General features: G+C 48.6%; 41 protein-coding genes and 3 pseudogenes (1 of these 44 running past the window's edge). 25 read left to right on the top strand and 19 right to left on the bottom strand.

Annotated features, from left to right (window positions below; genetic code table 11):
- On the top strand, positions 1–491 hold the final stretch of the coding sequence (locus H6F88_RS24380) for a CARDB domain-containing protein (protein WP_190645330.1). The gene continues 1462 nt to the left of window position 1, outside the view; 491 of the gene's 1953 nt are visible here — the last part of the coding sequence; the start codon falls outside the window, past its left edge; its stop codon occupies positions 489–491.
- 176 nt (positions 492–667) lie between these two features.
- On the opposite strand, the gene H6F88_RS24375 is transcribed toward H6F88_RS24380, so the two are convergent.
- Positions 668–2611, bottom strand: a complete 1944-nt coding sequence (locus tag H6F88_RS24375) for a serine/threonine-protein kinase (RefSeq protein WP_190645329.1) — start codon at positions 2609–2611, stop codon at positions 668–670.
- 426 nt (positions 2612–3037) lie between these two features.
- Between H6F88_RS24375 and H6F88_RS33585 the strand changes: the two are divergent.
- Positions 3038–4411, top strand: a pseudogene (locus H6F88_RS33585) (carotenoid oxygenase family protein).
- A 3-nt stretch (positions 4412–4414) separates the two neighbouring features.
- Here the strand turns inward: H6F88_RS33585 and H6F88_RS24365 are convergent.
- Entirely contained in the window at positions 4415–5206 is a 792-nt protein-coding gene (locus tag H6F88_RS24365) for a TatD family hydrolase (RefSeq protein ID WP_190645328.1), read from the bottom strand.
- A gap of 267 nt (positions 5207–5473) precedes the next feature.
- On the opposite strand from H6F88_RS24365, the gene H6F88_RS24360 reads away from it, so the two are divergent.
- From H6F88_RS24360 to H6F88_RS24345, 4 genes are all read left to right on the top strand, one after another.
- Entirely contained in the window at positions 5474–5635 is a 162-nt protein-coding gene (locus H6F88_RS24360; protein WP_190645327.1) for a hypothetical protein, read from the top strand.
- Positions 5636–6037: 402 nt separating this feature from the next.
- Entirely contained in the window at positions 6038–7483 is a 1446-nt protein-coding gene (locus H6F88_RS24355; protein ID WP_190645326.1) for an ATPase domain-containing protein, read from the top strand.
- Positions 7476–7856: a response regulator gene (locus H6F88_RS24350; RefSeq protein ID WP_190645325.1), complete on the top strand. Its 381-nt coding sequence runs from the start codon at positions 7476–7478 to the stop codon at positions 7854–7856. The genes H6F88_RS24355 and H6F88_RS24350 overlap by 8 nt, the downstream gene beginning before the upstream one ends.
- Positions 7853–10738, top strand: coding sequence for a PAS domain-containing protein (locus H6F88_RS24345; RefSeq protein WP_190645324.1), 2886 nt, complete (start codon positions 7853–7855; stop codon positions 10736–10738). Before H6F88_RS24350 ends, H6F88_RS24345 begins: the two co-directional genes overlap by 4 nt.
- Before the next feature lie 358 nt (positions 10739–11096).
- On the opposite strand, the gene H6F88_RS24340 is transcribed toward H6F88_RS24345, so the two are convergent.
- Positions 11097–13358: a CHASE2 domain-containing protein gene (locus H6F88_RS24340; protein ID WP_190645323.1), complete on the bottom strand. Its 2262-nt coding sequence runs from the start codon at positions 13356–13358 to the stop codon at positions 11097–11099.
- Positions 13359–13382: 24 nt separating this feature from the next.
- A complete protein-coding gene (locus H6F88_RS24335; protein ID WP_190645322.1) occupies positions 13383–16109 on the bottom strand; it encodes a CHAT domain-containing protein in 2727 nt (908 codons plus the stop codon).
- Between the two features lie 185 nt (positions 16110–16294).
- Here H6F88_RS24335 and H6F88_RS24330 point away from each other — a divergent pair, with 185 nt between their 5' ends.
- Both H6F88_RS24330 and H6F88_RS24325 read left to right on the top strand, forming a co-directional pair.
- Complete coding sequence (locus tag H6F88_RS24330) at positions 16295–17482, top strand: threonine synthase (RefSeq protein ID WP_190645321.1); 1188 nt, start codon at positions 16295–16297, stop codon at positions 17480–17482.
- 190 nt (positions 17483–17672) lie between these two features.
- On the top strand, positions 17673–18728 hold the full coding sequence (locus H6F88_RS24325) for a transaldolase family protein (protein ID WP_190645320.1): 1056 nt from the start codon (positions 17673–17675) through the stop codon (positions 18726–18728).
- 42 nt (positions 18729–18770) lie between these two features.
- Here H6F88_RS24325 and H6F88_RS24320 read toward each other — a convergent pair whose 3' ends face one another.
- Positions 18771–22427, bottom strand: coding sequence for an NB-ARC domain-containing protein (locus H6F88_RS24320; protein WP_190645319.1), 3657 nt, complete (start codon positions 22425–22427; stop codon positions 18771–18773).
- A 110-nt stretch (positions 22428–22537) separates the two neighbouring features.
- Positions 22538–22744 (bottom strand): annotated as a pseudogene (locus tag H6F88_RS34630) (helix-turn-helix domain-containing protein); the annotation flags it as partial.
- A 233-nt stretch (positions 22745–22977) separates the two neighbouring features.
- Here H6F88_RS34630 and H6F88_RS24310 point away from each other — a divergent pair.
- Positions 22978–23847: a hypothetical protein gene (locus tag H6F88_RS24310; protein WP_190645318.1), complete on the top strand. Its 870-nt coding sequence runs from the start codon at positions 22978–22980 to the stop codon at positions 23845–23847.
- Between the two features lie 48 nt (positions 23848–23895).
- Here the strand turns inward: H6F88_RS24310 and H6F88_RS24305 are convergent, their stop codons facing one another.
- Both H6F88_RS24305 and H6F88_RS24300 read right to left on the bottom strand, forming a co-directional pair.
- Entirely contained in the window at positions 23896–24735 is an 840-nt protein-coding gene (locus H6F88_RS24305) for a M56 family metallopeptidase (RefSeq protein ID WP_190645317.1), read from the bottom strand.
- Positions 24735–25154, bottom strand: a complete 420-nt coding sequence (locus H6F88_RS24300; protein ID WP_190645316.1) for a BlaI/MecI/CopY family transcriptional regulator — start codon at positions 25152–25154, stop codon at positions 24735–24737. Before H6F88_RS24300 ends, H6F88_RS24305 begins: the two co-directional genes overlap by 1 nt.
- 172 nt (positions 25155–25326) lie before the next feature.
- On the opposite strand from H6F88_RS24300, the gene H6F88_RS24295 reads away from it, so the two are divergent.
- Positions 25327–26775, top strand: coding sequence for a PepSY domain-containing protein (locus H6F88_RS24295; protein ID WP_190645315.1), 1449 nt, complete (start codon positions 25327–25329; stop codon positions 26773–26775).
- 122 nt (positions 26776–26897) lie between these two features.
- Here H6F88_RS24295 and alaS read toward each other — a convergent pair whose 3' ends face one another.
- On the bottom strand, positions 26898–29531 hold the full coding sequence (gene alaS / locus H6F88_RS24290; RefSeq protein ID WP_190645314.1) for an alanine--tRNA ligase: 2634 nt from the start codon (positions 29529–29531) through the stop codon (positions 26898–26900).
- 723 nt (positions 29532–30254) lie between these two features.
- On the opposite strand from alaS, the gene H6F88_RS24285 reads away from it, so the two are divergent.
- The 5 genes from H6F88_RS24285 to H6F88_RS24265 all read left to right on the top strand — a co-directional run bounded on the left by H6F88_RS24285 (position 30255) and on the right by H6F88_RS24265 (position 38514).
- Positions 30255–31292: a diguanylate cyclase gene (locus H6F88_RS24285; RefSeq protein WP_190645313.1), complete on the top strand. Its 1038-nt coding sequence runs from the start codon at positions 30255–30257 to the stop codon at positions 31290–31292.
- Between the two features lie 98 nt (positions 31293–31390).
- Positions 31391–32428 (top strand): LD-carboxypeptidase, encoded by a 1038-nt coding sequence (locus tag H6F88_RS24280; RefSeq protein WP_190645312.1) that lies wholly within the window; start codon positions 31391–31393, stop codon positions 32426–32428.
- Between the two features lie 68 nt (positions 32429–32496).
- The gene (murJ, locus tag H6F88_RS24275; RefSeq protein ID WP_190645311.1) at positions 32497–34065 is read left to right on the top strand and encodes a murein biosynthesis integral membrane protein MurJ; all 1569 of its coding nucleotides are present in this window, start codon (positions 32497–32499) and stop codon (positions 34063–34065) included.
- A gap of 151 nt (positions 34066–34216) precedes the next feature.
- Complete coding sequence (locus tag H6F88_RS24270; protein WP_190645310.1) at positions 34217–35755, top strand: hypothetical protein; 1539 nt, start codon at positions 34217–34219, stop codon at positions 35753–35755.
- A 182-nt stretch (positions 35756–35937) separates the two neighbouring features.
- Positions 35938–38514 (top strand): cache domain-containing protein, encoded by a 2577-nt coding sequence (locus H6F88_RS24265; RefSeq protein ID WP_190645309.1) that lies wholly within the window; start codon positions 35938–35940, stop codon positions 38512–38514.
- Between the two features lie 38 nt (positions 38515–38552).
- On the opposite strand, the gene H6F88_RS32800 is transcribed toward H6F88_RS24265, so the two are convergent.
- The 3 genes from H6F88_RS32800 to H6F88_RS24255 all read right to left on the bottom strand — a co-directional run bounded on the left by H6F88_RS32800 (position 38553) and on the right by H6F88_RS24255 (position 42439).
- On the bottom strand, positions 38553–39149 hold the full coding sequence (locus H6F88_RS32800; RefSeq protein WP_199333774.1) for a DUF4926 domain-containing protein: 597 nt from the start codon (positions 39147–39149) through the stop codon (positions 38553–38555).
- A gap of 184 nt (positions 39150–39333) precedes the next feature.
- Positions 39334–39489, bottom strand: a complete 156-nt coding sequence (locus tag H6F88_RS33580) for a DUF6883 domain-containing protein (protein WP_242050694.1) — start codon at positions 39487–39489, stop codon at positions 39334–39336.
- A complete protein-coding gene (locus H6F88_RS24255; protein ID WP_190645308.1) occupies positions 39470–42439 on the bottom strand; it encodes a COR domain-containing protein in 2970 nt (989 codons plus the stop codon). The genes H6F88_RS33580 and H6F88_RS24255 overlap by 20 nt, the downstream gene beginning before the upstream one ends.
- A gap of 400 nt (positions 42440–42839) precedes the next feature.
- On the opposite strand from H6F88_RS24255, the gene H6F88_RS24250 reads away from it, so the two are divergent.
- Positions 42840–43724, top strand: a complete 885-nt coding sequence (locus H6F88_RS24250) for an SGNH/GDSL hydrolase family protein (RefSeq protein ID WP_199333773.1) — start codon at positions 42840–42842, stop codon at positions 43722–43724.
- 11 nt (positions 43725–43735) lie between these two features.
- On the opposite strand, the gene H6F88_RS24245 is transcribed toward H6F88_RS24250, so the two are convergent.
- On the bottom strand, positions 43736–43978 hold the full coding sequence (locus tag H6F88_RS24245; RefSeq protein WP_190645307.1) for a hypothetical protein: 243 nt from the start codon (positions 43976–43978) through the stop codon (positions 43736–43738).
- Between the two features lie 416 nt (positions 43979–44394).
- Here H6F88_RS24245 and H6F88_RS24240 point away from each other — a divergent pair, with 416 nt between their 5' ends.
- The 5 genes from H6F88_RS24240 (at position 44395) to H6F88_RS24220 (ending at position 50954) form a co-directional block, all read left to right on the top strand.
- Positions 44395–45927, top strand: coding sequence for an MFS transporter (locus H6F88_RS24240; RefSeq protein ID WP_190645306.1), 1533 nt, complete (start codon positions 44395–44397; stop codon positions 45925–45927).
- A gap of 246 nt (positions 45928–46173) precedes the next feature.
- Positions 46174–46983 carry a DUF6671 family protein gene (locus tag H6F88_RS24235; RefSeq protein ID WP_242050693.1) on the top strand — a complete coding sequence of 270 codons (810 nt, stop codon included), beginning with the start codon at positions 46174–46176 and terminating at the stop codon, positions 46981–46983.
- A 498-nt stretch (positions 46984–47481) separates the two neighbouring features.
- Positions 47482–49050: an MFS transporter gene (locus tag H6F88_RS24230; RefSeq protein ID WP_190645304.1), complete on the top strand. Its 1569-nt coding sequence runs from the start codon at positions 47482–47484 to the stop codon at positions 49048–49050.
- A gap of 239 nt (positions 49051–49289) precedes the next feature.
- Positions 49290–50222, top strand: coding sequence for a DUF4394 domain-containing protein (locus tag H6F88_RS24225; RefSeq protein WP_190645303.1), 933 nt, complete (start codon positions 49290–49292; stop codon positions 50220–50222).
- A 510-nt stretch (positions 50223–50732) separates the two neighbouring features.
- Positions 50733–50954, top strand: coding sequence for a hypothetical protein (locus tag H6F88_RS24220; RefSeq protein ID WP_190645302.1), 222 nt, complete (start codon positions 50733–50735; stop codon positions 50952–50954).
- A 160-nt stretch (positions 50955–51114) separates the two neighbouring features.
- Here H6F88_RS24220 and H6F88_RS24215 read toward each other — a convergent pair whose 3' ends face one another.
- The 3 genes from H6F88_RS24215 to H6F88_RS24205 all read right to left on the bottom strand — a co-directional run bounded on the left by H6F88_RS24215 (position 51115) and on the right by H6F88_RS24205 (position 54237).
- Positions 51115–52497 (bottom strand): HNH endonuclease, encoded by a 1383-nt coding sequence (locus tag H6F88_RS24215; protein ID WP_190645301.1) that lies wholly within the window; start codon positions 52495–52497, stop codon positions 51115–51117.
- Positions 52498–52703: 206 nt separating this feature from the next.
- Positions 52704–53390, bottom strand: coding sequence for a hypothetical protein (locus H6F88_RS24210; protein ID WP_190645300.1), 687 nt, complete (start codon positions 53388–53390; stop codon positions 52704–52706).
- A gap of 526 nt (positions 53391–53916) precedes the next feature.
- A complete protein-coding gene (locus H6F88_RS24205) occupies positions 53917–54237 on the bottom strand; it encodes a thioredoxin family protein (protein WP_190645299.1) in 321 nt (106 codons plus the stop codon).
- A gap of 184 nt (positions 54238–54421) precedes the next feature.
- Between H6F88_RS24205 and H6F88_RS24200 the strand changes: the two genes are divergently transcribed.
- Positions 54422–55087, top strand: a complete 666-nt coding sequence (locus tag H6F88_RS24200) for a hypothetical protein (RefSeq protein ID WP_190645298.1) — start codon at positions 54422–54424, stop codon at positions 55085–55087.
- Here the strand turns inward: H6F88_RS24200 and H6F88_RS24195 are convergent.
- Positions 55080–55412 carry a winged helix-turn-helix transcriptional regulator gene (locus tag H6F88_RS24195; protein ID WP_190645297.1) on the bottom strand — a complete coding sequence of 111 codons (333 nt, stop codon included), beginning with the start codon at positions 55410–55412 and terminating at the stop codon, positions 55080–55082. The genes H6F88_RS24200 and H6F88_RS24195 overlap by 8 nt on opposite strands.
- Positions 55413–55528: 116 nt before the next feature.
- On the opposite strand from H6F88_RS24195, the gene H6F88_RS24190 reads away from it, so the two are divergent.
- The 3 genes from H6F88_RS24190 (at position 55529) to H6F88_RS24180 (ending at position 56850) form a co-directional block, all read left to right on the top strand.
- The gene (locus tag H6F88_RS24190) at positions 55529–56260 is read left to right on the top strand and encodes an SDR family oxidoreductase (protein ID WP_190645296.1); all 732 of its coding nucleotides are present in this window, start codon (positions 55529–55531) and stop codon (positions 56258–56260) included.
- A gap of 93 nt (positions 56261–56353) precedes the next feature.
- Positions 56354–56644 (top strand): type II toxin-antitoxin system Phd/YefM family antitoxin, encoded by a 291-nt coding sequence (locus H6F88_RS24185; RefSeq protein WP_190645295.1) that lies wholly within the window; start codon positions 56354–56356, stop codon positions 56642–56644.
- Between the two features lie 17 nt (positions 56645–56661).
- Positions 56662–56850 carry a hypothetical protein gene (locus H6F88_RS24180; protein WP_190645294.1) on the top strand — a complete coding sequence of 63 codons (189 nt, stop codon included), beginning with the start codon at positions 56662–56664 and terminating at the stop codon, positions 56848–56850.
- A 40-nt stretch (positions 56851–56890) separates the two neighbouring features.
- Here H6F88_RS24180 and H6F88_RS24175 read toward each other — a convergent pair whose 3' ends face one another.
- Together H6F88_RS24175 and H6F88_RS24170 are read right to left on the bottom strand one after the other, a co-directional pair.
- The gene (locus tag H6F88_RS24175; protein ID WP_190645293.1) at positions 56891–57508 is read right to left on the bottom strand and encodes a hypothetical protein; all 618 of its coding nucleotides are present in this window, start codon (positions 57506–57508) and stop codon (positions 56891–56893) included.
- 67 nt (positions 57509–57575) lie between these two features.
- A pseudogene (locus H6F88_RS24170) lies at positions 57576–57671 on the bottom strand (IS5/IS1182 family transposase); the annotation flags it as partial.

Raw genomic sequence — 57671 nt, 5'->3', positions numbered from 1 at the left:
CTGAACAGCTTTCAGTGGTTAGAAGAAATACCTTAGTAGAGAATGCTCGCTTGTTTGCCATGCTCAATGTTGCAGAGGCTGATGCGGGTATTGCCGCCTGGGATGCTAAATATATCTATGATCTCTGGCGGCCGATCACAGCTATCCGTCTAGCGGATCAAGATGGCAATCCTAATACGGTTGCTGATCCAACTTGGACTCCGTTGGTCATAACACCCCCATTCCCTGAATATGTGTCGGGGCACAGTACCTACAGTGGTGCTGCGTCTACCGTGCTTGCGTCTTTCTTTGGCGAGAATACTCAGTTTGAGACCACTTCCATTGGATTGCCGGGTGTAGTTCGCTCTTATAGCAGCTTCTCGCAGGCAGCAGACGAAGCGGGGATGAGTCGAGTCTATGGCGGCATTCACTTCCAGTCTGGCAATCAGGATGGTTTAGTCATGGGTAGAGCGTTGGGCAGATACGTGGTTGAGCGATACGCTGTGACTTAGGGAAAAGACCTTCTGCACGAATCACTTCACTTTTAAAGGCATGAATGGTAGCGTGGCTTCGCCACGCTACCATTCATGCACAGCAATTTCCACTTGGGTAAACCACAAATTCCTGTAGGGGCACGCGAACCGCCCCTACGCTATGGCTTACTCATCCGAGAATGGCTGTAAGAGTTCTACTGTGCTTCCCAAATCTTAATGGCATTGTCTCGACTGCCGCTGACCAGGGTTTGCCCATCTGGGCTGACTGCAACGGATGATACCGAGTCTAGATGTCCAGAGAGTGTACGCAGTGGCTGTCCAGTGTGTATATCCCAAAGTTTGATGGTGTTGTCCTGATGGCTACTGATCAGGGTTTGTCCATCTGGGCTAATGGTCAGCGATCGCACCAAACCTGATTGGTCAGATAAAGTACGCCTGACTCGCCCTGTTTCAAGATCCCAGATCAGGGTTTTGTCTGCTCCACCACTAATTAAGGTCTGCCCATCGGGGCTAAAAGCGACAGATTCTACTGCTTCTGCATGTTGGGCAAGGATGTGTACCCGTTTTTCCGTTTGCAAATCCCATACTCTGATAGTTTTGTCCTGACTGCCGCTAGCTAAGAGCCTTCCATCGGAACTGATAGCAACGGATTGAATCTCCCCGGTGTGCCCCATAAAATTGCAAAGGAGTTTCCCTGTGGACACGTTCCACACAAAAACTGTTTGATCTCGATCTCCGGCGGCAAGCATCTGCCCATCAGGACTGAACGCAACGGACTGAATCCAGTCTGGATGATCGAGAGTGCGAATGAGTTCGCCGCTCTGCAGATCCCAGAGCTTAACCGTGTTGTCTCGACTGCCGCTAGCTAACAACTGACCATCCTGACTGATCGCAACAGAAACCACCTCAGCATCATGTCCTGATAAGGTACGAAGCAAATCCCCTGTCCTTAAATTCCAAACCTTAATAGTTTTGTCTTCGCTGCCACTAACAAAAGTCTCACCGTCAGAACTGGTGGCGATCGCGGAGACTGGTCCCGTATGCAACGCTAACGTGTTGGCAAGAGCAAACCTTTGAGCAGAGGGGGCAATGACACCAGGAACAGTTTGAGCCGTAGTGGTGAGATTCGACGTAGATTGCACCCAGTATCCATAACTAGCTAGCCCCACTGCCAGCGTTGCTCCCACTGCCGCCCAGCGGCTACTCAAAACTCTTTGCACCCCCTGATTGCCAGTTTTGCTAACTGTTTTTTTACTGGGATCAACTACTGTTGCAGTCAACCAGTTCCAATCCCGTAGAGTAGGGCCTTGCAAAATCTGCAAATCAGCTAGTACTTCCTCCACAGACCGATAGCGATCTTTGAAGTGAGTTCGCACCATTTTGTCGATGATGTCACCCAGCCTTCGCTTTACTTGAGCGTGCTCACGCCAAATCACTTCGCCCGTCTTAGAATCGTCCTGCAACTCCTGGGGAGATAGACCCGTTAGCGCCTGAATTGCAATCATCCCAACGGCATAAATATCACTGCTAAAGCGAGGCTTACCTCCCTGCTGTTCGTTTGGCATATAGCCTGGCGTACCTACGGCGATCGTTGCAGTTGTGTCACCCTGGCTCTTGGCACTAACGATTTGCGTGCTGATTTGCTTCACTGCACCGAAGTCAATCAGCACAATTTTGTTGTCTTCAACCCGTCTGATCAAGTTACGCGGCTTAATATCTCGATGAATCACACCTTCCTGATGCACATATTCAAGAACGTGCAAGATGTCTTCTAGCAGAGCGATTACCCATTCTTCAGGAAACTTTTGACCTCGAACCAACTCGTGCCCGAGGTCTTTCCCCTCGATGAATTCCTGAACCAGATAAAACTCCTTGTCTTCCTCAAAGTGCGCCAAAAGCCTTGGGATCTGGTTATTCCTACGACCTAGCTCATAGAGACTTGCTGCCTCAGCATCAAACAAACGTCTGACGGTCTTGAGAATCAGGCTGTCTGCAGCCTGTGGTGCCTTGAGCCTTTTGACAACACAGGAAGGAGTCTTAGGAAGCTGTTTATCTACCGCTAGATAGGTGTCGCTGAACCCACCGCCGCCTAAGCGCCGAGTAATTGAATAGCGTCCACCTAATGTCTTGCCAATCATGATAATCACATGGTTTTGCGAGATCTCTGCTTACTTCATTAAATGCCTTTCCAACGTTGATTCTCTAGTTCCGGAGACAGAGAAAAAGTTATGGCTATTTGCTTTGTGTGAGTCTAGAAGAAGAGAAAACGTACGGTCTAGGAAGCTCAGAGCTAGGTGTATCAAAGCTCAGAGGATTGTAGAGTTTTGCAGAAAGCCATTCTCAATTTTGACATACTTACGGCTTTAGCATGTCAAAATATTTGTCCGGACTTTAAAGTATGACGACTGTTCAACTCACCAAAATCTAACTTGCGACAAGCTGTCAATTTTCTGTGGATGCGTTGCAATAATCAGAACGTTCACGTTGAGAAATTGTATAGCGATCACCCCTTATCAGCTTGGCTTCTCAGCTGCTCATCATGAAGATGAGACTGCCCGCTTCCGATTCAAGGAGCTATCCCTGACTGGCTGAGAGGTAGCCTGATTAGAACGGGTCCTGGAACTTTTGAGGTTGGCAAACAAGCTTATCATCACTGGTTTGACGGACTCGCGATGCTCCGCAAATTTTCCTTTGAAAACGGAAAAGTTTCTTTTGTCAATCGGTTTCTTGAAAGTCAGGCTTACCAGGAAGCTAAAGCCAAAGGCAAAATCAGCCGAAGTGAGTTTAGAACTACGGCTCGCCACTCTTTGGTTGAGCGGATTCGCGACCCATTCCCACGCCTCACCGATAACGCCACCGTCAACATTACCGTGCAGGGCGATCGCTTCATTTCGGTGACTGAATCTCCCATGCCGATTGTCTTTGATCCGAAGACGCTTAACACAGTTGACCGATTTAATTATCAGGATCAGGTTCCAGGGCAAATTACCACAGCTCATCCTCACTTTGACTTTTAGGAAAATGCAGTCTACAGCTATTTAGTCAATCTGATTCCCCAATGTAGCTACAGCATCTACCGGATGGATGCTCACACCAATCAGCGTGAGTTAGTTGGCTCTGTACCCGTGAAACGACCCGCTTACATGCACACCTTTGCCATGACAGAGCACTACATCATCCTTGCAGAATTTCCGCTCTTATTGAATCGCTTGAGTCTGCTATTGAGCGGTAAGCCAATCATCGAGAATTATCACTGGAAACCAGAGGAGGGAACTCGCTTTTTAATCATCAGTAAGGAGGATGGCAAAGTCGTTCATACATGTAGAAGTGAATCATTTTTTGCTTTTCATCATGTCAATGCTTTTGAGCAAAATCACGAAATTGTGGTGGATCTGGTTGCCTATTCCGATCCCTCAGTGATTCAATCTTTGTACCTGGAACCACTTCTGCATCATCCCGATCAGGTGATTGCCGCAGGAGAACTGAGGCGTTATTGTCTACCATTGGATAGTTCAACGGCGAACTATAAAATACTGACTTCAGAGCCGATCGAGCTACCTCGAATCAACTATCAACGGTGCAACGCTCACGATTATCGGTTTGCTTATGGAGTTGGAAGCTCTCAACCCGGTAACTTCACCGACTAGCTTGTCAAAGTCAACGTCGAGGATGGCAGCTCTAAAATTTGGCGATCGCCCAACTGTTATCCGGGTGAACCCGTATTTGTTGCAGCACCCAATGCCTCAGCAGAAGATGAAGGAGTAATTCTATCCGTGGTGCTGAATGTGCAAACAGAAAACTCATTCTTGTTAGTGCTAAATGCTCAGTCTTGGGATGAGTTAGCCAAAGTTGAGTTGCCCTATCACCTTCCCTTCGATTTTCATGGGCAATATTTTGAGGCGATCGCACCCACAGAACGAGCTCATCTGCATCGTTGAACCTTAGTTTGAAAGTTTGAAGAACCGTTTAGCGGTGGCAGTGGTAGCTTGGGCAACTTCCTCAGCAGGTCTGGCGATCGCACCTGCAACCGTTTGCAGCACATGGGGTAAAAAGGCTGGCTCATTGCGTCCGCCCTTCGGCTTTGGGCGCAGCGTTCTAGGAGTCAGGTAGGGGGCATCCGTTTCTAGCATCAGCCGATTTAAGGGGATCAATCGTATGAGTTCCCGGAGATGCAGTCCCCGTCGCTCATCGCAAATCCAACCCGTGATACCAATGTGTAAATCCCAATCTAGGTATGTCTTCAGTTCCTCTCCATTGCCTGTAAAACAGTGCACCACCGCTGCGGATAGTTGATTCCGATAAGGCTTGAGGATTTCCATAAAGCGTTGGTGGGCATCCCGCTCATGCAGAAATAGAGGCAGCTTCAGTTCACAAGCCAGTTGCAGTTGTGCTTCAAACCATTGCTCTTGCTCAGGACGAGGAGAATAATCGCGGTTAAAGTCCAATCCACACTCACCAATGGCTACGACTCCAGGTTGAGCAGCCAACTCTTGCAAGCGGAAAATGGTTTTCTGATCGCAGTGACGCACATCGTGAGGATGTACCCCTGCCGTCGAATACAAGGTTCCAACATATTGACTGGCAAGCCTCTGAGCCTCCTGGCTCCCCTCAACCGTGGTACCCGTGAGAATCATGGTGCGAACTCCAGCGGCGATCGCCTGATCAATCACCTGCTGGCGATCGGCATCAAAAGCGGCATGGGTTAAATTCACGCCAATATCAACTAACGACATCGCCAACCTAATTCTCCTAATAATTTCCCTGTTTATAGTAATAACGTTTCTCTAAAAAGAGCTACAGATAGAAGGGCACCCCGCTTTGCGGGATGCCCTTCTATCTGTAATTTTGGAATTGGTATAACTGCTGTACCTTAAAAATAATGAGGTAATACCGATTTAAATAGATTTCACGACACATCAGCTCCTTGTAAGGGCGAATGGCCATTCGCCCCTGCGGGCATCTGCATACTTTTCAAATCAAACTGGTATAAGAATCCACAAATGAAGTACTCCGATCTCAAAGGCATTTTTGCTGAGGAACAAACCAATCGAGGTCTGCTGGTCATTGGAATCGATCGCGAAGGTCGTCGAGTGGAAGTTATATTTCATATCTCTACTGAATCAAAAGCAGATTGGGAAGCGATTAGTGCTAGATATTTGTAGAGAGTTGAGGGGTAATCACAGTATCAAAATAGGAAGCGATCGTTTGCCGAAGATTTGCAAATCTTAATGAGTTCTTAAGGTTAAAAAACTTTGTTTTAATGTAGTGACATAACTCATCATAGTTGAAGCTAATTGTGCCATCCGGTAAGTTGAGAAGTTTGATAATTGCTGTTCAGTTTCAGACCACACTTGTTGGATCAAGAGGTAACTCTTCATGCGAGTTAGCAGTATTGTCTGAAGGCTCAGGGATTAAAACATGAGGCTTGCTGCACTACATTCAGCATATGATTGAAAAGGTCTTAAAGCATCGTCACCCTTTCGATAGAACTATGAGCTTCAAAAATATGAAAAAATTTTCATATATGTACTAATGTTTCTAAGCAAAAGATATTCGAAACTTTGATGCAACACGATCGCCTTTCAACTGGAGTTCCAGGATTAGATGAGATTTTATATGGTGGTTTAATTCCTCAACAGGCTTATCTTGTACGGGGTGGCCCTGGTGTAGGGAAAACGACACTGGGGCTAGAGTTTTTATCAGCAGGTGTAGCGCAAGGAGAAAACAGCCTCTTTATCGTTTTGGGCGAGGCTGAGTCACAAGTGCGGACGAATGGTAACCGTCTGGGGTTTAACACCGAAGCCATTACGTTTCTTGACCTTAGCCCCAGTTCAGATTTTTTTACGGAAGTCGAAACCTACGACATCTTTTCCCCTGCTGAAGTTGAGCGGGAACCGACCACCCAAAAAATTGTGGAGCAGGTCAAGCAGCTTCAACCCAAGCGTGTGTTTATTGATGCAATGACCCAGTTTCGCTACCTGGCAACGGATGTCTTCCAGTTTCGCAAGCAGGTGCTATCGTTTTTGCGGTTTCTATTAGAGCAGGGCGCGACCGTCCTATTTGCCTCGGAAAGCAGCCCGACCATGCCAGATGACGACTTGCAGTTCATGAGCGATGGCGTAATCGAGCTTCAACAGACTAATGGCACCCGTTGCCTGATGGTAGTTAAGTTTCGAGGATCTGGCTTTCGGGCAGGCGCTCACACGTTTCGTTTGCTGGCTACAGGTATGGAAGTTTTTCCCCGGCTTCAGCCTGAGGCGTATGAGCGAGATTTCAAGATGGAGGCAATTCCTTCAGGGGTGCCAGAACTCGATGCGTTGCTCAATGGCGGAATTGAACGGGGAACAGTGACGATTTTTACGGGACCAACTGGAGTCGGTAAGACCACAATCGGCGTTCAGTTTATAAAAGCTGCTGCTGAACGAGGAGAGCGATCGGTGCTTTACGCCTTTGAGGAGCAGTCCAGCATGGTGCTGCACCGGGCAGAAGCGATTAACATTCCAGTGCGGGAAATGGTTCAACGTGAAACCTTGTCGATTGTCGCCGTTGAGCCGCTACAGTTTAGCCCAGACGAGTTTGCTAATTTAGTGCGGCAGGAAGTGGAGCAAAAACAGGCGCGAATTGTCATGCTCGACAGTATTGCAGGCTATCGTCTATCAGTACGAGGAGCAGATTTGGTTAGTCATCTCCATGCGCTGTGCAAATATTTGCAGAATGTAGGTGTCACGGTAATTTTGATTAATGAAACTGAGGGAATCACTGGCGATTTTCGCGCTACTGAGATTGGCATTAGCTACCTGGCAGACAACATTGTGTTCTTGCGCTATCTAGAGATGCAGGGAGAAATGCGTAAGGCGATCGGTGTACTGAAAAAGCGACTATCTAATTTTGAGCGCACGTTGCGTGAACTGGATATTACTTCAGATGGCATTCAAGTTGGGCAACCCCTATCGCAACTTCGAGGCATCTTGAGGGGTGAGCCAGAACAGGTAAATAACCAATGTGACTGATGAAGCCCTCAAACCTCTAATTCTAGCTGTCGATCGCAACCGCTGCAACTTAGAATTGCTTACCCAGGTTCTAGCACGGCAGGGCTACCAGGTTCTGGCCAAAATCAGTCTAGAGGAGGTGGAAGAAGCTATGAATACTACCACTACAATCAAGCTGGCATTGGTTGATATTTCTGGATTTGATGCCAGAATTTGGAAACTGTGTCAGCGACTGCGAGAACAGGGAATTCCTTTTCTTGTCATCTCACCCCAACGCCAAGCAGCCGTTCAACAAGCTAGTGTTACTCATGGCGCACTAGGACTGTTGGGAAAACCTCTGATCATGCGGGAGTTCTTGCAGTTAATTCAAAATTTGCTGAAAGGATCGGAATGAGTCGAATTTTGCTGCTGTTAGAACACCGTGAAAATCGTCGACTCTTATGCGAGTGGCTAGAACCCCGTTATGACATGCTTGTGCCAGATTGGGATGCCGAGACCGTGAGTGAATCACTGGTGTCTCAACCCTTTGATCTGTGCATTATTGGAGCCAGAGCTTTAGACCAACTGTGGCAGGCTGTACAAGCCAGACGAACTGCCGAGAGTCCCGTTTTGCTACCGTTTTTGTTAGCAACGAGTCGGCAAGATGTGAAATATGTGACGCGGCAACTGTGGCAAAGCATTGATGAACTGATTACCCAACCGATCGAAAAAGCTGAATTACAGGCACGGGTCGAGATTTTGCTGCGATCGCGCCAACTTTCACTGCAATTGCAAACCGCAAACCAGAAGCTAGAACAGCAAATGGCCGCGCGGCAGCAAGCCGAGGCCAAGCGCGATCGGGCAATCCTGGCTCGAAATGATAGTGAGGATCGATTTCGTCAGATGGCAGAGACGATTCAAAGTGCCTTCTGGCTGCTCGACCTGCAAACGCAGCAGATGCTTTACCTGAGTCCGGCGTATGAGCAAATTTGGGGCCGCCCGCGTGAGGAACTGTACGCCGATTACGGGGTGTGGATGCAAACCATTCACCCAGACGATCGCGAGCGCATCCAAATGGCACTTGACCAGGGTCCTACCAGCGATAGTCAAGATGACGAATACCGGATCATTCGTCCTGATGGTTCAATTCGGTGGGTGCGCGATCGCTGCTTTGTATCTCGTAACTCAGATGGAGAGCCCTATCAACTAGCAGGAGTCACCGAAGACATTACCGACCGCAAGCAGACAGAAATTGCCCTGCAAAAGAGCGAACAACGGTATCGAGACTTAGCTGAAGCAATGCCTCAAGTAGTTTGGCTGATGCATCCAACGGGGACAATGCAATACTTCAATCAGCACTGGTATGACTACACCGGATTGAGCGAAGCAGAGTCAATTGGTTTTGGTGGCATCGTATCCGTTCACCCTGACGATCGCGATCGCACCATGCAAGTTTGGAGACAGGCGATCGCCACTGGAAACTCTGATGCAGTAGAGTATCGCCTGCGCCGTTTTGATGGCATCTACCGCTGGTTTATCAGTCAAGGAGTGCCGCTGCGCGACAGCCGGGGAACAATCACCAGTTGGATCGGCACCATCACCGACATTGATCACCAAAAACAAATTGAAGCAGCCTTGCGCGAACGAGAGGCACAACTGCAGTTTGTGCTTGATTCCTCGCAGATTGGAGAGTGGGAATTGGATTTAACGATTCCGTCACGCACTTCTCGGCGATCGCTGCTGCATGACCAAATCTTTGGTTATGACTCACTGCTGCCAGAATGGAATTATGGAACCCTTTTGAATCATATTCATCCAGACGACCGAGCGGACATCGAGCTGAAGTTTCAGCAAACACTCTCGACTTATGAAGATCTGGATTTTGAATGTAGAATAACTCGGGCTGATGGTTATCCCGCTTGGATTGCGGTACGCGGCAGCATCTATCAAAACATACAGGGTCAACCGACCCGATTAGTCGGAATCATTACAGACATCACAGATCGGAAACAAGCTGAAGCCGAACGAGAACAACTGCTGCAACGAGAACAAATCGCACGGGAGACTGCCGAGCAAGCCAACCGGATTAAAGATGAGTTTTTGGCAGTGCTATCCCATGAGTTGCGATCGCCCCTCAACCCCATTCTGGGTTGGGCAAAACTTCTGCAAACCCGTGAGTTTGATGCAGCAGTGCTCAAAAAAGCTGTTGAGACGATTGAGCGTAACGCCAAGCTACAGGCACAACTTATTGAAGATTTGCTAGATGTTTCTCGAATTCTGCAAGGCAAAGTCAGTTTCAATACGATCCCGATCAATCTTGTCACTGTAATCGAATCATCCATAGAAACAGTCCGTTTAGCCTCAGAGGCAAAAATGATTGAAATCCAAACGGACTTTGATGCTTCTACAGGAGAAGTCTTAGGAGATCCTAACCGCTTACAACAGGTAGTTTGGAACCTCTTATCCAATGCAATTAAATTCACACCTGAAGGTGGGCGAGTAGAGGTAAAACTGGAGCAGGTACAGGAAGGTCAGGATGCAAGACAAGGGGGCAAAGAAGTGAAGACAGTGACCTCCTTGCCCTTCCATTCCTCTGTTCAACTCACCGTGAGTGATACGGGTAAGGGAATTAGCCCTGATTTCCTGCCGCATGTGTTCGACTACTTTCGTCAGGCTGACAGTAAGACCACTCGTAAGTTTGGTGGCTTGGGCTTAGGCTTAGCGATCGTTCGTCATCTGGTAGAGCTACACGGTGGAACAGTCTGGGCAGAAAGCCTGGGGGAAGGACAGGGAGCAACGTTCATCGTCAGACTACCGTTACTTAGTAGAACTGAAAAGGGATCAAAAACCGAGGATACAGCCTTCACCATTGATCACTCATCATTTAACGCACCTCTCACTAACCTACAAATTTTAGTGGTGGATGATGATACAGATACTCGTGACTTTTACATCGTTGTACTCAAACAGGCAGGGGCGACCGTAACGGCTGTAAGCTCAGCTGAGGAAGCTTTACAGGTGTTAGCACAGCTTAAGCCCAATATTCTGTTGAGTGATATTGGAATGCCAGATATGGATGGATATATGCTAATCCGTCAAATTCGAGCCATGGAAGCGCAAGACAAAAAAGCGCAAGACAAAATGATGCCAGCGATCGCGCTCACTGCCTATGCCGGGGAGCCTGACCAGAAACAAGCGATCGCTGCCGGTTTTCAGCATTACATGTCTAAACCGATCGAACCTCAGGAACTTGTTAAAGCAATTGCCAATCTAACCAGTGAAGCCCTGCATGAATGAGATTAGGAGCAGATAAGGCATTAGAAGAGCCTAGTATGTCGTAGGTTGGGTGAAGCGAATGCGTAACCCAACAGAATCTAGGTAAGTATTGGGTTACGCTCTGCTCCACCCAACCTACATTAGAAGATTTGTCAGTCAATTAGGAGAAGCAGGCAAGGCATTAGGAGTCTCTAGTGTGAGTTACTTAAGTGGGGACAAAGAATGGGTGGATGAGGTGCGGTTAGCGTGTAAAGGGAAACTGCTTTGCGTTGCTTCTAATGCTTGTAATGCGACTCTTTGTGCTTATCATCGCAACAAGTGGCGACAGATGGGCTGACCTCGTACCCAAGAGCATTTTGTGAAGGATAGAGAAAAATATCTACTTCCGATTCGCGATTACAACGATTTCTGTGCCTTGTCCTAGTTGACTGTGAATGATTAACTCACCGTCAATTTGCTCTACCCGTTCACTCATTCCCAATAATCCAAACCCTTTACCCAGGGGAATTTGACTCACTTCAAATCCCTGTCCATTGTCCTTTACTCGCAGAAGACACTGTGACTCCTCACAAACTAGCTCAACCTGAATTTCAGTGGCGTGAGCATACTTAACGGCGTTAGTCAGTGCTTCTTGTCCAATGCGAAGTAAATGATTTTCCACATCGGGTGGCAAAGGGTAGGCAGTCCCGATGATGTCACACGTGAGATTGGTATTCGTAGTCGCTCTCATTTGAGTGGTCAGGTGTTTGAGAGCGCTAAATAAGTTTCCTTCTTCCAACAGTTTAGGACGTAGTGCCGCTACTGATCGCCGCGCTTCAGCTAGTCCAGTTCGAGCTAATTCTTCCACCGTTTCCAAATGAGCTTGTGCCGAGGCTGGCTTTTTGGTAATCTGCTCGCTTGCCGCCCCGACATGCAGCAGAATACCGGTAAATGCCTGGGCTAAGGTATCGTGAATTTCTCGCGCCATCCGATTGCGCTCATCCAAAATCGACGCTTCTTCAGCTCGCTTGCGATCGCTAATATCTTGTCCAATGCCAACGAATAAGCGCTCTGCAATTTGAACATTTGCCCATGCTGTGTTGACCAGGCGATCGTCCTTTGTTCTGATTTTAAGATCTAACCAGGCACCTGTTGCAGATAACATGTGATCTAAAATTTGCTGCTGTTGCTCCGAATCAGAACAACACGCAGCAATCAGGTCAATATGGTGCAGATCTGTAGTTGTCCACCCCAAGATTTGCTCACACTGACGATTCACGAATTCAACTTTTCCCTCCGCATTGTAGAGCGTAATCATGGCAGGAATGTGGTCCACGATCGCTTGCAGGAGCTGTTTTTGTTGATTCAGAGTATCTTCTGCCTGTTTTCGTTCAACAATTTCTTGCCCTAATTTTGCAGTTCGTTCTTCCACTTTCTGTTCCAGATTGCGGGCATACCCCCTCAGGTTCTCCCACAGCAGGTAGCCATTACTTGTAACGGCAGAGCCAGCGAGGGCTAGCAAGGGAGGAATGATAATAATCCACCACCCTACTAAAAACAGTCCGTATGCACCGACTAGAAGCACAACTCCTAAAAAAGTAACTCTACATGCGGTCTGACGAGGCGATCGCGATACCCAACCCACAACAGCTCCAACCGTAGACCAAAAGATAATCCACAGCCATTCCAGCGGCTCTGACCAGGCATCTAATAAAGGACGACCATCCAAAGCAGCACTGAGCAATTGGCTGCTTAACAATGCATGAACTTCAACCCCTGCGGGTGCTGCAATTGAGTTAGTGGTGTAGGAGGTGAAAAATTTGTCTTCAAGGCTCTCGGCTGTTAATCCAATCAGCACAATGCGATCGCGCATTAAATCTTGGGGTATGCGTCCTTGCAATACTTCCGTTATTGAGACGGTGCGAAAATGGTCCTGGAGTTTTGGAAAGTTTGAAAGAATTTGATATCCACCGGCATCAACACCTACATAACCGCCATCATTCGGACGTAAGGAAGTAAAAGCCGCTCGACCTAACCGGAGTTGTCCTTTGGTGAGGTTGATTGTTTCAAGCTGGATGCCTTCTTTCTTGAGATACACCAGAGCTAATTGTGTTCCTAGGGTCGCGATCGATTTTCCATCTTGATTGCTGAGGTACAGCAAACTGCGGCGAACTGTACTATCGGTATCTAAGAGAAGATCGCTAGCACTGACTCGATTATGCTGCTCCAAGGCTGGTGGTGCTTGAACCACTTCACCTTGAGCTGTTTCAATCACTTTCTCAATTCCAATCAGGTTAGGGGTAGAGGTAAAAACATTGATCAGCTCAGAGTGTCCTGGTTCTACAGGTAAATCTCGAAAGATGTCTAGTCCAATGGCTCTGGGTTGTTGTTGTTTAATGGATAAAATCAACTGAGCTAACACTGCATCGGACATTGGCCATTGTCCAAGCTGTTTGATGTCTGATTCATCTATAGTCACGAGGATAATTCGTGAATCAGCCGGTTCAAGGGGACGCAGACGAAACAGCTGATCAAGCGCCATTAGCTCCATAAACTGCAGTGCGCCCAAGCATCGCAGCAGCAACAATCCTCCGGCAACACTAGGGGCGGTGATGAGGACTCCGCGCCATCGCCAAATTTGCTGTCTTAGGGTTGTCCACATAGGATAAATGCGGTCGCTTAACTTCTAGAGCCAATTGCCTAAAAGCACAAACGGTGACCAGTAATAAGGGGAGGCGTAATCCTGTTGTTGCAGCAAAGCAACCTGAGCTCGACGTAGAGCTTCGGCTTTGGTCATCCCCGGCTGTCCTAGCTCTCGGTAAAACTCAATCATCAACAATGCGGTGGAGCGATCGCTAACCGACCACAACGAGGCAAGCGTGCTGCGTGCCCCCGATCGCACTGCTACTCCTGCCATTCCCAGGGCCGCTCGATCATCACCCGTTGCCGTTTGACAAGCGCTTAATACTAGCAGTTCGATTGGGTTGAGATTGCCCTCCCTAGTCCGAAGCAGTTGATCTAACTGTCTAACGTTGATACGTCCATTCCACGTCAAGATGAATGTATCATCTGCATTTGAGCTAAACTGACCGTGCGTGGCTAAATGCACAATTGGCGACGGAGTAGAGTCAATCTGGGCTTGAAATGCTTCATTAGTAAATGACTGATCGAGTAACACCTGAGCTGAAAGGGCCGTTTCGATTTGATTAATCTCAACTGTGACGTTCGGCAGCGCTGGAAAGTCCTCACGAGCTTGACTCAATCCTGCCAGTAGTCCACGCAATTGCAGATTTTCGAGCGGTTCGGGTTGCAGCAGGTGTAAGCCCGGATTGAATACCACTGCATAGTTTTCAATCAGGTAGTGCTGACCGTCGTGGAGCACTGCCATTGGCAAACTTCGCAGCAAGCCATCAGGCACAAACACTAGAGTTTTGATTTCACTGGCTGCCAGTTCAGTCTCTACCGGACGCAGAAGTAAATCGTAAACCTGTTGAGCAACAGGTAACCAATCTTCGAGAAAGGCAGTCGGTCTAAGGGATTGGTGCAGTTGGGTGAGGATGCGTTCTACTTCAGCTTGAGTCAGTGGAGTGTTGTAATAGCGCAAAGGCTGGTTGGGTAACGCCAGAATTACCGCAAACTGGGTGGGCAGAATAATCGGGTAAATGACAGCAGCTTGCGGATCAATTTGGTCGATCTCAACCGGGCGAACATTGACACAGGCTTCTCGAAAGAAGTTATCTAGTTCTGCTAACTGGAGGGCTTCGATGACTTGACGTGCCTGTTTCAGGTTTTCCTGAGTTGGTGTGTTGCTCTCAGACTGTAAGAGCAATTCCACAAACTGTCGGTAAACAGGTTCAACACTTTCTCGAAACGAGAACTGCACGTCTGAATTGATTGCAACTAAATCACTGCGAAGGGATTGCAAGATTTTGACTGCTTCTGCGTAGGCAGCCGTTGCATTTTGCAAATCTCCTGTAGCTGGGCAGGGCTGGGTATTCTGACAAAAAATTCGTCCCAGTTGCCACTGCCACTGATAAGCCACATCAGGCGCATCAATGGACTGCGCCAAACTGAGTGCTTGTTGCGTCAGAGTTTTAGCGTTGCTCCACTGGTGAGTCGTTTCATATAGGCTACCTAACGTACCAAGAGCATAAGATTCAGCTCGGCGATCGCTCATACTCCGAGCTTGCTCAACCGCAATGGCGAGATCTTGGACTGAGATACTGAGAAAATCAAAGGATGCCTCCCCTGAGCTTTCTATCTCCCTATTTCTTAATTTAATTACGTTTTGAGCCCAGTTGATTCGGGCATAAATAGCCAGACGACCAGGGGGTAAATCAGCGATCTGAGATTGGAGCTCTGGCAACAGTCGCTGTGCATCTGCCAGTCGCTCAGTTTCAACTAGCAGACTGAACTGAAGCAGCTGAACTTGCGTTTTTATCGTGAGCGAGGGAGCCGTGGTTGTCGCCTGTTGATAGAACGCGAGTGCGGTATCCGTTTCTCCTTGAGCGCGAGTTGTGTTACCCAAACTGAGCAAAATGCCGCTGATGTCGGACGCAGATTCAGGAGTCTCACCTTGGAGTTCGAGTGCGATCGCCAAGCTGTGTTCCAAAACCGCTCTTGATTGAGCTAAATCGCCAACCAACCGCAGCATCTTACCCAGACTTCGCAATCCGGCTACCTTGAGCTGTGAATCGGGCTGGTCTTGTAAGGCTTGTTCAACCTGGGTGAGCAGAGTTGTGGCTCGTCTGTAAAGTCCCTCTGACTGCAACGCCCGTGCCTGGTTAATCTGACTGCCCAAGATACCGCTGGTATCATTCGTTTGATGGTAAGCCGTTTCGGACTGTTGCCAGGTTTCCAGTGCTGCTAGTGCTTGACCTTGAGTGAACTGTAGCTCCCCTTGAACAGTGAGAACCTGGGCGAGAACGGCTGAGACATCTGGACTGGGTGGCAGGTTTGGAGCATTTAGCAGCAAAACTGCTTGATTAATCGCCTCATTTGCTTGCATCCACTGTCCCTGATCTGTAAAGGCAGTGGCAAGAAAACTAAGAACCAGTGCTTGATTAAGAGAATCGCCCGCCGTCTCATAGCGGGTTGTCGCCTGTTGCCAGAGCGCGATCGCCTCTGAGAGTTGCCCTGCCTGGTAATGGGCTTCTGCTTGCTGCACAAGCTGAGCGGGAGAAGAAATCGTAGAGGACGGAAGAGGATTTGATGTAATTCTGATTTGCTCCGTATTCTCTGCTCTCTTGCTAGGCTCTTGGAATCCCACTGCAGTTCCGGCATGGAGACCAACGGTAATGAGCAGTCCCACCAGAACAAACTGCAAGAACCGCCACCATCCTTTATCTGAGAAGAGCCTTTGAACGATGGGCACTCCTCGACTGATTCGCCTACTCCAGTGCCCCTTACTCATCTGCTCATTCGACTCCTCCCGGTACTGATGTTAGCGGGTGTTTAGATCTTCTGGGTCGATCCATCATCTCAAGTTTTGCCAAATTAGACCAGGTAACTTAGGTGAGTTAAAGTATTCACGCCACAGTAATTGCCTGTATTCAACTGTTGCCTCATTTCCTTAAACTTCTTAATACAGTTAAGCCAATGAATGTAACTCATCTGTACTGCTCATCCTGCAACAACCATTACCCACCCCGTCGCCTCTACAACCTCTGTGAGTGCGGCAAACCATTGATGGTTGCTTATGATCTCGATCGCGCTGCACACTCACTGACGCACGAAGTTTTGCGCGATCGCCCGCCAACGCTATGGCGCTACGCCGAAGTGTTACCTGTTGATGATCCTGCCAATCAGGTGAGCTTAGGCGAAGGCATGACTCCATTACTCAAGGCAGAAAAATTAGGGCAACTGTTGGGACTCAAGCATCTTTACATCAAAGATGAGTCGCAAAACCCGACTGCTTCTTTCAAGGCACGAGGAATGACGGCTGCGGTGTCAATGGCAAAAGAGTTAGGCGTGAGAAAGTTAGCCGTTCCCTCAGCGGGAAATGCTGCGGGTGCACTCGCTGCCTATGCTGCGAAGGCTGGACTGGAAGCCTTTATCTTTATGCCAAAAGATACTCCCATTGCCAACATTATTGAATGCCGGCAAACCGGGGCAACCGTCACCCTGATAGATGGATTAATCACCGACTGTGGGCGAATTGTTGCAGAACGCAAAGCCGCAGAGGGATGGTTTGAGGTTTCTACCCTGAAGGAACCGTATCGGGTAGAGGGCAAGAAAACAATGGGCTACGAGCTAGCAGAGCAGTTTGGTTGGGAACTGCCGGATGTGATTCTTTATCCAACGGGTGGTGGAACGGGCTTGATCGGCATGTGGAAAGCCTTTGATGAGATGGAGCGGATGGGCTGGATTGGGACTCACCGTCCACGCATGGTGAGTGTACAGGCAGCAGGATGTGCCCCGATCACCCAGGCATTTGAGTCGGGCTTATCCGTGGGAGCAGAAATTGCCAATGCCCATACCGTTGCCTCTGGGTTGCGAGTTCCAAAGGCGATCGGAGATTTCATTATGCTAGATATTTTGCGTCAGAGCGGTGGAACTGCGATCGCAGTGACCGATGACGCTCTGTTGACTGGAGTAAAAGAGATTGGAAAGACTGAGGGCATTTTTGCAGCACCGGAAGGAGGAGCTTGCATCCCTGCACTGCAACAACTCATTGATCAGGGCAAGGTCGATCGAGATGAACGCGTGGTTCTGTTTAACACAGGCTCAGGGCTAAAATACCTCGAAGCCTTTGGCGCAAGTGGTAATACCAACTCCAAAAATTAGGGCTACAGATGGAAGGGCACCCCGCGTCGCGGGGTGCCCTTCCATCTGTAGCCTCTTTTTAGAGAAACGGGGTATTAGCAGCAAGTTAATTATACTGACGCTTAACTGAGGGATCTTGAGTGGTGAAATTTGAAGCAGTTTTGCAGACTGGTTTATAGATGTTTGAATCTTCCTCGTGAAGTTCGCTGCTATGAACCTGTTGCAATCACTCCGGCGCTGTGGACAATCCGTTTGGCTCGATGGACTTGAGCGAGGTTGGATTAGTCGGGGTGAGTTGCAGCAATGCATTGAGGAAGATGGTTTAAGGGGTGCCCGATCAAGCTTTGAAAGCTTGCAAGCGGCAATTGAAGGGCAAGAGTACGATCGCGACTTCATCATACTGGCGCAGAAAGGGATGAGCCAGACTGCACAATCGGATTATGACTATTTGGTTGTGCGAGATCTGCAATTAGCGGCTGATTTGCTGAAACCAGTCCATTCTCAGACGCAAGGACGGGATGGCTACGTCCAGGTCGATCTGCCGCCTGACGCACTGCTTCAGCCTGAAACCGCGATCGCCGCCGCACAAAAAATCTGGTGTTCCGTTGGATGGAGTAATTTGTTGCTGAGAATTCCAGCAACTCCATTGATGTTGCCTGTGATTACACAATTGGTTGGCGATCGCATCAATGTAAATGCAACGCTAGTGTTTTCTCCAGATGGGTATCAGCAGGTATTTGATGGGTATCTGAGGGGGCTGGAGAGACTGGTTCAACAAGAAAAATCGGTCAGTGATGTGGTTTGTTTTGTCAGTGTTTCAATGGGTCGTTTGGATGCAGTGATTGATCCACTCATTGCTAACTCAAAAACATCTTTCAGCCTGATGCAAGCCAAGCTGCTGTACCAGCACTATCGCCAGCTTTGTCAATGTGAACGTTGGCGATCGCTTCCTGAAGGGGCAAAGCCGTTGCGTCTGGTGTGGGATTGCACAGATATTTCACCTGAATCCGCATGGCATTATCTTCAGATGCTAGCGGCTCCTGAAACCGTGATGATGCTATCGCCATCAACCCTAGAACTGTATCGTGAGGTTTCCCTATTGCCCACCAGTTTGACTGACAATGAACAAGTTGAAAAAATTCTGGCGAACGGAGCGAGAGAACTTGCTTTAGATGAACTTGACCAACTTGTGAATGAGGAAAGAGCGCGATCGCTCAACGCTTTTGGTCGGTTGTTAGAGGTGATCGAGAAAAAGAGAATGTGCTGAATGAGGGGCGATGGCACGGAGTGCCCACCAAGGGCGATCGCCTTAATGCCCAGTTGCCCCTAATGCTTTAAGGGTAGACTTTTGAGCGACCGTCAACCCCGTTGCACCTTGAATGTTCATGCCTTCATAGAGGCGATCGACCGTCAACGTGCTGATACAGCGTCCTGTCTCCACATCCCATAGCTTAATGGTGCGATCGTTGCTACCACTGAATAGGATTTGACCGTCAGAGCTAAAAACGACTGACCGCACCCAACCGCTATGTTCATCCAGGATGTGAAGGCAATGCCCCGTTTGCAGATCCCATAGTCGAATCGTTTGATCATCACCACCACTTGCCAGGAATCGAGCGTTGGAACAGATGGCAACCGTCCAGATGGCTCCTGTATGCCCCTGCAAAACTTTCAGACATTCCCCAGTTTGTACATCCCATATGCGAATGGTCTGGTCATGACTGCCACTTGCCAGGAATCGACCGCTGGGGTCAAACGCGAGTGAGAAAACTGCACCGATATGCCCCTGCAAAACTTTTAGACATTCTCCAGTTTGCACATCCCACACGCGAATGGTGAGATCAAAACTGCCACTTGCCAACCGTTGACCGCTGGGGTCAGTCGTAGGATCTCCGCTGTTGCCGAAAGCAATCGCGCGAATCCCACTCTCATGTCCGCACAACACGTGCAAACACTGGTGCGTCTGCACATCCCACAGTCGCACGGTGCAATCATAACTACTGCTTGCCAAAATTTGCCCCGTTGGGCTAAACAAAATTGTCCAGATGGATGCGCTGTGTGCTGACCATTGATCGACGTGTCCAGTTTCGGTATTCCATAGGGCGATCGACTCATCGTGTCGATTGATCGCGACTGTTTGATTATTAGAACTGAAGCTGACGTTGGTGAAGGGTGATATCCGACGGGTCGGACTAGAAAAGGTTTTGTAGGGGTGAAGTTGCGAGCGATCGCGATCTCGTTGCACACGCCACACGTGAATCGTTTCACTCTGTCCGCCACTAGCCAGCATTTGGTTATCTGAACTGAGGCTCAGGGAGTGAATCCCACCGATATATCCACGTAACGTTTTCAGGTTCTGTCCGCCTTGTAAATCCCAGAGCCGCACTGTATAGTCTTTTCCTGTACTGACTAACAATTGACTATCGGCACTGATAGCAAGTCCGTAAACATCATGGGTATGACCCTTAAGTACATGAATGGGTTGCCCGTCCGGAACACTCCAAAGGCGCAGCGTACTATCGAGACTGGCACTGGCTAACCACTGACCATCTGGGCTAAAGGCAATGTTCCAAACCCAGTCGGTATGTCCCTGTAATGGCTTGGCACTGGAAGTTATGGTACTAGGCTTCGACGATGGATTATGAGGCAGATAACCGCTCCACAGTCGAATCGAGCCATCCCGACAGCCACTCGCTAACAGTTGACCATTCGGGCTGTAGCGCACACACTGAACCCCACTGGTATGCCCCTGTAAGATACTCAAGCAGCGACCATTACTCACCTCCCAAATCCGAATCGTTGCATCATTACTGCTGCTAGCTAAGGTTTGCTGATCCGGAGCGAAGTGGACAGAATAAACGCTCTGGGAGTGTCCCTTTAAAATACGGAGACACTGCCCTTGCAAATTCCATAAGCGCACCGTTTTGTCTTCACTAGCACTTGCTAACTGCTGGCTATCAGGACTAAAACTCACTGCCCGAACGCTACGTGTATGCTCTGTGATCACCTGCAAGCATTGCCCACTCTGGACATCCCACAAGCGCACAGAACTATCCGTACTGCCGCTGGCTAGCAGAGTGCCATCTGGACTAAAAGCAACCGACCAAACCCAGCCGATGTGTCCTTCAAAGGTGGCTAAGAGTTGGGTTGTGGTGAGATTCCAGAGATAGATGTTGCCAATGGAATCGCCCACTGCCATCATCTGTCCGTCTGGGCTCAGAGCGACTGACATGGCAATACTGAATACTTCAGAAAAGATGGACTTAGCAAACGTGGCATTCTGAAAATTGACCCCGGCTAAATCGACCTGCTGCAAGTCGGCTTGCTGCACCACAAGACCAGAAAAATCTGAACCGCGTAAGTCCACTTGAAACTGCACCAGCAGGTTAATCAGGTTGCCTGCAATGTACCCTGGTTGCTTCCCCTGTTGCGTTAATATATGCCTTGCTTGTGCCTCGATCGCCCCTACACTGCCAAAGCGAGACAATAGCCGTTCCATCACAGGCTGCACAATTAATCGCGTTTGAATCTCTCGAATGTAATCTTTTGCTTGTACTCGCAGTAAGGAGTGCGTTTGCCAAACGTTCAGCTCCTGCGTCTCAAATTCGATACAGATCTGCTGCACAAAGCGTTCTGTAACATATTCCATCACCACAGGTTGCAAGAAGAATAACCCATCACTTTTTTCGAGCAACGATCGCCGGAGTAGCGCATTGACGAGATTGGGTACACGTTGCTGAGCAGCAGGATCAACTACATTTTCTCGAATGTCTGTGATTGAGACGGGTTCTCGATGAATAGCAAACCAGAACAGGATTTTCTGTTCAGCTTCGGAAAGGCGATCGAACTGACGCTCCAGCACATCGCGGATGTCTTCAAATACAGCCAATCCCTGACTGAGATAGGGCATTACCTCGGTAATGCTGCCATTAAACAAATCCTGAATTGCACTTGCTACTAGTTTTAGCGCCAGCGGATTACCACCATAGTGCTGGATCAACATCTGCCATTCCGCTTCTGAGCCTGTAAACGCTCCTTTTTGCCGAAAGATGGCGCGTCCGTCATCGGATGTCAGTCCACTTAAGGATAGCGATCGCACGAGCACCTGTGCGCCTTCCATCAGCGCCATTTCCCGTGGTTTTTCTCGACTGGTCAGCAACAAACAGCTTTGGTGAGAGGCTTCGCCAATGGCTCTGAGCAACTGTCCGTACCCTTCATAACCCAATCGCCATTGTCCTACCGACTCGCACTGCAAAATGGTTTCAGCATTATCCAGAATCAATAAACACCGACGCGATCGCAGATATTGCATCAGTTTGGAAAGCTGCTGATCGAGCGTGGTGGGGATGATCGGATCGTCCCCATAGAGCGGCATGAGAAACTTCAGCAGGCTCGACAGAAGTTCATTCAGCGGTAGCGCGTTGGCAAGCGATCGCCACACGACGATCTCAAACTCTGTCTGCATCTGAAGCGCAGCTTTGACCGCGATCGTACTTTTGCCCATGCCGCCAATGCCCAACAACCCGACCACACGACAGCGCTCAGATACAACCCACTGCCACAGTTGCGCCAGTTCTGCCTCACGCCCATAAAACACTGAGGCATCTACCGCCGTATCCCAGTCCTGGTGAAAATCTGCTCGTCGGGGTTCCGGCGCTTCATTAGCTGCAACTGGGGACGTAAGATCTGATTGTGTTAATTCCAGCCCAAACGCCCGAAAGAGATACTCCACCGACTGGCGATCGACTCCCTGTTCGCGCTTAAAAAGGCGGGAAAGGGTATTGAGGGAGAGTCCAGTGCGATCGCTCAGATCTTCCTGGGTGAAGTGCTTTCCCCAGATTTCATCAGATTCTGCCTGCTGTTTTGCCGTCTGAAACCTCTGCCATCCCTGAGGCGACAGGATGACTCCTCGAACTCGCCCAGAAGCAGATCTCCCCCGTCCAGATTTTGATGGGTTGGAATCCATGGATTAGCCGATCGTGTAAAGGAGCAGCATGAAATTTCCCCTCAAGCATACCGCGCCTTTCTCTCATGCCAAAGGTTTCACTGATACCGATGGATCAGCAACTCCCCCATCTAGACTTTACGTAACTGTCCAATATCCTTGATGGGTGACATTCCGAACATACGAGAATATTCACGGCTAAATTGTGAGGCACTCTCATACCCAACCTAATAAGCCGCATTGGTTACATCGACGTTTTCGATCAGCATTAGACGACGGGCTTCCATCAACCTCAACCGTATTTGATATTGCAGCGGACTCATTGAAGTGGACGCCTTGGAAGTGACGATGGAAGTTTAAGGGGTAAGGATAGCAAATGCAACGAAGTGATATGCGATCGCTGTAGTACCCTCCTGCTGCTTGCCTCCATGTAAAACGATTAAGTTGCGTCTTCACTCAAAGAACTTGAGTGGTGTAGATGGGGCGATCGCTGAAGAATGAATGTAACCCGGTGGGTAGCACTCACCAACCAAATGGAGAACAACAAACTGATTAACCAATGGTGATGACGATGAAATTAGAAACAATGACCGAAAAAATTAACCCTCAAGAACTCATCGAAAGCAGACTGCAATTGCACTATGCCGTTCAATATATTGCCGCAACGAGTGCGGCATTGGCAGAACCTTTACCAGACGACAGCCACACCAGTTTTGGATGGAGTTCAGTTTTAGAAGCGTTTGTTGGATCAGCTATTCAAGCAGATCAACCCTTTCAAGTCGCACTAGAACCTGTCAGCCTCACATTAATCTTGATCGATCATCACAATGACGCGATCGCATCTTTGCCATTACATGGAAAGACCATGCTAGAAGGACTGAACTGGCTCCAGCAAGAGGTTTATAAACTCGGTGCAGATGCCAGCAAGATTGTGTTTTTAGACTATCCACCGAATGACTTTCCCGATCATCCTCTTGCTCATGGTGCATCTTTTGATGCCAGTCAAACGTTGGCATTGCGTGAATTAACAGATTACTACATCACGACCGATCGGCTACTTCAAGCGATCGCTAGCACTGGGAATGCTTCAGCGATCCACATTTGGCCCCATCACCTTGATATCGCAATGCTGATTACACTTCCCGGTACCAAAAATGGGCATCCATTGACGGTCGGGGTTGGTTTATCGCCTGGAGACACGGGCTATCCAGAACCTTACTGGTATGTGTCTCCTTATCCATATCCCGACACCACCAACCTTCCTACCCTAGATGGTCAAGCGTTTTGGCATACCCAACACTGGGTAGGGGCTGTGCTGAGATCGTCTCAATTGGTTGAGAATGCCAGTGCTGAAACCCGACAACGAAAGGTTGCGACATTTCTACATTCTGCTGTGAAAGCATCAGTAACCCTACTCAAGTTTACACTTGATCGTTTATGACATTGAGGCAGCCCGTACCGAACTTGTTAATGTAGAAGCGGTATTCAATCAATGATGAAGTGACATTGCCAACACAGGTAAGGTTGTCGGAAGGAACCAAACCCAAAACTGACATTGACTTTTATTGATTTCCGGCTGAGTCAAAAGGAAATCAATTCGTTCCTCTAATCGAGTTGCAGCAGTTGTATCATAAAACGCAGCACAATAATCATTAGGAGAAGCAGAAGCCGATCGCACGACTAATACAAGAACCTCTGCTAACGTCAGAGCATCTACCCGTTGTGCTGCCCAGTGATCTGCTCGAAGTTCCCGTAACAGTAATAGTTCTTGCCAGAGAGACTCAGTTTTAGGAAGCCAAAAGGTCAATTGACGAATCCAGTTTAACCAGAAGAAATAGAAAGTATCGTGGTAGTAAGCATGAGCTTCTTCATGGTTTAGGACTGCCTCAATCTGCTCCTCTTGAAGAGATTGTAGTAATCCCTGACTCACCACTAACTCAGAACCCCAAAAACCAACTTGAGCGGCAAATAAAGCAGGGGTTTCTAAAACTCGTCCCGTTCTCCCTGCAATTGTCGTTAACTGGAGTGAGCGAGACTGCTGGAGCGATCGCCATTGCTGCCCCAAAAGGTAAGCAAGAGATATTCCTGTAATGGTGAGAAATCCTAAAGCAATGTGACACCCTACCCAACCGACTGAATGCCACAACATCGTGCCGTGGTGTCCCATGCTAAAAACAGTGGTGATTGTCGTCAGCAATAGAATAGGTGGAAAAAGGAACGCACCTAAAGCCTGTTGCCAACGATCAGCCCAAGTGTCTGAAGAGCGGCACCAGAAAAGCCTGATTAGTACCGTCGTGCTTACTGCCAGCAGGATGATGTTTAGATGCATTACTGCTCCTTCTTAGCTTGTCGTGCAGCGCGAATACGTTCAGCGATCGCCTCAATTTGGTCTAAGCTTGCTACATCCAAGCTATCTGCAAACGCTGCAACTGTGTCTGGATCGCTTACCGCTAAAAACCGATTCAGTTGGGCATGAGCTTGTAGCACTCTGGCTTCTTCTTGAGATATCCGAGGTTGCCACTGAAAAGCTCTTTCCTGCTTATGGCAAACAACCCAACCTTTCTGCGCTAAACGATTTAAAACAGTCGTAACAGAGGCTTGGGCAAGTTCGCGATCGGGGTCAGATAGAATGCGATCGTGAATCTCCTTGACGGTTGCAGATTCAAGTTCCCAAAGAATACTCAAGATTTCACTTTCTAGTGAACCCAATGTAAGTTGTTTAGGGCGATGGTCAGGCAGGGGTGACATGGGTAATAAGAATTCAAACTTGAGAGTAGTGTACACCGCATATCAGAATTGATGGTCAAGTACGACAAACTATCTTTAAGTGGTTGTTATGTTTGACAGAGCGTCTTTTGACAGCATTCTCAGTTGTAGGGCATATTCATCACGCCTCTACTTTTAGCAAAAGACACCAGACATGAGCGAATCCTCAGCAGATCTCAATCAGCCCTCAGCCCTACCATCTCTTGGCAATCGGTTTTACCGCACTGTCTGGCGTTGGCACTTCTACGCTGGACTGTTTGTGATCCCCTTCATGCTCATTCTGGCAGCAACAGGTATTATTTATCTTTTCAAACCTCAGCTAGACACTGCCTTATATCACAACTTAATGTTTGTGCAGTCTCATACAATTGCACTGTCTTACACCAAGCAGTTACAGTCCGTTCAACAGTCATATCCTGATGCGATAGTGACTCAAATTACGCCCAATATTGCACCTAACCGCAGCACTGAAGTGCTGTTAACGACGGCTGATGACCGTAATCTCATGATCTTTGTAGATCCTTATACTGGGAAAGTGCTAGGCGATCGCGATGAGAACCGCAATCTCCAGGCGATCGCTCGTAAGATTCACGGCGAGTTACTGATTGGCAAGCTAGGAGATTATTTAGTTGAGTTGGCTGCCTGTTGGGGCTTGGTATTGTTAATTTCGGGATTGTACTTGTGGTTGCCACGCCATCAATTCTCCGTATTAGGAACCCTGGTTCCCCGTCTATGGAGCAAGAATAAGCGTGTGTTTTGGCGAGACTTACATGCTGTTCCAGGGTTTTATGGCATTCTTTTAATTAGTTTTCTGATTCTTACAGGTTTACCCTGGACTGGTTTTTGGGGAGAAACTTTTGCTCAAGTGTACGCACAGTTTCCAGCCCAAATGTGGGATGACATTCCCAAATCAACGGTATTGACGGGCTCACTCAACCAGCAGGGACAAGTTGTGCCCTGGGCGGTCGAACAACTACCAATGCCTCAATCTACTGCATCCGAACATAACAATCACTCCGGTCATGGCGATGCAGATTCTCCAACTTTTCAAGATGGCATTGCCGCTGGCACTCCGGTCAATCTTGACTTTGTAATTGCGTTAGCCCAAGCAGAGGGTGCGCCTCCTAGCTTTAGTGTGGCTCTGCCTGAAGGAGAAACGAGCGTGTATACGGTCTCAGCGTTTCCCAACGATCCGACTCAGGAAGTGACAATGCACATCGATCAATACAGTGGCGACGTGTTAGCAGATGTGCGATGGAGAGATTATGGACTGGTTCCCAAGGCGGTAGAAATGGGAACCGCGATTCATATGGGAAGGTATTTTGGATTGGCAAACCAATTGCTAATGCTAATTGCAGCATTGATTGTGATGTTGCTTTCAATCACAGGAGCCGTGATGTGGTGGCAGCGCCGTCCCCAAGAATCTGGGTTAATCGGCGCTCCAGCCATGCCGCTGCATGTGCAGAATTGGCAGACTCCACTCACGATTGTTGCCATTCTAGGACTAGCATTTCCTCTAGTTGGGCTTTCGCTAGTGGTCGTGTTGCTGTTGGACTATTTTTTGTTGTCCCGCATTCCTGCACTCAAGCGAGTTTTTAACTGAGTCCGTTTACTAGGATAAAAGGGCACAGGGCTTAACCCTGTGCCCTTTTATCCTAATCCGTATGGCTATAGCTACAGCTTAAAGAGTAACGGCAATATCACTATAGATTCAGCAAGGTAACTCTACTGGCTCAAAGCTGACTCTAACTGTTGACGAGCAGCAACCAGTGCTTCGGCTAGTTTGCTTGGGTCGCGTCCGCCTGCTTGGGCTAGATTGGGTCGGCCGCCACCGCCACCACCACAGAGTTTGGCGATCGCCCCGATAAACTTCCCTGCCTGCAAGCCTTTATCATTTACACCTTTGCTGAAAGCTGCAACCAAACTCACTTTTTCGGCTTCAGGAACGGAACCTAATACAACAGCACCGTCCCCTAGCTTTTGCAAAAGTCGCTCAGCAACGGTTTTAAGAGAATCTGGGTCAACGCCTTCCAGTTCTGCAACGAGCAGTTTGAAAGAACCGACGGAAGCAGCCTGTCCCAGCAGTTGGTCAGATTTTGCCAGGGCAAGTTCTCCCTTAAGCTGATCAAGTTGCTTTTGCGTCGTCTTCAGTTCAGTTTGCAGTGCAGTGATGCGTTCGGGCAACTCTTCTGGCTTGGCTTTGAAGCGATCGCCCAATTCCCGCACGACCTGATCGCGCACATTCAGGTAATCCAAGACCGCCGGTCCAGCTACCGCTTCAATGCGGCGAATCCCTGCGGCTACACCTGACTCCGAGACAATCTTGAACACACCAATTTCAGCCGTGTTGCTGACGTGGGTGCCGCCACACAGCTCCATTGAGACACCGGGAAAGTCCAGCACCCGCACTTCGTCGCCATATTTTTCGCCAAACATAGCGATCGCCCCTTTTGCCTTCGCCTCAGCGATCGGCAGGATGCTGATGTGAGCCGCGTGAGCCTCCGAGATCCAGGTGTTGACCTGTTCCTCCACCTGCTGAATTTCTTCTGGCGTGAGTGGACGAGGGCAGTTAAAGTCAAACCGCAGGCGATCGAATGCTACCAGGGAACCTGCCTGGGAAATCGAGTCATCCACCAGCTTCTTCAGTGCTGCCTGGAGCAAATGAGTTGCGGTGTGGTTTGCCTGAGCGCGACGACGGCAGGCGAGATCAATTTGGGCCGTGACGCGATCGCCCACCTGCACCGTTCCTCGCTCAACTTTGCCAAAGTGGACAAACAGCGCCCCTTCTTTTTTCACATCCTCGACTCGCACCACAACGGTGTCGCCGCTGAGATAGCCGCGATCGCCAATTTGTCCACCTGACTCAGCGTAGAAAGGCGTTTGGTCTAGCACGATCTGCACTTCGGTGCCTGCCTCAGCCGCCTCGACTGACTTGCCCTGCACTAGCAGCACCTTCACCTCAGCCCCACCCGAAAATTGGGTATAGCCCAGGAATGCAGTTTCGTTCAGGCTTTCTGCCAGTTTGTCTAGCGTGCCCTGCACTGTTAGATCAATCGTTTCGTGGGCAGCCTGGGATCGCTGCCGCTGCTGCTCCATTTCTGTCTCAAATCCTGCTACGTCTACCGTCAGTCCCCGTTCCTCAGCCACTTCCTGGGTCAGCTCCAAAGGAAAACCGTAGGTGTCATACAGGACGAAGGCATCGTGACCAGAAATTTCTTTGCCGGACTTTTCTACCCGCGTCAAAATTTCTGACAGCAGTTTTTCGCCCCGATCTAGAGTTTCCAGGAAACGGGATTCTTCCAGTAGCAGTTCTGCCTGAATTGCTTTTTCTCGCACCCGCACACCGGGATAAGCATCCTCGGAGATGGCGATCGCCACCTCTGTCACTTCATTAATAAAGGGCTTGTCAATACCAATCAGCCGTCCATGTCGTACCACCCGCCGAATCAGCCGACGCAGCACATAGCCACGACCCAAGTTCGACGCAGAAATGCCATCGGCAATCATGTGCATCACTGCTCGCACGTGGTCGCCAATTACTTTCAGCGAAACTTTGGTTGATTCATCGCTTTTGGCGTAGTCGATTCCAGCGATCTCAGCCGCCTTTTTGACAATTGGAAAAATTAGGTCGGTTTCGTAGTTATTGGGGACCTGCTGGAGAATTTGCGCGACTCGCTCCAGTCCCATTCCTGTGTCAATATTTTGGTTTTGCAGCGGGGTCAGGCTGCCTTCAGCATCCTGGTTGTACTGCATAAATACGAGGTTATAGAACTCAATGAAGCGTGTGTCATCTTCCAGGTCGATGTGGTCGTCGCCCAGTTCTGGATGGAAGTCGTAATACAATTCTGAGCAAGGACCGCAGGGTCCGGTGGGTCCAGAGTTCCAGAAGTTGTCTTTCTCATCCATGCGCTGGATTCGGTGCGCCGGGATGCCGATCTGGTCGCGCCAGATCGCAAAAGCTTCGTCATCTTCCCGAAATACGCTAACCACTACCCGCTCTGGTGGAAAGCCTAGCACTTGAGTCGAGAGCTCCCATGCCCAGGCGATCGCCTTCTCCTTGAAGTAATCGCCAAAGCTAAAATTACCTAGCATTTCAAAGAAAGTCTGGTGCCGCGCCGTTCGCCCGACATTTTCAATATCGTTGGTGCGAATGCACTTTTGCGCTGTCACCGCTCGGTTAAACTCAGCCTGACGCTGCCCCAAGAAAATCGGCTTAAAGGGCAGCATCCCGGCGATCGTCAGCAGCACTGTCGGGTCTTCGGGCACCAGCGAGGCGCTGGGCAACACCTGATGTGCCCGTTCTGCGTAGAAGTCGATGAACGTTTGTCGAATTTGAGCGCCGCTTAGGTAGGTCAACATGGGGATACTTGCTTCAGGCTGAAATGCTTATGGCACTTTACAACACGGTTGCTAAGAATCTGGAATTTGGCATCTAGCCATTGTTCTTAGCAATACTTAAGAACCTATTCTCTATTCTCAATCATGGCGCGAGATTCGACAAAGCCTACCACAGAGTTCCGGCAAATTCGCTGCAAATTAAGTTTTTTGAGAACTGCAAACTCAATGGCTGCAAACTCAGCGGACAGAATAACAACCGGGAGAGTCCTTCCCCGTTTCTGATAAAGCTGCTTGATGATGACCGTAGTGCTAGCACCTATGCGAAGCCCCTTAGTTTTTGCAGGACTCTGTACAGGAGAAAGTTTCGATCCCCGCAGGAAGCACCGCACCTACCCAACTTCCAGGAAAACTCTGAGGAATTATGACAACTCTCATAAAGATCCTACAAGATTCAGAAATTCTTCCCGGCTTGCGCGTAGCTAGTTGAACTGTGGGTACACTTGGACATGCAAAGTCGCATTTGACTAAGCCTGTTGATTGAGTCAATTTGAGCAACAGCTAACCTCCCTGTTGTCAGATTTGCTGCCCAAAGATGCAACTTCTCGTGTTTGAGTAGTTTCCCCACTACGTGCAGACCGCTAGGTTAAGAAGCATAAGCCCTCATATCTTCAAATATTTGAGCGATCGATCAAAGGTTCACTTCAAGTACAATCCTAATCTTTAAAGCAGGCTCGTCGTTTATCAATGAATGCTTCGATTCTTGTAGTTGGGGGCAACAGTTTTCTCACAACCTTTATTGCTCTGGTTCAGCAGGTTGCTGCTTTTACGGTAGAGGTTGCATCTGATCCAAACGAAGCAATGCCGTTGATTCAGGCTCAACAACCTGATTTGCTAGTGATGCAAGCAGAACAACCAGACACGCTTGAGCTTTGTCAGCAAATTAAGGACCAAAGCCGACTGGCTTGGATTTACTGCATTCTTGTTGCAAATTGGAGCGGAGTCGCAGCGCTAGGAAACTCACCTGCACAATTAGATTTGGAATCAAAGCTGAAGGCTCTGGACTCCAAAGCAAAAGCACTAGAGTCTGGGGCTGATGCTTGTCTGAATTTGGCGCTCGATCAATTCGACTCAGAATCGTTCGAAGAATTGCAGACCCGAAGCTTAAATGATGCGATCGCCAAACAAAAGCGCTTGTTTTGCGCCCAAATTCGGGCTGGACTGCGACGGGTGCAAAACCACCGGGAATTGATGCGGACGAATGATTTGCTGTCAGCGATCGCCCTTTCCGATCCCCTGACTGAGTTAAACAATCGCCGCGCCTTTGAGTGGGAACTGCCGCGCCAAATTCACAACGCCAGGGCGCGAGAAATGCCAATCAGCCTGATCATGCTGGACGTAGACTTTTTTAAGACAATCAACGATAGCTATGGTCACTTAGTGGGCGATCGCGCTCTGCAATTGCTGTCAGCTCGTCTGAGACATAACCTGCGGTTTTACGACACGCCCTTTCGCTATGGCGGCGAAGAATTTGTTGTGATTTTGAGTGACACAGGCTTTCAAGAAGCTGGCTTAATTGCTCAACGTCTCTGCCGTCTCATGGCTAACCAGCCCTTCAACATTAGCGATACCCTCAATCTGACTATTACCGTTAGCGTGGGTGCTGCCTCTTTACTAGACAGCGATGACACCAAGGGGATTAGCCTTTTGGAAAGAGCAGACTGCAATTTGCTCAAAGCAAAATCTCTTGGACGCAATCGAGTAGTGAGCGAAGAGGGGGAGTGAAGAGAGGATACTGTACGAAGTAGGGAGTTTGCTTGTGAATGCGAACGGCATTCCCCAAATGCTATAAACTTGCTGAGCATTACTTCCCCTTCCCTTCCATGCTTTCTCGACGCGCTTTTCTTAAAACGGCTGCTGCAACGGCTGCTTTATCGGCGATCGCTCACCCCAAGCCAGGATTAGCGGCAACAGCAAAACCTACCCGCTTGCAGCCTGGAGCGGTCGTCGGACTCATCAGCCCTGCCAGCGCTACATTTGTGCGGGAAGATGTCGAGATTGTGATGGATGCAGTACGGGGGCTGGGACTGGTTCCGCGACTCGCCCCTCACCTGTTTGACCGGTATGGCTACCTGGCTGGACAAGACCAGGATCGGGCTGAAGATGTGAATCAGTTTTTTGCTGACCCGGAGGTGGCGATGCTGCTGCCAATTCGGGGTGGCTGGGGCAGTGGCCGTATGTTGCCTTATCTGGACTATGACCTGATTCGCCAGAACCCCAAAATTCTGGTTGGCTTTAGTGACATTACGGCGCTGATTTTAGGCGTGTCTGCCCAGAGTGGGCTGGTGACGTTTCACGGGCCAAATGGGCTATCGGGCTGGCGAACCGCGCAAACAGATTTTTTCAGGCGAGTGCTGTTTAATGCAGAAAGAGTCACTTTTGAGAATCTGGTCGATGGGGATGATGGCGATCGCCTAATGCAAACGCGATACCGTCTCCAGACCATTACACCTGGTCAAGCGCAGGGTAAGTTAATTGGCGGCAATCTGTCGGTCATTTCGGGGATTGTTGGCTCTCCCTATATGCCTGACCTGGAAGGTGCCATTTTATTTCTGGAAGACATTGGCGAAAATATTTACCGCATCGATCGAATGATCACGCATCTCAAACTTGCGGGTGTATTCGATCGCTTGTCAGGTCTGATTTTTGGGCAATGCACGAACTGCACTCCCGACGAAAGCTATGGCTCCTTGACGCTGGAAGAAGTAATTTGGGGACACATTCAGCCCTTAGGAATTCCAGCCTGGTATGGGGCTACGATCGGGCATTTGGAGACAATTTTGACGTTGCCTATCGGGCTAGAGGTGGCGATCGATGCAGACCGAGGCACGATTGAGATGCTGGAAGCAGCGGTTGTGTGAGTTTACGCAAGTGCTGGCTCAATTCACGCTTAAATAGGTGAAGCTCTTTACGTGGTGTACGAGTTTTTGTGACTGAGATCAAAAAACCTGCTCGCTCTCTGGCGGGAATTGCCGGAATTGTGGCGATCGCCACCCTGATCAGCAAGGTCTTTGGGCTGGTGCGTCAACAGGCGATCGCCGCTGCCTTTGGGGTGGGCGCTGCTGTTGATGCCTACAACTATGCTTACGTGATCCCCGGCTTTTTGTTTGTGCTGCTGGGCGGCATCAACGGACCATTCCACAGTTCGATTATCAGCGTGCTGGCAAAGCGACCGAAAGAGGAAGCTGAACCGCTGATCGAGACAGTGACGACTTTGGTGGGCGGATTGCTGCTGCTGGTGACGATTTTTCTGATGATATTTGCCGATCCGTTGATTCAACTGATCGCACCGGGAACGACCCCGGAGGTAAAGGCGATCGCTGTCGAGCAGTTCCGCATCATGGCTCCCCTAGCCGTCTTCTCAGGGTTAATTGGGATTGGCTTTGGCACGCTCAATGCCGCTGATCACTACTGGCTGCCGTCTGTCAGTCCGCTATTTTCTAGCGTTACTGTGATTATTGGAGTGTGGTTCTTTTCTGATGAATACGGTGCTGTTGTACTGGCGTGGGGCACTCTGGCAGGCGCGATTTTGCAATGGCTCGTGCAAATTCCCACTCAGTGGCGAGCAGGTATGGGGACGCTGAGGCTGCGATTTAACCTAAAGCAGCCCGGACTAGATGAAATTTGGCGACTCATGGGTCCAGCTACTCTTTCCTCTGGAATGCTGCTGATTAGCGTTTACATCAGTTTGCTGTTTGCTTCTCAGCTTCCGGTCGGGGCGGCTTCTGCACTTGGTTATGCTCAACTTCTGTTTCTCACGCCGCTGGGCATTCTCTCCAATGTGATTTTGGTGCCGTATATGCCAATTTTCTCTAAACTGGCAGCACCCGAAAATTGGGGAGAGCTAAAGCAGCGAATTCGTCAAAGCCTGGTCTTGACTGCCTTCACCATGATGCCCGTCGGCGCACTGTTGGCGGTGTTAGCGCTGCCTGCGGTACGAATTGTCTATGAGCGGCAGCAGTTTACCCAGCAAGATTCTCAACTCGTTGCTTCAGTGCTGCTGGCGTATGCGGTCGGCATGTTCTTTTATCTGGGACGAGATGTCCTGGTGCGCGTGTTTTATGGGCTGGGGGATGGCAATACGCCGTTTAAGGTCAGCCTTTGGGGATTGTTGCTGAATGCAGTTTTCTGTTTCCTCTTTACTAAGCAGTTTGGAGCCGCAGGTTTAGCCCTGGCAACGGTAGGCGTGAATCTTGTGTCAATGGCAGCTTTGCTTTGGGTGCTCAATCGTCGTCTGCGAGGGCTGCCCTGGCGAGAAACGGGTTTACCGATTTCAGGGTTGGCAGCAGGCAGCGTTTTGGCGGGGGTTGTGTCCTGGGTAGCGCTGTGGGGTCTTCAATCGCTGTTGGGAACGGAAGGGCTATTGATTCAATTAATCAATCTAAGCATCGCTGGATTAGCAGGTTTGGGAGTTTTTGCCCTATTTGCAACGCGGCTGGGCTTGCCAGAGGTGGATCTGTTTGTGAATCGGCTGCGGCAAAAGTTTGGGCGATCGTAGAAATCGCCGGATGAATTATGGATGAAATTGAACAGTAAGCTAGGAGTCTTTCCCATTACCCTGCTACACTATTGCACTGTTGCACATGCTGCTATGACATCAGGGTTTCCATCGAACCTGTGAAACCATTGAAGGAGTATTGAATCGCCTCATGATTGTGCGTCCCCAATCGTCTGTACAGCGTCGTAAATTTGCTTACAGCGGACTGTTTTTAATGATGTTGGTCAGTAGTTTGCTCAGTCCGTTTGCTTGGATGGGGCGATCGCAGGCACAGGCTTCCCCCTACTGCCAACTGCCAGCCGACGAAATTGCTGAAAAAAGTGAACTGCGGGAAGAGGCAATAGGAGGCGATCGCGAGGCTCGAAACCGCTACAAAGACCTGCTCGACGAACACGCCGAACAAATCCGTCGCTGCCGCAACCAAAGCTGGCTGAAAAATCAGGCAATCTGGATTCGGCTTTACCCGTGTGATGCTCAGGAGGGAGTGCTAGAAGACATCCTCGATCGCATGGTCAACCGAGGCTATAACCAGGTTTACGTCGAAGTGTTTTATAACGGTCAGGTGCTGTTGCCACAGTCACAAAACCGGACTCCCTGGCCGTCTACGATTCGAACACCCGGTCATGAAGATGTGGATTTGTTGGCAGAGGCGATCGCCAAGGGGCAAGAACGTGGGCTAAAAGTCTACGCCTGGATGTTTATGATGAACTTTGGCTACTCGTACGCCCAGCGCCCTGGAGCGGAGCAGCTTCTAGCGATCAATGGCTACGGGCAAACTAGCCTCAACTTCAACACCGCAGCGGGTTTAAACTCTGACGTTGGTGCAATTAGCTCCGAAGAAACATTTGTTGACCCTTACAACAACCGCGCTAAGCAAGACTATTACGCCCTGGTGCAGGCAGTGGTTCAGCGCCGTCCTGACGGGGTGTTGTTTGACTATGTGCGCTATCCCAGAGGCACAGGTCCTGCATCGGTCGCCAGCCGCGTTCAGGATTTGTGGATCTACGGTTCAGCGGCTCAGCAGGCTCTTTACAACCGGGCACTTAATCAGAAGGGGCGGGAGCTAATTCGCCGCTACATTAGCCGAGGCTACATTAATGCTTCTGATTTGGACTCACTAGACAGCCTCTACCCCAATGAAGGTGAACCGCTCTGGCAAGGGCGAGAGCTAAATTACTACTCAGCTACTGCCACGTCAGGAGAACGTCGCCCTATCATTCAATCGCAGCTTTGGCGGTTGTCCGTTGCTCATGCGATTCAGGGCGTACTGGATTTTCTCGCAATGGCGGCCTTACCCGTGCAGCGCCAGGGAATTCCGGCCGGGGCAGTGTTTTTCCCCGACGCTAACCAGACGATTGGGCAGGGGTATGATTCTCGCCTTCAGCCCTGGGATCGGTTCTCTAGCAGTCTGGAATGGCACCCCATGTCCTACGGGGTTTGCGGCGGCAATAACACGTCTTGTATCACTTCTCTAGTGCAGCGAGTCACGTCCCAGGCACCTCCCGGCACCCGAATCAGCCCTGTCCTAGCAGGCACCTGGGGACAGGCGGTGAGTAATCGCCCTTCCCTGGAAGCACAGATGCAGGCAATTCGGCAGGTTGCCCCACAGATCAATTCCATGAGCCACTTTGCCTATTCCTGGCAAGAGCCGCAGTCCGATCGCGATCGCAAATTTTGCCAACTCCACTAGGTCACGGTTTGATACAAAGCTACCTGTAATGCTGGAGTTCCCTGTAGGGTCGTTTCGCGAAACGACCCTTTCCCCTGTAGCTTGTTTTGGTAAAAATGGTCTAACTGTTGCTGCCCTGATCCAACCCCTTACAATCAGGTTAGCCAACTTCTGAGGGGGCGATCAGTGCTGGTGAGGTCGTGATGAAACGAGCATTCCGAATCGAGACGCTGCAATGGATCTTCGGCGTTTTTCTGATCCTGCGCGGAATCGTCATGCTCATGGTGCCACACCAGCTAGACATGACTGTCTTTGTGTTTATTCAGTCGCAGTTCTTTCGGTTGGCGTTGCTTCAGGCGATCGGTGGAATTGCACTGATTATCGTTGCCGTACTGATGCCCAAACGCCGATGGCTGATCTTTGCTCATGGGCTGGCTGCGAGTGCCTTCTTTCTATCGGCAGTTGGTCCATTCCTAAGCGGAACCTGGACTGGTGTGACGGGCTATAGCACGATGGCGCTAGGAACGCTTGTGGCACCGTTTTTGCCTCGCACTGGCGATCGCCCTTTCCGGTCTGACTCCCCGTCCAAAGCGATTGATCTATTTGCGATCACAATGGCAGTTAGAGTAATTTTGCATGGACTCAACTGTTTGCCGCCACTCAATCAACAGCTGGGTGCAAGTTTCTATGATGCTACCCGTTCTTACCTGCCGATTTATGGAGCTGGGTATATTGTCGGCGGGTTGATCCTAATTGGGGTTTATCTTCATCCTCGTCCTCCCCGTTTGCTTTTCAACCTGGTGCATGGCTTCATTGGGGCTGTGATTTGGGTCTGGATGGTTGGACTGGGGTTATCCAACTGGAACTCCGTAATTTATCACGGCGGGTTAGCAACTCCGCTAGCCGTATTACCCTGGCTCAGCCTGTACCTCCACCGCTTTGATCCTGCCTCCTTACGAACACGGCTAACGCTCGTTCTGGTTGGCGTGGTCACGATTCCCTTGCTGTTGACTGTTGCGTTTGCAACGCACTTAGAGGAACAAAATACAATCAACCGATCGCTAGTTCTCCAGCAAACTTTAGCCAGCACATTAGCTGAAAATGTAACCAATTACATTAATCTGCATGAGGCAGCGGTACGGTCACTGGCAATTCAATCCAATCTGTTATCTCGTTCTGCGACACAGCAGCAAGCGTTTCTAGAGCAGTTTAATCAGCTTTATCCAGACATAGTTGTGCTGGCTACGTATGATGCGGCTGGAAATGCGATCGCCCGCAGTGACAATCGGGCACCCGGACCCTCCATTGCCGACCTGCCGCTATATAAGGACATTCGTCGCACAAGAACCCCTAAACTGGACATTCGGGTTGGCAGACTTCTCCAACGTCCTCTGTTTGCCTTTGCGGTTCCCATTCAAACGCCAACCAATCAATTTGTCGGAATCGCAACAGGTGCAATTGAATCAACACGCGTCGCTGCTCAGCTTACTCGAACCAGTATTAGCTCTGACCTCGAAGCTTACTTAGTGGATGGACAAGGACGTATCATTGCTCATCCTGATGCTGAATTGGTTGCATCCTTTACTGATTACTCCCAAGTTCCACCCGTTGCCCAGCTATTGGCAAACAGTGATACTTTCTCGAATGGGCTGCGCTATTGGAACGAAGCTGAATGGCGGTTAGCAGGCTATGCTCAGGTTCCGGATTTGGGCTGGGGCGTGGTGGTTGATCGTCCTGCTGCAAGTGCGTTAGCGGGGGTTCACAGTCGGCGCAACACAGATATTGGCATCCTGTTTTTGATGGCGATCGCCGCAGTTGTATTTGGCGTTCAGGTGGCTCGTTGGTTAACTCAACCGCTGATGACCTTAGCTTATGCCGCAGGTCAACTGGCAGCAGAAGATATGAGGGCACCCCTACCCCAGAGTCGAATTACCGAAATCTCATACCTCTCAACCGTATTTGGACAAATGCGCGATCGCCTATTCGAGCGAACCTTGGAGCGCGATCGCGCCGAAGCCGAGATCCGACAGTTTAATGCCACCCTCGAACAGCGAGTGCAAGAACGCACGACTCAGCTAGAACTGGCCAACAAAGAGTTAGAATCCTTTTCCTACTCGGTTTCCCACGACCTACGAGCACCTTTTCGCCACATCAACGGCTTTGTTGAACTGCTGCACAAGCGAGTCGCTGGCACCTTGGACGAAACGAGCGTGCGCTATCTAAACACCATTGCGGACACGGCTCGATATGCAGGGCAGCTAGTTGATGACCTATTATCATTTTCTCGCATGGGACGAGCCGAAATGCGCTATATGGCGATCGACATGAATATCCTAGTCGATGAAATCAAGCGCGAACTAGAGCGAGACACTACAGAACGAACCATCCATTGGCAAGTTGAACCCTTACCTCAAATTCAAGGCGATTTGAACATGATCCGCCTTGTGGTTCGCAACTTGTTTGAAAATGCTGTGAAATATACCTTCCCTTGCGATGAAGCCCAAATTACAGTCGGCAGTGTAGATGATCCTCACAAGTTCGTGTTTTTTGTCAAAGACAACGGTGTTGGATTTGATATGCAATATTCCCACAAACTATTTGGAGTATTTCAACGCTTACACAGTGACTCTCAATTTAAGGGAACAGGGATTGGGCTTGCCAATGTTCAACGCATCATTTATCGACACGGAGGACAGGTTTGGGCAGAAGCAGAAGTTGGCAAAGGTGCTACTTTCTATTTCTCGTTGCCTAAACACTTAGAGCATTTAGAGAAGGTTTGAGAAAGGGTCTAGGCGTTGTGCTTGGTGGCTTGCATCACTCATTCAGCGTCTATGAAGCCTTTGATCATTGCCACCACAGGTTTTACAGCGGGATGATCGATCGCTGATTCCAGAGCAGTCGTACCACCTTCTTTGAGAGCATTAATTACACGAGCTTTTAAAGTCGGATTTTGTTCGATCGCCTCGATCGCTTTTGCACTAATCATGGCTTGCCCTGTAGGAGTGCTGCGATCGTAGTCTTGATCAAGTTGGTCGAGCAGGTCTTTAATGTCTTTAGCTGCTTGAGCTAGATTTTGGCTGTGGTTGATTTGAGTGCCAATCTTGTTGCCCATGACTTTATCACCTGCAACGTTGTCGCCAGAACCATACTGGTAAATGGTATTAGACATGAGTTGGTTTTCTGTAGAACTCTCTTCACTTTCAGGAGCGTAGCACAGCTTCAGCAGTTGACTGACGTGTAGCGGCAGCATAGCGTAGGTTTGACCGTAATCATCGCTGAAATCAACTTCATAAACATCGGGGGCTAACAATTCTACAATCGTGCCAACCTGACCTGCTAGCAAACGCTGCTGAGGTAAGGAGTCTTTGAGGGCAACAACATCTAGAAGTTGAAGTTGGTTTAAGGTATTAACCATAAGAATTACCTCAAAATGTAACAGCTGGTGAGTCGAGGGAAGTTTTCCGTAGAGCGAATAATCCAGGTAGTACGAACACTTACAGTGTTTTGGTTGCGAGTGACAGGAAAATCAATAACATATCGCTGCCCATGTTCATCTAAAGAAGTAGGAACTGCATTATAGGTTTGTATAGCTTCAACGATCAGAGATTGCAAAATTTCTGCGTCGTTTTGTCTAATCCTAAAATAGCGGCAAATAGTCGAGCTTTGTGTTTGCCTCGATCGTGTTGCAAGTTGAGGCTATAGTTCCGCAACTTGTTGAGGTCGATGAAAGCAGATTCAGCGTTTGGAAGTTTCATCACCGATGATTTTATTACCTTGAATGTGATCGCCCGCTACATTGTCTCCTTGTCCATATTGGTGAGTGTTAGAACGGTTATCTCGATTTGCCTGGTTGATATTGACATAGATACTGGAGTGGCTGTCCAGAAAAGCTTCTATTTCATGGCGATCGCCCATTTGCCGCATCTGCCGAAGCTCAACAGGTTCGTAACCATCTAGCAGTTGACGTAGGTTTACCTTAATCCGCAGTTTGCCAATCGGGTACTCTCTTTCCCCCATTTCCTCCAGTCCGAGCAATTCCTGGTAGTCGAGGGGCGGATGATCACGATATCCGGGGACGGGCACCCATTCACTCACTTCAGGATTGGCAAAAGAACCATGAATTTTATTGAATACATCTCGAACAATGCCTAAAAAGGTGCGACGGGTGGTTTCACGCCCGCTAATTGAGATAAAGATTTGTTTGTCTTCGGGGTCAGCCTTGACACGGGCAAGGTTGCAGATTTCGCCGCCTTCGCTGTGAAACAACATTACGCCGCTGCGCCAGTAGGTTTGGTTATGAATTTTTTCGTGAATCAGGACGATGAAGCGAGAGAGGATACTTTCGGGCAGGATGCGGTAGTGATACTGAAACTCCAGGGCATCGCCTTCGAGAGTGGTATGTTCAGGTTCGTCTTTGGGCAACAGTCCGGGAATGAGAAAGCGGGGCGGGTTGCAGTCGGGAAGTTGAAAGCAAAGCTGAAACTCCCGCATTAGCTCAATCAAATAGTGATGACGATTTCTAGGATAGCGCTGGGGGTTGAGAATGCGGTTGAGGTCAGCGTGGGTAAGAATGCCTTTGGTCTGGGTTTTGAGCGTTTCGTCGCTGAGGATGGCGTAGATACCCTGCGTTACCCAATCAGGGTTTAGAACATTGGTGTCCTGCAAAAAGGGATGGTCGCGGAAGTTGAGCACCAGACCGAGGTTATGCAGCAGCTCAATTAACTGTTCCTGGCTGTAGTCTTCGGTAATCGTTTTAGACTCGCAGATTTCAGTGTATTTGTCATAGCTAATGCAGTCTTGCTCCATGTTTTCCAGGTGTTCTTTCACCTCAAACCAGGAGAGCGGCAGCAGGTTATATACATCACTGAGCAGACCTACTTCGCGAACAATGGCGGTGCGGAGGTCGTCAATGCCATGACCAGTCTGACAGGAAGTTTCTAGGATGGCTTTGATATTGGGATACTTTTCTCGCAAGGCTTTGCGGTTAATGTCGAGTGGCTGTTCGTCGTTTTTGTTGCCGATGATGATCACGGGCGACTCGCCGCCAAAGCTCTCAATCAGCTTTAGCCAGTACTCAATTCGGTTTTCGTCTTCGCTGATGCGGCAATTGCACACGAGCAGGTAAAGACTGCGCTTGGTCAAGAAGAACTGGTGAGTCGCGTGATAAATCTCCTGACCACCAAAATCCCACACGTTGAGACGCACGTCTTTGCTGTTGACATGGACATTCCAGGTTCTTATGTTTAGCCCATCGGTTTGAGGCTGATGGCGATCGAATTGGTTGTCAATTAGTCGTTTGATTAAAGAAGTTTTGCCAACGCTGCCCAGACCCACTAAAAGCAGTTTCGCTTCATTCAACGGACGGACTCTACCACTGCGAAGCTGACGATAATAGTTGAAGATACCTTCTACCGACCCCGGATTTTTACTGGAATCAAACGAACCTAAAACTTCTGGAGAAATCGGTAGTGGATTCCCACGTAGATCTAATGTTTTGAGTTTAGACAATTCCTCAAGCCAATCAGGAACTGTTTCAATTTGGTTACCCCAAAAATCGAGTTTTTCTAGATTGGTCAGATGTCCCATTGATTCAGGAATTTCTGTGATTTGGTTGCTTGCAAGATCAAATTTGGTCAGGCTAGTTAGTTTTGCAATCACTTTAGGAATCCGCGTGATCTGGTTACGCGAGAGGTTAAGCACTGCCAAATTCGTTAATTTTGCGATTGCTGCTGGGATCTCACTGATTTGGTTTCCCCAAAGATAGAGATCCCTCAAATTAGTGAGTTGGGCGATTGCTACTGGGATCTCACTGATTTCATTATCCCCAAGGTTAAGCTTTTCTAGATTAGTGAGTTGGGCGATTGCTACTGGGATCTCACTGATTTGGTTTCCCCAAAGATAGAGATCCCTCAAATTAGTGAGTTGGGCGATTGCTGCTGGGATCTCGCTAATTTGATTGTTTCCAAGGTCAAGCTCCGTCAGATTGGTAAGTTGGGCGATTGTCGTTGGGATCTCACTGATTTGGTTACTTCCGAAGGAAAGCTGCGTCAGATTAATAAGTTGAGCGATTGTCGCTGGGATCTCGTTAATTTGATTGTTATGAAGGAGAAGCTTTGTCAGATTGATAAGTTGAGCGATTGCCACCGGAATTTGGCTGATTTGGTTATTGTTGAGAAAAAATTGCGTTAGATTGGTAAGCTGAGTGATTGTCGTTGGGATCTCGCTGATTTGGTTGCTAGAGAGGGAAAGCACTGCAAGATCGGTAAGTTGAGTGATTGCTATTGAAATCTCGCTGATTTGGTTGCTATGGAGGTAAAGCTCCGTCAGATTGGTAAGTTGGGCGATTGACTCTGGAATCTTTAATAAACCAATGCTGGTCAAATTTAAAGTGGTTAACTGCTGAAGCTCAAAGACACTTTCAGGAGTGACAGTCAAGGGATTACCACTGAGGTTTAGGGTCTTCAAATTCTCTAACGCAGCGAGTTCTTCAGGTAGCGTAGTCAGTACGTTTGTGACTAGCTTTGGAATAACTTTGTTGTCTACCCATTCCCATTTTTCTACCTTCCCTAGGGTTAATGACTCAAGCTGAGTTAATTTGCCAATCGCCCCAGGCAATTCAGTCAATCCTTTGCCCGACAAATCTAGCTCTGTCCAGCCTTCAGCGGCGGCTTGGTCGATTAGCGCTAACAATTCCTCCTGCGTCATGGGTGCCCCTAGTGAATGGTGGTTCTATTGTGGCAGAGGGAAAGGACGAAGGGAAAAAAGAGGGGCAATCGCCCTTGTATCAGTTCTGAAGCTTTGACTTTAGAGAGCAAGGTTGAGCTAATCAGAATTTTGAACAAAGTAGCATTTCAGCAACGTCCGGTTCTCACTACCCCCAAACGCAGTTGAAGTCGCTATAGTGGTGAAAGTGACAGATAAGTTAGCCCATTCCAGCGACTGAATTGATACTAATAAAACAGCACTTTACACTCATTGGATCAACAACCTCAGCAACTTTTTTAGTGCAGTAGAACGATTAATCTAAAGTTAGAAAACTCTCTTTCTCACCGAGGTAGAGAGCTTTTTATTGAGTAGTTTGAGTTCTGGTTCTGCTTGAAGAACAGTGAGAAAGATTATTGTAGCGATCGCCCTCGCACTTGTGACATTTATGACAGCATTAACCCTCTCGGCTCAACGGTTTGAGCCAATTGATCAACTGGTTGTATTTGGTGATAGCCTTTCGGACACAGGAACAGTGTTTCGAGCGACTAATGGAGCCTATCCACCTAATCCACCTTATTTTCAAGGACGTTATTCTAATGGTCGAGTTTGGGTAGAGTATCTGGCTGATCGTCTCAGTCTCTCTACTAGCCAAATCGACAATCATGCTTATGGTGGAGCAACGAGTAGCAGCTATTCTAACGGTCTTGTGCCGGGATTGCTCAGTCAGGTGCAATCTTTTACCCAAACCCATTCATCCGTCAACTCTACCGCTTTGTATGTCGTGTGGGCAGGTGCAAATGATTATCTGCAAGGAGTTAATGATGCTACAACTCCAGTGAAAAATGTGATAGAGGCGATCGCTTCTCTATCTAATGCAGGGGCAAAGCGAGTTTTGGTGGCAAACTTACCGAATTTAGGTCAACTGCCTGCTACACGAAACACTGCTAATTCTGCCAGTCTTGTGGCGCTGACTCAGTCGCACAATCAGGGATTGCGGCGATCGCTCAAGGTATTAGGGCAACAGCAACCCGATCTTGAGATTGCGGTTCTAGATGCTAATGCACTTTATCAAGAGGCGATTACTCATCCAGCAGAATTTGGATTCACGAACGTGACGGATGCTTATATTTCGAGTTCTAGAGCCTGTGACCGACCCCAGCAATTCTTGTTTTGGGATGGCATTCATCCGACAACAGCGGCACACCAGATTTTAGGGGAGCAAGCCTTTGCCGCGATCGCCGAACATCTGCCGTCAAATGCTGGAGCATTGCACACTAAATTGTAATGCTAGAGAGCTCATTGAGACTGTTGTTCAATCTCCTGGAGCAATGCTTCATCTGAGCAAGCACTTTCCCAGTCACCTGGCAGTTTCAGACGAACTGACTGCGCCCCACCGCTAGGGGTACACACAACCCAATAGGCATCTTCCTCTCCCTTCACCTGGGCAGCATCCTTATTTTCTGCCTGGTCAGATAATCCCGTAAATGCCTGAATGCAAGTCCAGGTAATGCCGTTTTGATCGCTGACAACCCGCTCCACTAGGATTCTCCTATTGCTAAAGTTCAAGTTTGATCGCGATCGCCCTCAGACAGATTAGAGAGATAATCGTCGCGGCGATCGCTAAAACACAGCCACTGTCCGATGGGTAAGCCATAGCGTAGGTGCAGTTCGCGAACTGCACCTACGGGGATCTGTAGTTTATCTAAGTGAAAATATGCTGCAAGTCATATAACCAGCTTCCAATGCCAGGTTAAAAAAACTTCCCCATTGCCATCTGATCACCCGAATTGATATCTTAAATTGCTGTCTACTCAGCGAGCATCTCACTAATGGCATGAACATTGAGGCGATCGCTATAACCCTATGCAGAAGCGAATTCACCTGTTTTTAAATTAAATAGGGTGGGTATTCTAATAGATGCCCAATACAATGGTTGGCTCCAAGGATAGAACTGGGTGACAGATTCTTTAGAAGAAGCAATCTCTTCAAGTCAAGAGATCTCCTCAACCGTCCTGGCGTTGAAATCTTCGGTTTCCAAAAGCTTTTCAACCAAAATTTCAAAAGATGAAATTCGGTCTAGCCTCCGCGCTTCAACTCTAGATGGGGTTTTTGCTACCATCTTTTCTACGATTACCGGGGGCGTGTTGCTCAGCAATTTTCTTGTAGAGCTAGAAGCAACTCCCTTGCAGATCGGGATGCTTGCTTCAATCCCGATGATGGCAAATTTGCTGCAACCCTTAGGAGCGTATTGGGCAGATCGCACTACCAGTCGGCAGATCTACGGTCTATGGGTCTATGGCATTTCTCGCTTGCTCTGGTTGCCGTTGGCGATCGCAATCATTGTATTTAGTTGGCATCCTGCTCATCCACAGCAGATGATTTTTGCCACCCTGGCTGCGATGCTGGTGACTCATGTGCTGGGGGCGATGGGCAGTGCTTCCTGGCTGTCTTGGTTAGCGACCTTGGTGCCTCGGCGACTGCGGGGGCGATATTTTGGCTTTCGCAACAGCACCTTTAGTCTCACCAGTTTGGTGTCCCTGCCATTATCAGGAGTTGCAATCTCCCACTGGACGGGAGGAAGCATTCAGGGGTTTGGAGTGATGGTAATCTTAGGCGTTGTCACAGGGCTGATTAGTTTGGGCTTTCAGTTACAGATGACGGATGTGAATCCTCAAACTTATTGTTTTGCGACTTTAGAGCCTGCTTCAATCTCTAAACCAGACAGTTTAGATATTTTAGATTATTCCATCGTTCAGGAAAATGAACTGAAAAACTCTGCCATAACAGTTACTGAGGCTTTACCAGAAACCGCTCACCGCAGTATGCTCAACAACTCCAACTTTCTGATATTCCTACTCTACTTTGGTGCATGGGCATTTGGATTGAACCTCTGCAATCCGTTTTTTAACCTGTATTTGCTTGATAACCTGGCTTTAGATTTAAGCTGGGTCACGCTTTACAACACGTTGGGAGTAGGAGCAAATTTACTCATGCTGCTCCTCTGGGGCAAGCTGGCAGACCGGATTGGGAATCGCCCTATTCTGTTAGTAGATGGAATATTAGTTGCGGTCACACCGCTGCTCTGGTTAGGCACTGGCGCAAACTCAGTTTCGCTGTGGCTGTGGTTTCCGCTGCTGCACCTGCTGGGTGGGGGTACGGGTGCAGGAGTCGACCTGTGCATTAACAACCTGCAACTGGCGATCGCCCCCATGCAGCACCATACTAAATATTTCGCCATTACGGCTGCGATCGCAGGAGTCTCCGGAGCATTGGGAGCATTGGTCGGAGGGTGGTTAGCTCAATTTGCGGATGCGGGCGGCATGATGGGGCTATTTGCGCTCTCCAGCATCTTGCGGCTTGTAGCGCTGCTGCCCTTGGTTTGGGTGCAAGAACCGCAGCAGCGATCGCTCAGGCAGACTCTACAACGGTTCATTCAACCAGCCCAATCCCAGTTTTCAGGCTCCACAGTAGAAGCCTCGACAAAGTGATAGACCAGAAAAAACGGATCTAGGGTATGTGTACCGTTGTTGGAAGAAATACCTTATACCAATTTAATTTGAGGATGTTACAGGTGTGGGTAGGGGCGCACCGCAGTGCGCCCTTACAAGGATTATCGCCATTGCCATATCTGGGAAGCCACAGGTTAAACTTCTTCTACTGCTGCTTTGCTTACAATCATGAACAGCTCATTTCCCCAGGATCTGTTTTGTGACAGAGAAAGTGTGTTGGCAACAATGCATCGAAAAGAACAGGTGATTGCTCCCATTGTGGAACAACAGCTTGGAGTAAAGGTTGTTGTTCCTCAAGGATTTAATACCGATGAGTTTGGCACCTTTACTCGTGATATTAAACGCGCTGGAGATCAGCAGAATGTAGCTAGACTCAAGGTTGAAAGAGCAATGGCTTTGACCGGCTCAACGCTTGCATTTGCCAGTGAGGGAAGTTTTGGTCCTCATCCAGCGATTCCGTTTGTGGCATGTGATTGCGAAATTGTGTTGTTGAGCGATCGCACTCATGATCTAGAAATTGTGGGACAAGCTATCTCTACAGAAACGAACTATAGTCACAAGTCTATCCAAAGTCTTGAGGCAGCTCTCACCTTTGCCCAGCAAATTGGTTTTCCGACGCATGGTTTAGTTGCCATGTCTGAGGCACAACCGACTCCGTCTTCTCACCTTGTTAAGGGCATTACCGATGAGGCGAAACTGATAGGAACAGTGGACTGGTTCCTAAAGAAGTTTGGTCAGGCGCATCTTGAAACGGATATGCGGGCAATGTATAACCCTACGCGAATGAAGGTGATTGCTCAGGCGACTGAGGATCTCGTCTACAAGATTAGCCAACGTTGCCCTCAATGTGGTTGTCCGGGATGTGCTGCCGCTGAACGCAAACCAGGCTTACCCTGTGGACTTTGCGGATCGCCAACTAATTCAACTCTTGCAGTAGTTCATCGCTGCATCAAGTGTGACTTTAGCAACGTAACGTATTTCCCGGACGGACAGGAGTTTGCCGATCCAACGTACTGCTTTTTCTGCAATCCTTGAGGGTTTACAAAGTTATACCAATTTAATTGAAGCATGTTGCAGACGTGGGTAAGGGCGCACCGCAGTGCGCCCTTACAGAAATTGATGTGTTGCGAAATCTGTTTAAGTCGGTATTACTTCTTCTCTAGGATTGCTGATCGGATGTATGAATTTCGTAGGGGCATGGCATTGCCATGCCCCTACACGGGGGATTGAGATCCGTGAATCATCTCCGCATTCAGCAACGCTTTCTTCTCTAGGATTGCTTCCCAACATTCACAGAAACAATGTCCATAACAAAGTGTTTGAATCTTTACTTGAACCATAGGGCGATCGCTCCTCAAGAGTTAATCCGTAATTTGAGTGGTCTGCACTTGGAATCTTGTCGCAAGTGAGATAAAACTCACTTCTGGATATAAAGCTTCATGAACCATTCCAGAATCACATTCGATTAGCCCTAAGGAGATCGTGTTAATCGTGTTATTGATTGTTCCAAGGTTGTTTTGTGCTTGAGAACTCATGACCAATATTGGCAAACCCCCTTGTGATGAAGCGGTGATTCGGTCCAAAACCTGTGTAGAGCCTTGCAAGCGAAATTTGCGCCGCTGGATTTTGGCGGCGACGATCCTTGGCTCTAGCATGGTGTTTATTGATGGCAGCGTGGTGAATGTGGCGCTGCCTGTGCTGCAATCTGAGCTGGACGCAACAGCAGCCCAGGTGCAGTGGATTGTAGAGGCTTATGCTCTATTTCTAGCAGCGCTAATTTTAGTGGGAGGGTCACTGGGCGATCGCCTCGGTCGCAGGCGGGTCTTCATCTGGGGAGTCGTCATCTTCGCGATCGCCTCTCTCTGGTGCGGATTCTCCCCTGATGTAAATCAACTCATCCTGGCGCGTGCCGTCCAGGGAATCGGCGGGGCACTGCTGACTCCAGGAAGTTTGGCAATCATCAGCGCTGCCTTTAGCGGCGCAGAACGAGGACGGGCGATTGGTACCTGGTCTGGATTTACGGCAATCACGTCAGCGTTAGGGCCCGTACTGGGCGGTTGGTTGGTGGAATCGGTGTCTTGGCGCTGGATATTTTTCTTGAATCTACCGTTGGCAGCGATTGTGTTGGCGATCGCGCTCTGGCGAGTACCCGAAAGCCGAGACGAATCAGCGGCTCGACTAGATTGGGCTGGCGCACTGTTGGCAACCGTTGGTTTAGGCGCACTGGTGTATGGCTTAATCGAAGCCTCAAATCTGGGCTTAGGCGATCCACTGGTGATTACAGCAGTAGTGATTGGCATTGCGACGCTGGCAGCCTTCATTTGGCTAGAAGCTCATAGCCGCTATCCTATGATGCCGTTGAGGCTGTTTCGTTCACGCACGTTTAGTGGAGCAAATTTGCTCACGCTGTTGCTCTACTCAGCGGTAGGCGGAGTGTTGTTTTTCTTCCCGTTTAACCTGATTCAGGTGCAGGGCTATTCTGCAACCGCAACGGGAGCAGCGTTTTTGCCACTGATTTTGACCTTGTTTGTGCTGTCTCGCTGGTCGGGTGGGCTAGTGAGTCGTTATGGCGCACGGTTGCCCCTAACGATTGGGCCAATTGTTGCCGCAGTGGGATTCGCTCTGTTTGCCCTACCCGGAATTGGCGGCAGCTATTGGACAACCTTTTTTCCGGCGATCGCCATTCTAGGGCTTGGTATGGCTATCAGTGTGGCACCCTTGACCACAGCGGTAATGGGTGCGGTTGAGGCTCACCAGGCTGGAATTGCTTCTGGCATCAACAATGCTGTATCTCGCGTAGCCAGTCTGTTGTCAGTAGCCGTCTTAAGTCTGTTAGTGCTGGCTGCTTTTAGTCGTGGATTGCGCGAACGGTTAGCAGCGCTAAATCTACCACCTGAGGCTCAGCAATTGATTTATGAACAACGGGTCAGGCTAGCAGCCATTGAGGTGCCTGATTTACCTGCTGGGTTAGGGGAAGAGGTGGAAAGGGCGATCGCTGAATCTTTTGTTGACGGCTTTCGCCTGGTCGTCTTTATTGCCGCTGGACTGGCACTAGCCAGCGCATTCGTCGCAGTACGGATGATTAGAGGAGCAAGGGGGTAACGGAATAAGACGGTTTTCACGCTCCCACTTCTCTATCTTCTTCATTTCTTCTTCAAAAACTAAAGCCTATAAAGTCGCTTTGATGAAGCTTTAATGAAGCTAACTGAGCAGTGCATCTGAAGCCATGCTCCTTCCGTATCCCTAGCACAACGACGCAAAAGACCGTGAACTTACGGAATTCTGCTCGTCGTTTTTATCGCGCCTTTAAACAAAATCATCATTTAATGCGGAAGGTTCCCATGAAACTGAACAGGCTCAGCACAATTCTTGCTGCCACAACGGTGACAACATTAGTCGGTCTATTTGGCGCTGTTAAACCTGTCTTAGCAGCGACCGTTCAACTCATCGGTTTGACTGACAGCAACTCACTGGTTCTGTTTAATCCTGATGATCTCACCAAAACTCGCAGTGTAGCGGTAACGGGTGTTAACGGCAACTTGTTGGGAATTGATATTCGTCCGGCAAATGGATTGCTCTATGGCATTACTGATACAAATGATATCTACACAATCAACTCTGGAACAGGTGAAGCAACTTTGGTGAGTTCGCTTTCTCCAATTGAGTTTGAAGGAGGCAACCAGTCAGGATTTGACTTTAACCCAGTGCCCGATCGCCTGCGATTAGTCGGTAGCAATGATCAGAACCTCCGCATTAATGTGGATACGGGGGCGATCGCTGACCTAGATCCCAACACTCCGGGCTTCCAGTCTGACGGAACGCTGGCTTATGGCGCAACTGATGTCAACGCTGGTGCTGACCCCAACATCACCGCCGCTGCTTACACCAACTCCTTCGCGCCATCCCCAGACCCGACTCGGATGACTCAGCTATTTGGAATTGACTCTGCTCTAGATGTGCTGGTGTTGCAAGCTCCTCCTAACGCTGGCACCTTGACGACTATTGGTTCTTTAGGAATTGACTTTGATGTCGTAGGCGGATTTGATATCCTATCCGATGGCATGGGCGGCAATGTTGCTTATGCGGCTTCTAACTCCACGCTTTACAACATCAATTTATCCAACGGTAGCGCCAGCACTGTGGGTACAATTGGTGATGAACCCGTTCAGTTGGTGGGTCTAGCAGCGACCACCGTTCCTGAACCTGCAACGGGTGCAGCTTCATTGCTGGGTCTGGGTGGCTTATTCTTGGTGAGAAGATTCCGCAAAGCGTAAACACATCAAAAGGTTCCTCTATCCTCGTGAAACTTAAGGGAAACACACTGTGCTTCCCTTTCTTCTCATGTTTAATTCTAATATTCTTTAGTTCTTACCTGAAGGAGTTGCGAACAACTGAAGTGATGTATGAACTGATGAATCCTAAAAGACCCAAAGCACTAGATGGAATCGTGACAATTGGACCCCAAGCACCAATAAAGACCATTGTTGTAATTAAGTCTTCAAGTCCAGGGTTAGCAGGACATTGATAATCGAAACCCATTTCTGCTTGGCAGCTCAAAGCGGTAGCTAAGGAAGTCCCAACAAAACCCAGCAAAAGCGGTAAAACCCCGTACAAAATGCAAACGCCAAGCAGAAGCAACTTCCGAGGAGTTGAGCGAGAACGGATTGCGAAAAAACAGAGTGCAGGTCCAACTAGAATCAGAGCCCAACCTAAAACTGTGGAAACAATAGTTCCAACCAAAACTAAGATATTGAAGATGATAGGTTCAAGCGAGGAAACCATATTTGAGTAGAGTGCTAGCTGTAGTAAATTCAGATACCCACATCAGCGACATGATTTCGGACATCACAGGTTGGACAACTACTAATCATGGGTTTATGCGATCGCCCCTACTATGCCGTTACTTTTCCACCGTAGGGTGCGTTGCGATCGAGCAAACGCACCATCAAATTTCGTATCCAATCCTGATTCAACGCCATCTCAATCCTGAGATCACTTCAATTTAGTAGATTATTCCTAGTCTTTGATACTTGGAACCTGGTCAATGTATTCCAGATGAAAAATGAGTTTAGGATATTCGATGAGATTCTGCATCAGCCTTGCAGTAACGTACTTTGTAGGAACAGCAACTACTCTACTAAATTGGTGCCCACTACAATGGGGGCATTAGCTTGCTGGCAGATGACCACTTTTGCGCTTCTTAATAAAAGTCTCATGATGCTTATTGAGAGCTTTTTGACTTGGTGCTGCTTTTTGGTCCTGCGGTAAAGTCAATTTTCGACTAGCCAAATTTTGGTAACAAGTACCGGTAAGTTCAGGGGCAATTACCACATCATAAGTATCTGGTTGAATAGACAGTAGATGCAAATCGAACAGAGTGTGTATGTCAGCTCTGAGCGGTAAACCATTTGTTGGATGATTAGTTTCAGTTCCTTCATAGGGGCTTATGTGTGCAGCTTCGATGGCTGAATCTACATCACAATCAGTTATAGGACATCGATTACCGTAAGAATTTAGTAACTTATGTCGAAATTCAGCTTGTCCCTGCCGTTGCACAATAGAACGAATTATCCGCCTTTTAGCATCTTCAAGGGTTGCAGGGTCAAAATATCCTTCAGATTCGATTTTTTGATGCTCAGCATCTAGCTCAAATCGATCAGAATTTTCGGCAGTTGAATTTGGCATACTCTCTAGTTCTTGAACACGCCATACTTTAACTGAACCACTACCTTCAGCAAATGCAGTTGCATCTCCACTAGCTAACAACTTTCCATCAAAACTGAAGTTCATGCTAACTGGCCACTTGAAATTCAAGTATTGCACCTTCTCACGGTCTTTCAGGTTCCATATCTCAATCCCATCATGTACCGAGAAAGCCAAAAATTGACCTGTTGGATCAACAGCAAGGCATTTGACATATTCAAATTCCTCAGCGAAAGTTTGCTGTAATTCTCCAGTTTGTACATTCCAAATTTTGACACCACCACCACCGCTACTAATTAAACTATTAGCATCGGGAGTAAAGGCAACTGTGCTGATATTGCTGGAATGTCCCTCTAGAATATGCAACTCCCTCCCTGAATCAACATCCCACAATCTAATCGTAGCGTCATTACTTCCACTAGCCAAGGTTTGACTGTCAGGACTGAAGGCAAGAGTATTGACTCTAAGGTTATGCCCTAGAAAGGTCTGAATCAGTTCCTTACGATTAATGTTCCAAAGGTAAATAGTTGTTTTTTGTCCACTTGCTGTCTTGTATTTATTTTCTCCTCCACTTGCAAGTAACTTACCATCAGGACTGAAAGCAACTGAATAAATTGGATCTTTGCGTTTGGCAAGCGTACAAATTAAGTCTTTTGTTTCTAAACTCCATAGTCCAATTGTCTTATCAAGACTACCGCTAGCCAAAGTTTGACCATCAGAACTAAGACTAAGAGAGCATATAATATCCGTATGTCCTTCAAGAACAGCGTCTATCTCTCTAGTCTTTAAATTCCAAAATAGAATTTGACTACCGCTAACATTGGCTAGCATTCCACTAGTAGTCATTGGAACTCCATAAATCCAACTGGAATGACCTCTCAATTCGGCCACACATTCCCAAGCTTGGTTTAGAGCAGGCATAACGTCCAAATAGTAGTAGTACTTTGCTATTAGGGGAAAAGGAAGGCGTGTTAACGATAGCGTAACGCATCGTAACAGCTGCGATCTCAATGCGTTGGTGGGTTTACTTGCAGCACCGTCCCACCCATGCATTACGCAGAACGTCTCTCTCCTGAACTGGTGTTGCGCGACTTCACCACAATTCCCAACCCTTCCAACAACTGCCGATCGCTCTCTAATGCCAGACGCGCAATTCGGGTAAAGTCACTCATCCACGATTGCAGAGCGGCGATCGCCTTCTCCTTTGTCTGAGTAGCGGTTTGGGCATCGCCTTTTTCAGTTTTCTGAGATAGGTTAGCGGTGTCTACTGCCTGCACCTCTGCCTGCCCTGCCTGAAGCTTGTCTGCGGTAATGCCATACTCACGCAACTGGGTCAGCAATTCGGGTGCGTTGAGCAGGTTCGTGTAAAACTGGTTTGCCTGGGCTAGCCAACCGGGCAGGCTCTTTTTGCGATCGCCCTCCAGTTCTAGACGGGTTGCCACTCCGGAGTTGTCCTTAAACACAATACGTGCCACCTTCAAATAGCGCATGTAGCTTTTCTTGGCAGTATCCCAAACTTGTTTCAAGGCAGTAGTGGCAGTTCTCTGGTCGCCATAGTCGGCACGCTGTTGTTGATGGGCAGCAAGGGCAGCTTCGTAGAGCAGTTTGCCCTGCTGAATCCGCTCTGGCGTATAGCCAAACTCCTTGAGATAGGCTTGAATCTGAGAATTAGTGAGGGAGTTGTTGATCGCAACGTGGGCAGAATTAAGCAGAATGTCGATGCTTCGTCTGGAAGGCATGGTAGGTGCACCTGAGGAGAGTGGATTTGTTCTACATAAGGTGCCCTTGAGGAGACCAATTTGCACACCTCCCAGTGGTTTCGCATAGCTCCTTTGTCATTCCGCATAGCTCCTTTGTCATTCCGCATAGCTCCTTTGTCATTCCGCATAGCTCCTTTGTCATTCCGCATAGCTCCTTTGTTGTTCCGCATAGCTCCTTTGTTGTTCCGCATAGCTCCTTTGCTATTCTGCATAGCTCCTTTGCTATTCTGCATAGCTCCTTTGTCATTCCGCATTGCAATTGAAAGATTTTGTGAGATTGCCGGAGCGTAGCTAGCGGTAGGGTGCTGTTAGCGATCGCGTAATACCAATTCCCTAAAGAGGAACAACAGATTGGGTAGGGGCATTTCGCGAAACGCCCCTACAGGAGCATTTATGTGTAGGCGTAGGTTGGGTGGAACAACGTGAAACCTAACGTTTGTCTAAATTCTGTTGGGTTACGCATTCGCCTCACCCAACCCACGGAAGCCTCTGTGTTTTGTATTCTTTACTCAGCAGCAACCTGACTCAAAACTTCTTGAAGCTTTGTGCGAAACTCACCTTTAGGATGTCCGCCTTTGACTTCACCCAGAATCCTGAAATCTCCTTCAGGTGAATCGCAGACTAGATAGGTAGGCCATCCCATTTCTGCTTTGTCAGGATATTGAGTGAGTAAAATCTTGCGATATTTGCGGTAGGTTGCCGTGTCCTGCATCTTCACGCTGACAAACTGTAGCCCCAACTCTTCTGCTACCTTTTGATCATAAAAGGACATCTTGTGGCAAATGCCGCAGTCCTCAGAGGAAAATTTGATTACCGCTCGATCCATGTGCTTTGACTCCGAAGCTTCAAAAACTGAGTTAATTTCAACTTGATCAAGATTGGCAAGGATTTAAAAGTATCGCAACCGAATTTAGCAAAGTGCTACATTTGGTCGTATCTGAGTTGCTAACGAAAAAATGCTGCACCTTAAACCTGTTAGACGGTCTGTGCTTGTCACATGGAGAAGCAGCTTGCCAGCAATTTCCTTGCTCGTCCTTTTTGCGTTATCAACTTTAGGCTGTGCTTCATCTCGTGTTGAATCTGCTGACTTCCAGGGAGATCCTCAAGCAGTGGTCAGTTCTGAGTATGCCTGTCCTAACGGAGAGGGAGCAAGTGTATTTGAAACTCGCCCCTGGGAAAGGGGTGTGGTTGTGGTGTACGAAGTTCGGTGTGACGATTCAGAACACTTATCAGGACACAGCGTTTTTAGGCAAGTTAGAGATGGATGGAAATTGATTGACAGGAAGGCATCTAACATCTCTACAGAAGAATTCTCGACTACTGGAACATTAGTAGATTACTACTTCAGTGGAATAGATGATTTCAGTGTGAGTTTTGTAGATCAGCTTCAAGAATTTATCCCTCACTCACTAAGGCGTGAACGAATTCGACCCAAACATTACTATGGTGTTTACGGTCGAATTCTCTCCCCTGAAGTCGCTGCTGTAGAAGCAACATTCAACACTGGAGAAACTTTGCGCGATGAGGGAAATGGAGGTATGTTTGCGCTAACCTCATTTCGAGCAGCCGAGATCTGTGAATTCAGGGTTTTGGGTGCTAACGATCAAGTTTTGCAGCATGAGAGTAGTTTGATACAACTGATTGGTGCAGAGAGACAGTCCTCGTGCTCTAGATAAGCTCTAACCGTTTCAAATGCCGCTCACCCCAGTTGCAGAGCGTTTGCAAAACAGGTTCGAGGCTTCTGCCGTACTCGGTGAAGGAGTATTCCACTTTAGGAGGCACTTCTGAAAAAACGGTACGGTTAACTAATCCATCGCTCTCTAATTCTCGCAGTTGTTGAACTAGCATCTTCTCAGTAATTTCAGGAATGAGTCGCTTGAGTTCGCTATAACGTCTGTCATTATCCTTTAAGTGCCACAAAATCAGAAGTTTCCACTTGCCTCCCAAAACCTTCAAAGTTGTCTGGACAAATACTGTTCCATCCGATTGATCCTCCTGCATTGGCATCCTCTCGTCTAACACTGGCAGCAACTTACAAAAAAGTAAGTACTTCCAAAAAAGTTAGTGGAAGTATACCTTGATGAAGGTTGATGATCAGTTACTAAAAGGAATCCTCTATGCCATTGCAAGGAAAGGTTGCGATTGTCACAGGTTCGTCACGGGGAATTGGACGGGCGATCGCCCAGCGGCTAGGGCACGACGGGGCAAACGTCGTCGTCACCTACAGCGGCAACCGCGACAAAGCAGAAGAAGTGGTTTCAACCGTTGAGGCAAGTGGTGCAAAAGCAACAGCAATTCAAGTGGATGTGCGAAAGCTTGAGGATGTAAGGAGCCTATTTCAAAAGGCGATCGAACACTTTGGCAAAGTAGATATCTTAGTCAACAATGCGGCTGGGAAAAACATCTTTAAGCCCACAGCCGAAATGACCGTCGAAGAGTATGACAGCATGTTCGACATTACTCGCGGAGTCTACTTTGCGCTTCAACAAGCGGCTCAACACTTAGCAGATGGCGGTCGAATTATCAGCATCTCCACCAGCGGGACAGTGATGGCAATTCCTACGGGAGGCGCATATGCCGGAGCTAAAGCGGCAATCGAGCAGTTTAGTGCAGGATTGGCGAAGGAGCTAGGGGCAAGGGGCATCACCGTGAATACTGTTTCTCCTGGTGTGACCAACACAGATGGTCTTGTTTTGGAGCAAGCCCAAGTCGATCAGCTAATTGCTCAAACTCCATTAGGACGGCTGGGACAACCTACAGATGTAGCCGATGCCGTAGCAATGTTAGTTTCAGACGATGCCCGTTGGATCACCGGACAACACATCCGCGCCAATGGTGGAATTGTCTAGAACTCATCAGATCAGGGACTATGTATTGATTCTTTTGCCCTTCGCTATACTCCATACAATTGAGGTAGCCATCCAAATAGCCATCGCCGCTCTATGTCTGACCTCAGCGTTCAATATTCTATCGTGCAAGCTAGCGATCGCCTCCCCGAACTTGTTGATCAAGCCGAACAGGGAACTCCTATTGAGTTGACCCGACACGGTAAACGCGTTGCGGTCATTCTCTCGGCAGAGGAGTACGACCGAATGTTTTCCCAAAAAGGAGATTTTGGGCGATCGCTAGCAGCATTTCGCCACCGCTTGGAGGTAGAGAACATTGATATTGATCCAGATGAGGTATTTAAAGATGTGCGGGACAAATTCCCCGGACGCGAGGTTAATTTGTGACAATTCTGTGATTTCTGTTGGATACTAACATTCTGTCGGAACCCTTACGCCCTCAACCTAATCCGCTGGTGATTCAGCGATTAGTTGACCACAGCGAGGTTTATCAACGGCATCAGTGGTCTGTCATGAAATTCAATTTGGCTGTTATCGTTTGCCCGCTTCCCGGAAACGCCGCACCCTTGAAGCTTATCTACGAGACGAAGTAGAAGATAAATTTGTAATCCTCTCCTATCTGCTTCATGCAACCTACAAAACTAGAGTTGGAAATCCTTCATACCGTTGGGTGCGATCGCCCTTATGGTTTTCCATCCCTGGTGTTGTCAGGTAGCCTTTAGGTTCGATGTAACTGTAGATTGCTTTCTCTGGCTGTTCGTGCCAACCGATGTTGAAAGCACAGAGTTTAGGAAAGAATTGCATAGAAGCATAGGGAAGATGGTCATGAATCCACCAGGCTAGGGATTGCCAGTCTCCTGTTTGCTCATAGCGATCGAGATACCAGTTGACGACAATACAGACCATCGCCCCCATTTTGCCGTTTGCGTCGGGAATATCCCAAATGTGCTTTGCGTAGTTAGACTCATTACTGGCACAGTTATGTCCTTTCTCATTTCCCAGTCTGTTTACCTGAGGAGAGCGGTAACCAGAGCGGATAGAGATGCGCCCGAAGGTTGCTTGCAGAGGTTCTAACAATTCTTCGCACAAGCGAGTGCCAGCAGCGATTGCCAGATCTGGATTTTCGGGGATGTTGGGAAGTCTGTAGAAGTTAGCGATTTCGCTATAAAGGAAGTCGCGCATAAAGAAACTTGGCGAGAGACGCACCCGCCCTAATTCTTCCAGTCCCTTGACTGATGCTGGTTTTCTCATACACCTCATAGCTATGAACCGTAGAACGCATCACGATGCACCCTACTTATTAGACTTCCTGCATGAATCAAGAGGCATGTGCCAATTCATAGTTGAGTAAGCCAGCAATCAGGTTCAAGCGCAAGCCAAACCGTTTTCTGCGGTTGCGATAACGTCCTGCAAA

Origin of the sequence: Oculatella sp. FACHB-28, assembly GCF_014696015.1 — a bacterium.
Taxonomy (GTDB): Bacteria; Cyanobacteriota; Cyanobacteriia; order Elainellales; family Elainellaceae; genus JAAUTN01.
This window is presented reverse-complemented; position numbering and strand designations above follow the sequence as displayed.

What these genes read in the sequence shown, in the direction of transcription:
- H6F88_RS24375 (WP_190645329.1), bottom strand. Translation starts at nt 2,611, where the DNA reads ATGATTGGCAAGACATTAGGTGGACGCTATTCAATTACTCGGCGCTTA.
- H6F88_RS24365 (WP_190645328.1), bottom strand. Translation starts at nt 5,206, where the DNA reads ATGTCGTTAGTTGATATTGGCGTGAATTTAACCCATGCCGCTTTTGAT.
- H6F88_RS24360 (WP_190645327.1), top strand. Translation starts at nt 5,474, where the DNA reads ATGAAGTACTCCGATCTCAAAGGCATTTTTGCTGAGGAACAAACCAAT.
- H6F88_RS24355 (WP_190645326.1), top strand. Translation starts at nt 6,038, where the DNA reads ATGCAACACGATCGCCTTTCAACTGGAGTTCCAGGATTAGATGAGATT.
- H6F88_RS24345 (WP_190645324.1), top strand. Translation starts at nt 7,853, where the DNA reads ATGAGTCGAATTTTGCTGCTGTTAGAACACCGTGAAAATCGTCGACTC.
- H6F88_RS24340 (WP_190645323.1), bottom strand. Translation starts at nt 13,358, where the DNA reads ATGTGGACAACCCTAAGACAGCAAATTTGGCGATGGCGCGGAGTCCTC.
- H6F88_RS24335 (WP_190645322.1), bottom strand. Translation starts at nt 16,109, where the DNA reads ATGAGTAAGGGGCACTGGAGTAGGCGAATCAGTCGAGGAGTGCCCATC.
- H6F88_RS24330 (WP_190645321.1), top strand. Translation starts at nt 16,295, where the DNA reads ATGAATGTAACTCATCTGTACTGCTCATCCTGCAACAACCATTACCCA.
- H6F88_RS24325 (WP_190645320.1), top strand. Translation starts at nt 17,673, where the DNA reads ATGAACCTGTTGCAATCACTCCGGCGCTGTGGACAATCCGTTTGGCTC.
- H6F88_RS24320 (WP_190645319.1), bottom strand. Translation starts at nt 22,427, where the DNA reads ATGGATTCCAACCCATCAAAATCTGGACGGGGGAGATCTGCTTCTGGG.
- H6F88_RS24310 (WP_190645318.1), top strand. Translation starts at nt 22,978, where the DNA reads ATGAAATTAGAAACAATGACCGAAAAAATTAACCCTCAAGAACTCATC.
- H6F88_RS24305 (WP_190645317.1), bottom strand. Translation starts at nt 24,735, where the DNA reads ATGCATCTAAACATCATCCTGCTGGCAGTAAGCACGACGGTACTAATC.
- H6F88_RS24300 (WP_190645316.1), bottom strand. Translation starts at nt 25,154, where the DNA reads ATGTCACCCCTGCCTGACCATCGCCCTAAACAACTTACATTGGGTTCA.
- H6F88_RS24295 (WP_190645315.1), top strand. Translation starts at nt 25,327, where the DNA reads ATGAGCGAATCCTCAGCAGATCTCAATCAGCCCTCAGCCCTACCATCT.
- alaS (WP_190645314.1), bottom strand. Translation starts at nt 29,531, where the DNA reads ATGTTGACCTACCTAAGCGGCGCTCAAATTCGACAAACGTTCATCGAC.
- H6F88_RS24285 (WP_190645313.1), top strand. Translation starts at nt 30,255, where the DNA reads ATGAATGCTTCGATTCTTGTAGTTGGGGGCAACAGTTTTCTCACAACC.
- H6F88_RS24280 (WP_190645312.1), top strand. Translation starts at nt 31,391, where the DNA reads ATGCTTTCTCGACGCGCTTTTCTTAAAACGGCTGCTGCAACGGCTGCT.
- H6F88_RS24270 (WP_190645310.1), top strand. Translation starts at nt 34,217, where the DNA reads ATGATTGTGCGTCCCCAATCGTCTGTACAGCGTCGTAAATTTGCTTAC.
- H6F88_RS24265 (WP_190645309.1), top strand. Translation starts at nt 35,938, where the DNA reads ATGAAACGAGCATTCCGAATCGAGACGCTGCAATGGATCTTCGGCGTT.
- H6F88_RS32800 (WP_199333774.1), bottom strand. Translation starts at nt 39,149, where the DNA reads ATGGTTAATACCTTAAACCAACTTCAACTTCTAGATGTTGTTGCCCTC.
- H6F88_RS33580 (WP_242050694.1), bottom strand. Translation starts at nt 39,489, where the DNA reads ATGAAACTTCCAAACGCTGAATCTGCTTTCATCGACCTCAACAAGTTG.
- H6F88_RS24255 (WP_190645308.1), bottom strand. Translation starts at nt 42,439, where the DNA reads ATGACGCAGGAGGAATTGTTAGCGCTAATCGACCAAGCCGCCGCTGAA.
- H6F88_RS24235 (WP_242050693.1), top strand. Translation starts at nt 46,174, where the DNA reads ATGCATCGAAAAGAACAGGTGATTGCTCCCATTGTGGAACAACAGCTT.
- H6F88_RS24230 (WP_190645304.1), top strand. Translation starts at nt 47,482, where the DNA reads ATGACCAATATTGGCAAACCCCCTTGTGATGAAGCGGTGATTCGGTCC.
- H6F88_RS24225 (WP_190645303.1), top strand. Translation starts at nt 49,290, where the DNA reads ATGAAACTGAACAGGCTCAGCACAATTCTTGCTGCCACAACGGTGACA.
- H6F88_RS24215 (WP_190645301.1), bottom strand. Translation starts at nt 52,497, where the DNA reads ATGACTACTAGTGGAATGCTAGCCAATGTTAGCGGTAGTCAAATTCTA.
- H6F88_RS24210 (WP_190645300.1), bottom strand. Translation starts at nt 53,390, where the DNA reads ATGCCTTCCAGACGAAGCATCGACATTCTGCTTAATTCTGCCCACGTT.
- H6F88_RS24205 (WP_190645299.1), bottom strand. Translation starts at nt 54,237, where the DNA reads ATGGATCGAGCGGTAATCAAATTTTCCTCTGAGGACTGCGGCATTTGC.
- H6F88_RS24195 (WP_190645297.1), bottom strand. Translation starts at nt 55,412, where the DNA reads ATGCAGGAGGATCAATCGGATGGAACAGTATTTGTCCAGACAACTTTG.
- H6F88_RS24190 (WP_190645296.1), top strand. Translation starts at nt 55,529, where the DNA reads ATGCCATTGCAAGGAAAGGTTGCGATTGTCACAGGTTCGTCACGGGGA.
- H6F88_RS24185 (WP_190645295.1), top strand. Translation starts at nt 56,354, where the DNA reads ATGTCTGACCTCAGCGTTCAATATTCTATCGTGCAAGCTAGCGATCGC.
- H6F88_RS24175 (WP_190645293.1), bottom strand. Translation starts at nt 57,508, where the DNA reads ATGAGAAAACCAGCATCAGTCAAGGGACTGGAAGAATTAGGGCGGGTG.